This is a genomic window from Streptomyces sp. CC224B (assembly GCF_030010595.1).
Lineage (GTDB): Bacteria > Actinomycetota > Actinomycetes > Streptomycetales > Streptomycetaceae > Streptomyces > Streptomyces longispororuber.
On record NZ_JASCXL010000064.1, the window covers coordinates 1 to 56,294 of the forward strand.

The following is a 56,294-nucleotide window of genomic DNA, read 5'->3' on the forward strand; positions in this document are numbered from 1 at the left end:
CCCCCAGCGCGGCTCCCCCCCCCCCCCCCCCCCCCCCCCCCCCCCCCCCCCCCCCCCCCCCCCCCCCCCCCCCCCCCCCCCCCCCCCCCCCCCCCCCCCCGCTCCGCTGTCCGGCGAACCGATATTCGGTTGCCCGCCCACCGGGGAGGGGAAACAGTCGCCCCGTGCGAAACATCGAGCTGTCGGACGGCGTGGTCACCCTGACCCCCCTCACCCTGGATGACGTCGACGCGCACCTGGCGGGCGAGGACGACCTCCTGGTGCGCTGGCTCAACGGCGAGCCCAGCACCCGCGCGAGCACGGAGGAGTACGTACGCCACTGCGCGGACCAGTGGGCCACCGGCGGCTCCCTGCGCGCCTTCGGCGTGCGCGCCGGGGACGGCCCGACGCTGGCGGGCACCATCGACGTCCGGCTCGCCAGGTCCGGCCCGGCTCCCGGCGCGGCCAACATCGCCTACGGCCTCTACCCGGCGTGGCGGGGGAGGGGCCTCGCGACCCGCGCGGTCGACCTGGTCTGCCGCTACACGGCGACCGCGGGCGCGCGCGTCGGCGTGATCCGCGTGGACCCCGGCAACACCGCGTCGGAGGCGGTGGCGCTGCGGGCGGGCTTCACGTACATGAAGCAGGTGCGGGACGCCGACGGCACGTGCCTCAACTGGTACGTCCGCGACCTCAAGGGCCTCGCGGCACCGCCGTACGCCGCCGCCCCGCCCGCGCCGCACTGAGGCGCCCGCCGCGCCGTCGGGCCGGGAGCCGCCGGCTGCCGGAGCCCGACTCGAGCGGCGGTGGAGCCGTGGTGGAGCCCGCGGGACGGGAGGTGGCGCGCCCGCCCGCGACGATCCGGCGCGACACCCCCAACTGGCGTGCGCAAGGGGGCGGTTGACGCCCGGTGTGGTGCCGCGGTCGCGCCCCCGACCCGCCGCGGAGGACGTCGACAGCACCTCCGGTATCTGCGAGGGTTCGGATCATGACTTCCACCGAGGCACAGCACGAGGGGGACGCCGTGGTCGAGCGGCTGAAGGAGGAGGCGTTACGGCGCCTCACGGAACGGCACAAGGTGCACCTGGACCCCGGCGCGGTCGCCCGGGACGCCGGTGTCGACCCGCAGGAGGCGCGGCGGCACTACCCCGACGGGGACGCGCTGCTGTCCGCCATGGTCCTGGGCGCCTACACCTCCCTCGCGGACAGCACGGAGGCCGCCGCCGCGGCCGCCCTCGCGGAGGGCGCGGACCCGCTGCGCCGCTGGGTCGCCATCTGGCTCGGCATCCGTGAGTGGGCCATGGCCCACCCCGAGGAGTACGTCCTGCTCTGGGGCCGTCCGGTGCCCGGCTACACGGCACCGCCGGAGACCCTGGAGGCGGTCGCCCGGATCGTGCTTTCGATGGTGGCCGTCCTGCGCGACGCCCACGAGGCGGGCCTGCTCACCGGGGACCGGCCCGGCGAGGAGCCCCTCAGCGACGGGATGCGCCAGAACGTCGACGCCCTCGCTGCCGGACTCCTCGAAGGGCTGCCGAGGAGCGTGATGGCCCGCATGTTCGTGGTGTGGACCCAGCTCCACGGCATGGTGGGCTTCGAGGTCAACAGCCACATCATGGACATCGCCCCCGACCCCACGGCGGTGTTCTCCTACGGCGCCGCGGCGATGGGGGAGTACATCGGCCTGCCCCGGAAGGCCGGGCAGTGACCTCGTACTGAACAGCCGGGGCCCCGGCGGCGGGGGCCGGGCGGTGACTCCCGGGCGCGACGATCAGCGGGTACGACGAGCGCGGTGTGCTCGTCGTGCCCGCTCGCGCGTTCGTCCGGCGAGGGGCGCCGCCGCCGGGAACCGGCCAATTCGTGCCGTGGACGTGGCACGTGTACGCGGGGGAGCGGAGCGGATATGCCTGCGGCTTGCGCGGTCTGGCGCGTTCCCGCGGTGTCGTTTTCGGCCTCGATCCGCCCTCCGGGGACATGCGAGGCGACATTGGCCGAAGCGTGCGTGGTCCGGATAGCTGCATAGGGCATGAAGTGGAGGGACGGACCGCCTCGGGGGACTGGCAGATCCGTACGCCCGCCGGAGAACCGGAGACCCGCATGTCACAAGCCGCTCCCTTCCCTCAGGACCGTACCTGTCCCTACCACCCGCCCGCCGGTTACCGCCCGTTGAGCGAGCAGGGCCCGCTCAGCCGCATCACCCTGTACGACGGCACCGAGGCGTGGCTCGTCACCGGGCACGCCGAGGCCAAGGCGCTGCTCAGGGATCCCCGGCTCTCCACCGACCAGCGGAATCCGGCCTTCCCCGTGCTCGCGCCCCGGTTCGAGATCGCCCGCCGGGTGCGGACCGCGCTCCTCGGCGTGGACGACCCCGAGCACAACAGGCAGCGCCGCATGCTGATCCCGCCGTTCGGCGTGAAGCAGGTGGCGGCGATGCGGCCCCGCATCCAGCACATCGTCGACCAGCTCCTCGACACCATGCTCGAACAGGGGCCGCCGGTCGACCTGGTGGCCGCGTTCGCGCTGCCGGTGCCGTCCATGGTGATCTGCGAACTGCTCGGAGTGCCGTACGCCGACCACGAGTTCTTCGAGGACGCCTCGCGCCGCCTGCTGCGCGGCAAGACCGCCGACGAGGCCGAGGAGGCGCGGCAGGCGCTGATGCGCTACCTCGGTGCCCTGGTCGACCGCAAGAGCGAGGCCGCCGCCGACGGCGGTGAGACCGTCCCGGGCGCAGCCGCCCGTGGTGCCGAAGCCGCCGACGGGGAGACCACCCCGGGCGCTGCCGGTGCCGCTGGCGTCGCCGAGCGGAGCACGGGCGGCGGGGGCATGCTCGACGACCTCGTGCGGGAACGGCTGCGCACGGGCGAGCTGGACCGGGACGAACTGGCGCGGATCGCGCTGGTGCTGCTCGTCGCCGGCCACGAGACGACCGCCAACATGATCTCGCTGGGCACCTTCACCCTGCTCGAACACCCCGACCAGCTCGCCGCCCTGCGCGCCGAGCCCCGGATCGTCCCGGACGCCGTGGAGGAGCTGCTGCGCTTTTTGTCCATCGCCGACGGCCTCCAGCGGGTCGCCACCGCCGACATCGAGGTGGCCGGGCAGACCATCCGCGCCGACGAGGGCGTGTTCCTCTCGGCGGCGGCCGTCAACCGCGACACCGCCGTCTACCCGGACCCGGACGAGCTGGACATCCGCAGGGACGCGCGGCACCACCTCGCGTTCGGCTTCGGCATCCACCAGTGCCTGGGGCAGAACCTCGCCCGCCTGGAGCTGGAGATCGCCTTCGCGTCCCTCTTCGACCGCGTCCCCGACCTCCGGCTCGCCGTCCCGCCGGACCAGATCCCGATCAAGCCCGGCGACACCATCCAGGGACTCGTCGAGCTGCCCGTCACCTGGGGGCGCGCCTGATGCGCATCGCCATCGACACGGACCGCTGCATCGGAGCGGGCCAGTGCGTCCTCACCGCCCCCGGCGTCTTCACCCAGGACGACGACGGCTTCAGTGAGGTCCTGCCCGGCGGACAGGGCGGCGCGGGCGACCCGATGGTGCGGGAGGCGGCGCGCGCCTGTCCCGTCCAGGCCATCACCGTCGCCGACGAGTGACGGGCGCGGGTGGGGCGCCAGGCCGGGGCCCCGCCCGCGCACGGGGGCGCTCAGGGCGTGCCCGCGCCGAAAAGGACGGGCGCGCGTCGGCCGGGGCCGGAACAATCGGATCATGCACATCCGAGAGGCCCGCCCCGCCGACCTGCCCGTACTCCAGGACGTCGAAAGGGCCGCGGGCCGCTGCTTCCGCGACATCGGCATGCCGGAGATAGCCGACGACGAGCCGCCCGCCTTGGACCACCTCGCGCGCTACCAGCAGGCCGGCCGCGCGTGGGTCGCCACTGCCGACGACGACCCCGACCGGCCCGTGGCATACCTCCTCGCCGACCCCGTCGACGGGAACCTGCACGTCGAGCAGGTCTCCGTGCACCCCGACCACGCGCGCCGCGGCGTCGGCCGCGCGCTCATCGAGCACGCGGCCGGCGTCGCGCGCACACGCGGGCTCCCGGCCCTCACCCTCACCACCTTCGCCGAGGTTCCCTGGAACGCGCCGTACTACGCCCGCTGCGGCTTCGCGATCCTCGACGAGGCGGCGGCCGGGCCCGAGTTGAGGGCGGTGCGGGCGGGGGAGGCCGCCCACGGCCTCGACCGGTGGCCCCGGGTGTGCATGCGGCGTCCTGTGTGAAGCCGTGGTGCCGGGGCGGATGAGGCTGGTTGCCCCCTGTGACGGGGCTTGGTCCGGACCTATCATCCGAGGGGACGGGCGGGTGCGTACGCGTGCCCGCTCGCCGTGCGGTCCTCCGTCCCCCACATCGAGGAGGGATCCACCAGCATGTCGTCCCCCAACCGCCCTTCGAGCCCCGCCGGGCAGCCGGCCGCGTCCACCGACCCCGCGTCGCACCGGGCGGACCCCACCGCCCCCGCCACCCCGACTCCCGCGCTCCAGCCCGGCCTTGACCTCGGCCTCCTGGCCCTGCGGCTCGCGGTGGGCCTGACGATGGCCACGCACGGCACGCAGAAGCTCTTCGGCTGGTTCGACGGGAGCGGCCTCGACGGCACCACGGCCTTCTTCGCCGCGGACGGCTACAAGGCCGCCAGGGCGATGGCCTGGGTCGCCGCACTCACCGAGACGTTCTGCGGCCTCGGCCTCGCCCTGGGCCTGCTCACCCCGCTCGCGGGCGCGGGCATCATCGGCATCATGCTCAACGCCACCGCCGTGAAGTGGGACGGCGGCTTCTTCTCCCCCGAGGGCGTCGAGTACGACCTGGTGCTCCTCGCCGCCGCCGTCTGCCTGGCCCTCACCGGCCCCGGCCGCGTCGCCGCCGACCACCTGCTGCCGGGCCTGCGCGACCACCGCTACGCGCGCGGCCTCGCGGCGGTGGCCCTGGGCACGCTCTCGGCGGCGTTCGTCCTGGTGGTCCTGCACGACTGACGCCGTGGGCGTACGTGCCGCTCTCGACTCCGCCGGGGATCCTGGAGGTGCCCTCAGGGCGCCTCCTCCTCCGCCAGGCGCTGGGCCAGGCCCTTCAGTTGCCCGGCCATCTGGTTCAGCTCCGCGCGGGTGGTGTCCGCGCCGATGATCTCGACGTACTGGAAGTGGTCCGCCTTCAACTCGTCGTGGATGAGTTGGGCCTGGGCCACGGGGAGGTCGCCGGGGACGACCGCGAAGAGCTTCACCTTGGTCGCCGAGATCCGGACCTCGACGAGTTCCTCACCGATGTAGATCTGCTCCAGCTTTCCTATGTCGCTGGGCGAAAGCCGCTCCACGTCCTTGCGGAACTGCCCGCCCGCCTCGGCGAGTTGGTACTCCTGTTGCAGGTCGAAGAAGGTCTTGTGGTAGGGCTTTCCGGTGACGCGGGCGATCTCGCGCTCGCTGCGGAACCTGTTCTTGACGAGGCTCAGGAACGTGGCCCGGTCCTCGGCGCTCCTGAGGGACGACAGACCGCCGCGCCCCCTGCTCAGGCCGCGGGCGGTCTGGCCGAAGCCGGCCTTGGCCTCGAAGATCGCCTCGATGTGCAGGACGCCGTTCCGGCGGATCGCGAGGATGCCGTCGGTGACCGCGCTGCCGCTCCGGTCGGCGATGAGGTGGCCGGGGATGAACTCCAGCTTCTCGCGGTAGGCCCTGATGCCCAGCGCCTGGGGGCCGGTGCGCAGCCGCAGCCACGGGACGATGCGGTTCTCGACCAGTTCCTCCAGCAACTGGCCCTTCAGGTTGTTGATGTACGGCCCCTTGGAGAGGACCCGGCGCACCGCGGGGACGTCGAGGTCCTCGAGCACGGGGTGCCGGCCGGTCATCCGGCGCAGCAGCGCCTCGATCTCGTCATCGAGGTCCCCGGCCACCCGGCCCACGCCACCGCCGGAGGCACCGCGTCCACCACGGAGGAGTTTGGGCAGTCCCTCGGCCGCCTCCTTGCCGAGCTTCCCCGTGATGCGGCCCTCGACGCGCAGGGCTTCCTCGGCCTGCCGCACCGACTGGACGGCCGGGCCGTTGACGGCCATACGGTCGGCCGTGAGGACCAGGCGCCGCCAGGCGGCGCCGTCGTGGCCGTACAGGCGGGCGAGCCGGGATTCGGTGTACATCAGGCGGCCCGCCTTGACCATCCGGCCCGCGAACGGCAGCAGGAGGGTGGCGAGCAGGACCGCGCGCTCGATGTCGCCGAGCCGGTAGCCGAAGAGGTCGCGGCCCTCGTACGCCTCGTACGCCGCGAGCATGCTGCCGATCAGGGGCAGGGAGCCGACGGCGGTCTCGAACAGTTCGGCCTCCAGCGGCGGTTCGACGGGGATCTCACCGCGCTCGACGTCCGGCAGCAGCCGCTGGGCGGCCCGCAACAGGGCCACCACGTCCGGGCGCTGGGGCAGGAAGACCGTGTGGTAGCCGGCTTCCGCCGACAGCCGAAGGAAGGCCGTGTCGTACGGCTGGGCGCGGAACCAGGCCATCAACTCGTCGGCGACGGCGGTCATGTACAGCTTCGAGGTCTTCTCGTTGGGCGTGATCAGGTAGTCGACGCCGTTGCGCGGGTCCTTGGTGTAGGACTGCTGCACTGCCACCTGGGTGCGCAGCCGGCCCGCGAAGGCGAGGTACTCCAGGTGCTTGCGCGCCAGCAGGGCGGCGTCGACCGGCCGGTTCACCTCGCGGCCGGCTCGCTCCTGCACGGCGGCGTACCAGCGCTCCGGGCCGCTGAGGCCGGTGGTACGGCCCCGCCCGCCGCCCGCGTACGCCTGTGCCAGGGCGGGGCCCGTGGCCACGTCCTCGCGCATGATGTCCACCGTGCGGCGCGCGACGGCGACCTCGTCGGCGGGCGTGCGCGGGCGCAGCAGGTGCTGGAACAGCCGCAGCTCCGCGGCGGCCAGTTGCTCCAGGAACGGCCTCGCGTTCACCGGCATCGACGGTCTCCCCTGCTGTCCTGGTGTCGTGTTCCGCGCCTCGCCCGCCGCTGGTGTGCCGCTGCCACGGCGCCGGTGGTGATCCTTGGCCCCGGTGCGGCCGTCAGTCCTCGACCCACTCTCCCGAGCCGTCCTTGTGCCAGGTCGGGAGTTTGTCGTCCGGACGCAGCTTGACCAGGGTGGTCGGGATGCGGACCCGCCACGGGTCGCCTTGGGGCACCTCGGCTCCCGGCCGGTCGAGGCGCTCGGCGATCTCCTCGGCGATGGGCAGGTAGAGCGGGCTGGTGATGGGGGGAAGCGGGCCGCCGTTCCACAGTTCGCCGAAGTTCATGTAGTGGTCGACGGCCCCCTCGAAGCCGGGGCGCACCGGCACGGTCACCCGGCAGTATCCGGCCTTGAGGAACTGGTTGAACTGCGGGTCCGGGTCGTCGTAGCTCAAGCGCTCGTCCCACTGTCCCTTGCGGCCCCAGAAGTACGGGTACGCCACCCAGGTCAGGTGCTCCCATTCGATGGCCTGCTCGAAGAAGCGAACGTACGCGCCCTCGGCGGCGGCCTCCTGGACGTCGATCTGCGGGATGGGGGAGCCGTCAGGACCATGCTTCACCTCGATCGCGCCGAAGAGGTCGAAGTGCTGGTCGGTGAGGATGCTGACACAGTTCTTGCGCAGTTCGTCGGCGATGAGGAGTTGGTTGGCCCGGGGGTTGCGGCCGTGGATCGGCACCCCGGCCTGGAGCTGGAGGGCGGCGAGCTTCTCCTCGTACTCCGCGAGGCGGGCCCGGTAGGCGGTGGTGAGTTTGGCGTGGGTGTCCAGCGCCCACTTGCGCATGGCCCGCTCGGTGCGCCGGCACTTCACCTCGATGCCGACGGCGACGTGGGCGAGCCGCCAGGTCTGGATGGCGACCGGCACGGAGTCCCGCTCCTCGGCCAGCGAGGTGGTCCACAGCCAGTGGCCGTCATTGCTGAACCGGTGGGTGCGGTTGCCCACCAGCACGTCGACGGAGCAGCCCTGCTCCCACAGGTTGAACAGCGCCCCGCAGGAGACCTGTACGGCCATGTAGCCGTCGTCGATGGCCACCTGGCCGGAGTGGGTGTAGTCGGTCTTGCTGTCGCCGCCGCCCGCCTTGTAGTCGAAGGACTTCGTCCGGTACGGCTCCGGCGGCGGGGAGACGTCCGTCGCGTCGTAGAGCCGCACCCACTGGGCGTAGTTCAGCTCGGTGATCTCGTCGGGGCGCAGGGTGAACTGCTGGGGCTTGTCCAGATCCACGGCGCTGGCGTGCGCCGATTGCAGCGTCTCCACGAAGTACGCGGCCGGCTCGGGGATCATGAAGTCGAACATGGTGCGCAGGCCGTAGTTGTACATCTGGGCCTCGTAGACCTTGTTGACCCACTGGTACACCCCGGCGATGTTGTTCAGACCGTTCCGGTTGTCCAGGCCATGGCTGTTCTTCTCCGTCACCTCGGTGGTGACGCGCAGCGAGGTGCGCTCCAGGACCCGCTCGGAGATCCGGCTGGCGCTGCGCTGCGTCACGTCCTGTGCGAACACCGCGGCCGACTTGGTGGCCTCCTCCTTGTTCCGGGACTGCGACCCCTCGGCGGAGGCGGTGAACTCGACCGTGGGACCGTACTTGCCCGAGACCGTCAGACCCGCCTTGAGCTGCGTGTCCTCCTTGATGACCGTGCTGGCCTCGCGCGTCATCTCATAGCGGTCGGTGGACTCCAGCTCCCGCTCCTCGGTGGTGGTGACCTCCGACTCGCTGACGGTGATCTGCTCGGTCTCCTGGCGGCGGGTGTGCTCCCGCTGCTTGCTCTCGCCCCGCAGCACGTTCTCGATGTGCGCGATGTCCGCGCCCTCGTACCCGACCAGCTGCTGGCGGACCAGGATCAGGTCGGCGACCCCGGAGGGGGCCACCGTGCCGCGGCTGCGCGGAACGCGGTCGTCCTCCAGCGGGATCCGCTCCGGCGGTGGTGTCGTACCGACGACCAGGGCCGTCCACGGGGAGGGCAAGGGGGTGGAGACGGTGACGAGGGTGTCGCCCACGCGTTTGACACTGCGCCGGGTGGGCCGGCCCACCAGGGTCTCCAGTTCGCCGCCGATCACGTCCTGTTCGTCCCTGAGCGTGTCCACGATGCGGTCCAGCGGCTGACCCACCGGGCTGATGCCCCGTTCGGCCAGCACGGTCCTGGTGCCGGGACTGAGCTTGTCGGCCGCCGCCTGGTGCAGCCGGAAACCGAGGTCGGACAGGGCGGACGGCGTGAAGGGCGGGGTTCCGGAGAGCAGGTCGGGGCGGGCGCCGAAGAGCTGTCCTGCGAGGTGGGCCGCTCCCTCCACGGGCGGAGGGGGCGGGGCCGGAGGATCCCCCTCACCGGCCGTGGCGGCGTCCGGCGCGGCGCCGGACACCGCAGTCGGCCCCGTGTCGCCGTCCGTACGGGGCTCTGCGCCGGTGCCCGCCGGGTCCGGGCCGTCGGCCGGACGCGCCCCGCTCCCGGAAGCACCGGCTGTTGCCACCGGTGGCACGGGCTCGCCGAGCGCCCGCAGATTGGCCTCGCCGAGCTTGTTGTGGAAGTGCACCTGCCGGGTCAGCGCCGCCGGCGGCTGGAACTCCTCCGGGGGGACGGTGCCCGCGCCCGCGGTCTGCCGGGTGGACAGCAGGTGCTCGCCGCCGAGTCCGGTCAGCTCGCCCACCGCCTCCCGCAGCCGTCGGTGTGCGGTCAGCAGGGTGGCGGCGCGCTCGCGGCGGGCCGCGGCGGCCTGGGCCTCCCGCTCCCGCTGCCGCTGCTCCGCCGCCTTGGTGGACAGCTCGGGTTCGAGCCCGGTGGGTCGCGGCAACCGCAGGGGGCGCCGCAGGGTGCGCTGGGCGTCGTCCGCCTTCGCGGGGAAGGCCGTGTCGGTCGCCAGCCGGGCGATCAGGTCCAGGTGGCGCAGCTGCTCGGTGAGGGCGGCCAGCGGCCGGCCGTGTTCCCCCGGCAGGTACTTGATGGCCAGCAGGCTGTCCCGGAGCTTGGCGACGGCATCCAGGTAGGGCTGGGACGCGACGAGGGCGGACGGCTCGGAGCCGTAGGCGTCGCGTACGGCCTTCACGGCCGCCGTACGCAACGCCCCGGGCTGGCCGGGCGGAGCCCCCAGCAGCCGACCGAGCGCGGCCGTGAAGGCGGTTGTCTGCGCGGCCAGGGGAGTGCGCGACGGATCGCCGACGAACCCGGCCGACGCCACGAACTGCGTCGCGGCCTTGCGTGCCTCGACACGCGGTTTTTCGGAGGTGGCCGCGGAGGCCAACGCGTTCTGGAACGCGGACTGTTGAGAGAGGTCGATGCTCGGGCGGTCACCGTCCTGGCTCACCGCGGGACGGACCAGCGACATACGGAACAACGGTTCCATGAGGCCCCCTTGAGAGTGTGCAGGCAAGAACTCGCCTCAAGGCAGCCCTGCGCACCAGCCACAGATCGACAGCAAGTTCTGATGTGTCGAAGACAGCGTTGCGACACACCGGAAACCCAGGCAACTCGTGTTCCGTTGAGCGGAACACGACATCCGCGACATCCGCCAGCACCGAGGCCGCCATCGCGCTCGACGGCCTGCGGCGGCAGGCACCTGGGACTACCCGCGGAACCACGCCGACGCGAAGTCCCCCGTGGTCGCCAAGACCCTGCGGCGGGCCGCCGGGTGCGGGCCCCCCTAGCCCCGGTCCCGGTCGCGGGCCCCGCTGGAGTCGCGGACCACCAGCTCCGGCGCCAGCCGTATCGTGCGCCGCGGCCCCGCGCCGTCGCCGTCGAGGCGGCGGGCGAGCAACTGCGTGGCCCCGGCTGCCAGTTCGGCGACGGGCTGGCGGACCGTGGTGACACCGGGGGAGGCCAGTTCCGCCATCGGGATGTCGTCGAAGCCGGTGACGGCGACCTCGCCCGGCACGTCCACGCCCAGCTCCCGCAGCCGCTGCAGCGCGCCGATCGCGATGAGGTCGTTGGCGCACACCAGCGCGTCCGGGCGGGCCGGCAGCACCTGGTCGACGGCGGCCCGCCCCCACGCCACGGAGAAGTCGCCGAGAGCCACCCGCTCCGGCGCCCGGGGGTCGAGCGCCCCGGACCCGGCCGCGTACGCCGCGCGCCGCTCGGCCGCCGCCGACGCCGAGCCGTGCGCGCCGACGAAGCACGGGCGCCGGCGTCCGGTGGCGGCGAGGTGGTCCAGGACGAGGGTCGTGCCCGCGGCGTTGTCCACGGCCACGGAGTCGGCGATGCCCGACCCGCAGCGGCGGTCCATCAGGACCAGCGGCACCCGCCGCGCCGCCGCGGCCACCGCGTCCCGGCTGCGCCGCTCGTCGGCGGGGATCACCAGGAGCGCGTCGACGCGGCGGCTCAGCAGGTCGTCGACGCGCTCCGCCTCCGCCACCGGGTCGTCGTCGCAGTCCGCGAGCAGCACCGCGCGGCCCTCCGCGTGCAGCGCGTGCGTCAGCTCGCGGACGAGGCCCGGGTAGAAGGGGTTCGTGATCTGCGGCAGGACGAGGCCGACGGTGCCCGTCGCACGGCTGCGCAGCGCGCGGGCCGCGTGGTTGGGGCGGTAGCCGAGCCGGGCCGCGGCCTCGCGGACGCGGTGCGCGGTCTCGGCGCCCACGGGCCGGGTCCCGGCGAGCACCCGGGACACGGTGGCGACCGAGCAGCCGGAGGCCCGGGCCACGTCCCGGAGCGTGACATCGCCCATGGCCGCGCCACCCCCTTCGTACGTTCCGGAGAACGTTATCAGCGGCTGTCCGGCCTCCCGGGGGAGGCAGAGGGGTCATCCGTCGTGCTCGCCGCGCGCAAGGAGCCCATATCAGCAGGTCGCAGCGGTGGGCATCGGAACGGATGGGTGTGTTCCGAATCATTGACATAATGCGCAGCCGTGCACAAAGTCTTCGGAGAACGTTTTCCGAGGTGTCGTCGCACAGCGACGCCTCAGCCGAACAAAGAGGTTCCGCGAATGGCCAGAAAGATCATCCTCGACTGTGACCCGGGGCATGACGACGCGATCGCCATGCTGCTGGCGCACGGCAATCCGGACGTCGAACTGGTCGCGGTCACCACCGTCGTCGGCAACCAGACCCTGGAGAAGGTCACCCGCAACGCCCTGTCGGTGGCCCGCATCGCGGACATCACCGGCGTGCCCTTCGCGGCGGGCTGCCCCCGCCCGCTGGTGCGCGACATCGAGGTCGCCCACACCATCCACGGCGAGAGCGGCCTGGACGGCCCCGTCCTGCCCGAGCCGGTCCTGGAGCTCGACGGCCGCCACGCCGTCGACCTCATCATCGACACGGTGATGTCCCACGAGCCCGGCGAGATCACGATCGTCCCCACGGCCGGTCTGACCAACATCGCCCTGGCCGTGCGCAAGGAGCCGCGCATCGCCGAACGCGTCCGCGAGGTCGTCCTGATGGGCGGCGGCTACCACACCGGCAACTGGAGCGCCGTCGCCGAGTTCAACATCAAGATCGACCCCGAGGCCGCGCACATCGTCTTCAACGAGCGCTGGCCCGTCACCATGGTCGGCCTCGACCTGACCCACCAGGCGCTCGCCACCCCCGAGGTCGTCCGGCGCATCGCCGCCGTCGGCACCCGGCCCGCCGCGTTCGTGGGCGAGCTCCTCGACTTCTTCGGCGCCATGTACCTCAAGGAGCAGGGCTTCGAGCACCCGCCGGTGCACGACCCGTGCGCGGTCGCGTACGTCATCGACCCCGACGTGATGACCGTGCGCAAGGCCCCCGTGGACATCGAGCTGACCGGCACCCTCACGCTCGGCATGACCGTGGCCGACTTCCGCGCCCCCGCCCCCGCCGACTGCCGTACGCAGGTCGCCGTCGACCTCGACCACGGCCGCTTCTGGGACCTGGTCGTCGACGCCCTGGAGCGCATCGGCGAGGTGCCCGCGTGAACGCCTCCTTCACCGAACCCGCCGCGTCCCCGGCGGCACCGGGCCACCGCCCCGTCCGCGTCTGGGTGCTGGTCGCCGCGCTGCTCGCGGCGTGCTTCGCCTTCCAGCTCAACGCGAGCATGCTCAGCCCCGCCCTGAAGAGCGTCGAGGACTCCCTCGACGCCACCGCTGCCGAGGTGGGCCTGACGCAGACGGCGTTCTTCACCTCCGCCGCGCTGTTCTCGCTGTTCCTGCCCCGCCTCGGCGACCTGGTCGGCCGCCGCCGGGTCCTTGCCGCGATGATGGTGATGATGGCCGTGGGCTGCGTCGTGGCCGCGCTCGCGCAGAGCGTGCCGATGCTGTTCGCGGGCCGCGTCATCCAGGGCGTGTCCGGGCCGACGGTCCCGCTGTGCCTGATCATGCTCCGCAACGAGGTGCACGAGCCCAAGCGGTACGGCACCCTCCTCGGTGTCATCACCGCCGTCAACGGCGGCATCGCGGGCGTCGACTCCATCGCGGGCGGCTCCCTCGCCGACCACTACGGCTTCCAGTCGGTGTTCTGGGTGATGGCCGTCGTCGCCGGGCTCGCCGCGCTGCTCGTGGCCACGCTCACGCCCGAGTCGACGGCCGCCACCGCCGGTGACACCCGCATGGACTGGCCCGGCGTGGCCCTCCTCGTCGTGTCCGTCGGCGCGGCCCTGATCGGCCTCAACGAGGCCGGCAAGCTCGGCGACGCGAACTGGCCGCTCGTGGCCGGGCTCGCCGTCGTCGCCGCGGCCGCCTTCGCGCTGTTCTGGCGCGCCGAGGACCGCAGCCGCCACCCGCTGGTGGCCACCCGGCACCTGCGGCAGCGCTCCACGTGGGCCCTGCTCCTGACCACCGTGCTCACCATGACCGGCGTCTTCGCCGTCATGAACGGCATGATCCCGGCGTTCGCGCAGAACGCGGACGCGGGCTTCGGCATGACCGCCGAGGAGTCCGCCTGGTGGACCCTGACGCCGTACGCCCTCGCGGGCCTGGCCATGGGCCCCCTCGCGGGCCGCCTCGCCGCCACCCACGGCTACGGCAAGGTCCTGCGCTTCGGCCTCGTCGGCTCCGCCGGGACGGTCGCCCTGATGCTCCTCACGCTCCGGGTCGACTCGCGGCCGCTGCTGCTCGTCTCCTCGGTCCTGATCGGCGTCGCGTACGCGGGCATCGCCAACATCGTCCTCAACGGCCTCGGCATCGTACTGTCGCCGAAGGAGAACCCCGGCTTCCTGCCCGGCCTGAACGCGGGCGCGTTCAACCTCGGCGCGGGGCTGAGCTTCGCCGTCCTGTACGCGGTGCAGACCGCGGCCGCGCCGGCGGACAAGACCTCGGCGGCGGGCTACTCCGCCGGCATGATCGCCGGAGTCGTCCTCATCGCGGCGGCGTTCGCGGCGTCCTTCCTGATCCCGAAGCCGGTGGAGGCGGAGGAGCCCGCCTGACCCGCCCGCCACCGGGCCCGCCCACCCGCCGGCCCCCGCCCCCGGACCGCGCGCACGCCCCGGCCCGCCCCCGCGACGAGCGGAGGCGGGCCGGAGCCGTGTCCGGAGGCGGGCCGGAGCCGTTTCCGGGAGCGGGCCGCCGTGCCTCGCCGCGCGCCTCTCAGGCCTCGGGCTTGCGCAGGACCAGGAGGTGGTAGTCCACGTGGTCGCGGGTGAAGGAGCGGTAGGGCTCCATGAGCGGGTCGGTGTGGGCGACGGCCTCCTTGCCGTACCGCTCCTCGATCTCGTTCCGCCGGTCCTGGTACAGCACACTCATCAGCTCGCCGCAGATCACCGCGTTGCTGGTCATGTCCTGCGTCCGCGCGAGCTGGAAGCCCGCCTCCGCGATCTCGCCGACCAGCGTGGTGAGCGGCCGTATCGGCGGACACGTCCAGAGCGTGGTGTACGCGTTCGCCTCCTCGTCGGTGGGCGTGCCCCGCAGCGTGAACTCGGTGAACAGGAAGCGCCCGCCCGGCCGCAGGACACGCCACGCCTCCCGCAGGCCCTGGGCGCGGTCGGACAGGTGGGGCACGCAGTCGATCGACCAGGCGGCGTCGAACGACGCGTCCGGGTACTCCAGCGCCATGGCGTTGCCGTACGCGAACTCGACCCGCTCCCCGGCGGGGTGGTCCTGCCGCCGCTCCTGGCAGCGGGCGAGCTGGCTCCGGCTCACCGTGATGCCGGTGACGTGGCACCCGGTGCGCTCCGCGAGCCGCAGGGCCGGGGCGCCGGTCCCGCAGCCGATGTCGAGGACGCGGGAGCCGGGCGCCGGGTCCAGCGCCTCGACGAGGAACTCCGTCTGCCGGTCCTGCGCGAGGTCGGCAAGACCGACCAGGCTGGTCACGCGGGTGTGCGCCTCGTGGGGCAGGTACATGCCGATGTGCACGGCGCTGGACCCGAGGGTCATCGCCAGCATGTCGCCGTACTTGTCGTACATCGCCCCGACCTCGTCGGGGGTCGGGGCCGTGCCGCCGTGTACGTCCGCTGTCATGGTGGGTCTCCTCCCTGCGGGGGCGGATACCGGCGCTCCGCCCGGACAAGCCCATTGCACCCGCCCCACCCGGCTCCCGTGAGGGCGTAGTCGAGCCACGTATCGGCAGGCGCGGTCCGCGCGTGCGTGCACCGCCGCCGGGCCGGCCGCGGGGGACGGCCGCGGCCCGGCGGCGGTCGGCCGGGTCCCGAACGGGGGTCGGCGTGGCGGGACCCGGCCTGCGGAGGATGGCCTGTGGGTCAGCCGAACCTGACCGAGACGAGCTTGTTGTCGAAGCCGATCCTGGACAGGTCGGCCACGTCGCCCTTGATGGTCTTGGACTGGCCGGTGCAGTCGCGGCCGGACCACAGCCGCAGCGAGCCGTCCGCGGAGACGGAGGAGGTCACCTTCGGGCGGGCGACGTTCCGGCAGCCCGGCCCCGCGACGCCCTGCGAGGGCCCGTCGTCGGAGAAGCCGGGCTCGTCGAAGAGGACTGCGCTGGTGGCCGGGTCGGTCTGCTCCCCGCCGGTCCCGGCGCCGCCCCGCTGCCCGGCCTTCTGCCCGTTCGGGGTGACGCCGAACCACGTGCCGCCGACGCCCTGGCCGTTGGTGTCGCCCGGCTTCAGGTCCTTGCCGAACCGGTAGACGGGCCAGCCGCCGATGGTGACCTGGCGTGTGCCGTCGGCCCGCGCGACGACGCCGACGTCCGACGGCCGCACCCCGTCGACGAAGACCTTGCCGCCCGGGTTCACGAGGACCGGCGGCCAGGTCGTGGCGCACGCGCCGGCGCAGGTGGACTTCGACGGGGAGGCCGTGTCCTTGTCGAACCGGTAGAGGGTGAACCCGGCCCCGTTGACGACCACCGGATCGAGGTCCCCGGCCCTGGACGCCGAGAGCTGCACCCACGAGCGCTGCACGGACCGCGTGGCGGGCTTGCCCGGTGGATTGGCCCAATCGCCCGTCATGCGGGGCGCGTTGTGCTGCCGCGCCGTGCCGGACCGGAGGGTGAGGTCCATGGAGTCCGACCCGCCCTGAGCGCCCGGCTGCCCGGACGAGGACGCCGAGGGCGCGGCGGGCGCCTTCGCCCCGGACGCCTTGCCGTCACCGGAGCCGGAGCCGCCGCCGTCGCCGCCGCACGCCGTCAGAGTCAGGGCGCCCCCCGCCGCGAGGGAGACGAACAGGGTGGTGGTCTTGCGGGTCTTGCCGCGCATCGCGATCTCCTTCGTTCCAGTACCTGTCGGGAGCTTTCGATGCGTGAGTACGGAGCGGGCGCGGCGGGACGTTCAGCTTCCGCGGGTCCGAGACCAAACCGAGACATTGTCCAAACCGCGACTGAATCTTGGACCGGCGGGTGCCGGGCGTCAGCCGAGCCCTTCGCCCAGCGTGGCCACCGCCGACGGCCCGTACCCGGCGCGGGCCAGGGGTTCCCGGATGTCGTGGCCGAGGTCGGGCAGGTGGCCGACGAGTACGTCGGCGGTGCCGTGGACGCGTACCGCGCCGAGGGCGGCCGGCAGCAGCACGGTCCGCGCGCGGTCGAGCTCCAGCGTCCGGCCGGCGCAGGTGAGGGCGGCCGGGGCTCCCGCGTTGCTCACGACGTGGGCGGTGTCGAAGGCGCGGTCGAGCGCGGCCCCGCTCCGCACCCGCCAGCGTTCCAGCGCGAAGTACGGGCCGGCGCACAGGACCCCCCGGTCCACCAGGGCGGTGGCTCCGGGCCCGGCGTCGAGGACGTGCCGCGCCTCGGTCTGCCGTTCGGCTCGCCCTGCCCGCGCGCGGCACGGTCGTCGGGGTGCAGGTGCAGGCGCAGGTGCACGGGCAGGGGCATCGCCGCGTCGATGACCTTCGTCAGCAGGGGGAAGTGCGGCCCCCGCCACCCCCGGCCCACCAGGCCCCGCGGGTCGCGCTCCGTCAGCTCGCGCGGCGAGACCCCGCTCAGCGGCCCCTCCCGCACGCGCGCCCCGTCGCTGGCCTCCCACGTCTCGGCGATCCGCCCCGGGGGGCGGGCCGGTGCGCCCGAGCCGGTCGGGGACGGCCCGGCCATGGCCGGGGCCGGCTCCCCGGTCCACGACCCGCGACGCCGGACGCGCCTCGTACCCGACGAAGGCGGTGCGGAAAGTGTCGGGTGACCGGGGACGGTGCCGGAGCACGATGGCGGCATGGACGACACGACCTTGGTATCCCGCTTCCTCCGCGACGGCTTCGTGAAGGTGGAGGGCGCGGTCGCGCCGCGCGTGGCCGCGGACTGCGCGCGGCTGCTGTGGCGGGAGACGGGCTGCGACCCGGACGACCCCGCGACGTGGACACGGCCCGTGCACTGGGTGGGCGGCATGGCACAAGGGCCGTTCGCCGCCGCCCCCAACTCCCCGGCCCTGCACCGCGCGTACGACCTGCTCGCCGGCCCGGGACGCTGGGAGCCGCGCTACTCCCTGGGCACGTTCCCGCTGCGCTTCCCGCACGCACAGGAGCCGGACGACGCGGGCTGGCACATCGAGGGCAGCTATCTGCCGGAGGGCGAGAGCTGGCCCTTCACGAACCTGCGCTCCCGGGGCCGGGCGCTGCTGATGCTGTTCCTGTTCAGCGAGGTCGGCGAGGAGGACGCCCCGACCCGGATCCGGGTCGGCTCGCACCTGGACGCCCCGAAGGTCCTTGAGCCGTACGGGGAGGACGGGGCGAGCGGGCTGACCCTCGCCCCCGATCTGGTGGCGGCCTCCGACCACCGGCCGGTCGCCCTCGCCACCGGGTCCCCGGGCGACGTCTACCTGTGCCATCCGTTCCTGGTGCACGCGGCGCAGCCGCACCACGGGACGCGCCCGCGCTTCCTGGCCCAGCCGCCGCTGCTGCCGGCCGCGCCCTACGACCTGGAGCGGTCCGACGGCGCGTACGCACCTGTGGAGATCGCGATCCGCCGCGGTCTGGGGAAGGACACCCCCGGTCGGGAACCGGGATAAGTATCCTGGCCGCGCGCGGAGCGGGCCGGTTCCGGTTCCGGCGGTCCCTCCAGGACCGCAGGTTCCCGCGCCGGCCTTCCTGACCCACCCTCCCCGGTCGACTCCCAGGAGCCCTCATGCCGTACGACGCCTCACTCGTCAACAGCAGCGTGCCGCACTCCGCCCGCATCTGGAACTACTGGCTGGGCGGCAAGGACTGCTACGCCGTCGACCGCGAGGTGGGGGACCGGATCCGCGCGGCCAACCCGGGGATCGTGGACATCGCGCGCGCCCAGCGGGGCTTCCTCGCGCGCGCGGTGGAGTACCTCGTGCGCGAGGCGGGCGTCCGCCAGTTCCTGGACGTCGGCACGGGGCTGCCCACCGCGGACAACACCCACGAGGTCGCCCAGCGCCTCGCCCCGGAGTCACGGATCGTCTACGTCGACCACGACCCGATCGTGCTCTCCCACGCCGAGGCGCTGCTCACCAGCGCCCCCGAGGGCGCGACCGGGTACATCGACGCCGACCTGCGCGACCCCGACGCCATCCTGGAACAGGCCGCCGCCACGCTGGACTTCACCCGGCCCGTGGCCCTGCTGCTGCTCGGTATCACCGCCCACGTGACGGACGACTCCGTCTACGCGCTCGTCGGCCGCCTGGTGGACGCCCTGCCGTCGGGCAGCTACCTCGTGCTGTGCGACGACACCGAGGTGCTCGACCCCGAGCGGATGCGCGAGATGATCTCGCAGTGGAACGAGGCGAGCGACAACCCGCGCGTCAACCGCAGCCCGGAGCAGCTCGCCCGCTTCTTCGACGGCCTGGAGCTCCTGGAGCCCGGCGTGGTGTCCGTCCCGCGCTGGCGCCCCGCGCCCGGCGCGCCCCGGCCGCCCGCCGAGGTCGACGACTTCGGCGGCGTGGCGCGCAAGCCCTGACGCGCCCCTCGCGGCCCGGGGGCGGGTTCCCCGGCGGCCCGGGGCGCCTTGGCGTGGCGCGGGCCCTCTGCCCGGCCCGGGCGCGCCCCCTCATGCGGCACCGGTGGACCCGGCCGGGCGCCCGGGGCGGCGCGCATCTTGCGGGTCGGTTGTTGCGTGCATGACGATGGCGGCATGGTGAATCCGACGGGCACCCCTCGGCGTACCCTCCTCACCGGCGCGGCGGCCACGGCCGCCGCGGCCGTCGCCGTCCAGTCCACCGGTGCGGCCGCGGCGGGCAAGCGGGTCCGGCTCGCGCCGCAGCGGCCCTCGCGCGAACTGCGGGCCCTGCTGCGGGAGATCGACCACCGCCGCATCGAGGCGACCGTGCGGCGCCTGGTCGCCTTCGGCACCCGGCACACCCTCTCCGCGCAGGACGACCCCGAGCGCGGCATCGGCGCGGCCCGCGACTGGATCCTCGCGCGCATGCGGGAGTACGCCCGGGCCTCCGGCGGCCGGATGACCGTCGAGCTCCAGTCCTACGTGCAGCAGCCCGGACCCCGCATCCCGGCACCGACCCGGATCTCCAACGTCGTCGCCACCCTGCGCGGCACGACGTCCCCCGACCGCCTCTACGTGGTCTCCGGGCACTACGACTCCCGCGTCAGCGACGTCATGGACCACACCAGCGACGCCCCGGGCGCCGACGACGACGCCTCCGGGGTCGCCGTCGTCATGGAACTGGCCCGCGTCATGGCCACCCGGAGGACCGGCGCGACCCTGGTCTTCGCCGCCGTCGCGGGCGAGGAGCAGGGCCTGTACGGAGCCGCCCACCTCGCCCAGAGCTACAAGGAGCGGCGGGCCGACGTCCAGGGGATGTTCACCAACGACATCGTGGGCAGTTCCACCGCCGACGACGGCACCCGCGACCCGCACACGATCCGGCTGTTCGCCGAGGGCGTCCCCACCTCCGAGACCCCGCAGGAAGCCGAGGTCCGACGCTCCGTCGGCGGCGAGAACGACTCGCCCGCACGCCAGCTCGCCCGGTTCGTCCGGGACGTCGCCGACCCCGAGGCGACCGGGATGAAGGTCCGCGTGATCTACCGCCGCGACCGCTACCTGCGCGGCGGCGACCACATCCCGTTCCTCGAACGCGCCTATCCGGCGGCCCGGTTCACCGAACCCGCAGAGGACTACGCCCACCAGCACCAGGACGTCCGCGTCGTCGACGGCAAGCAGTACGGGGACCTGCCCGAGTTCTGCGACTTCCCGTTCATCGCGCGCGTCGCCCGGGTCAACGCCGCCGCCCTGTGGAGCCTGGCCCAGGCACCGGGCACCCCGCGCGGCGCGAGGATCCTGACGACGGCGCTGACCAACGAGACCGAACTGGTGTGGGAGCGGGGCACCGAGCCGGACCTGGCGGGCTACGAGGTGGTGTGGCGCGAGACGACCTCCCCGGAGTGGACCCACGCCACGCCGGTCGGCGACACCACCCGCCACACCGTCGACCTGTCCAAGGACAACGTGTTCTTCGGCGTCCGGGCGGTGAACCGCGCGGGCCTGCGCAGCCCGGTGGCGTTCCCGGCGCCGCAACGCTGACGGGCACGGTGCCCGGCGGTACGGGGCACTGGCGACGGCCCGCTCCGTCTCCCCGGTCCACCACCCCGGCGCCAGGGCCGGGGCGCTGGCCGCGCTGCTGCCCGCGGTACCGGAACAGCACCGGCCGGACCTGGCCGCCGAGGTGCTCCGGTCGCCGCCCGCCCAGGGCTCCGGCGACGACCACCGACGCGGGGAGACGCTTTGTGCGCTGGCCGGTTACGTCGACGAGGAGCAACAAGGGCACCGCGAACGGCCTCGCCCCGGTACGCGACCTCCTCGCGGACCTCACCCGGCCCGGCCTGCTCGCGGTGGTACGGGCCGCCGCGCCGCACGTGGGTCACCACGGCGGCATGGCGGCCGCCCAGGAGTGCGTCAGCGCGATCGAGGACGGGGCGCGCTGGTGGCCCTGAGCCCGCCGCCCGCCCCGGCGCCGGAGTACACGACGTCGACCAGCAGGACCCGGTCGTTGTTCGGTGTGGTGTCCCGGTCCGCGGACGTGGTCAGCCAGATGTCGCCGTCACGGTCGACCTCCGGGGTGCGCAGGCGGCCGTACGTGCCCGAGAAGTACGTCCTCTCGTCGACCAGGTTGGCGCCGGCGTCGATGCGCATGCGGTACAGGCGCTGGCCCCGCGTGGTGGCCACGAACACGTGGTCGTTGACGACCGTCAGGCCGCTGGGCGAGCCCGCGGACACCGGCCAGGTCTTCTTCGGCGCGATGTAACCGGCGCAACTGCCGTTGGTGCCCTCGCAGTTCGGCCAGCCGTAGTTGCCGCCCTTCTGGACGAGGTTGACCTCGTCCATGACGTTGTTGCCGAACTCCGCCTGCCACAGGCGGCCCTGCGAGTCGAAGTCCAGGCCCTGCGGATTGCGGTGGCCGATGGACCACACGGCGTTGCCGAAGGGGTTGTCCGCGGGGATCGAGCCGTCCGGGTTGATGCGCAGGATCTTGCCGTTGAGGGAGGTGCGGTCCTGCGCCAGCGCGGTGTTCTGCGCGTCGCCCATGCCGGCGTACAGCTTGCCGTCGGGGCCGAACCGCAGCCGGCCGCCGTTGTGGTAGCGGTTCTTGGCCATGCCCCTGAGGAGCACGGTGTACCCGCTGAGCCTGTTGTTCTCCAGGGTCATGCGGGCGATGCGGTTGCCCTCGGCCGCGGTGTGCAGGAAGTACAGGTAGTGGTCGGTGGCGAAGGTCGGCGAGACCTCCAGGCCCATCAGGCCGCCCTCGCCGCCCGTGGCCTGGGACTGCGGGACCCTGCCGAGGAGCGTGCGCTGGCCGGACTTGGTCAGGCGGTAGACGTTGGCGGTGTTGCGCTCGGTGTAGACCCCGGACCCGTCGGGCAGGAACGCCAGGCCCCACGGCACGTCGGCGCCGCTCGTGAGGGCGGTGACCTTGCCGGGCTCGGGGGTGCCCGGCTGGGGGGCCGGAGCCGCGTCGGCCGCGGGCAGGGCGGCACCGAGCGCGAGGGCGGTGGCCGTGGCCACCAGCACGCTGGACGTACGGGACGGGTGGCGTCGGGTGAATGACACGGTGTCCTCCAGGGAGTGGGGGGGATCGATCGGTACGTGGGGCGTGGGGGAGGGGGGATCGACGGCCCTGGCAGTTAGGAAGCCTTCCTGTGGGTGGGGCACGCTAGGAGCGTGTGGTGTACCTGTCAATGCGTGCGTTCGGCCGTTCTGTGACAGCCTCGTGAGGCGCCCGCGGACAGTCTCGTGAGGCACCTACGGACAGTCTCGTGAGGCGCCCGCGGACGGTCTCGCTAGGTGGTCGCGGACGGGTCTTGCGGGACGTTTCGGACGGTGCGTCAGGTGTGCGCCGGGCCTCACGGCGTTCGCTGAGGCCCGGCGGGCGGACCCTAGTGGTGGCCGCGCTTCTTCAGGGTGCAGACGGCCTTCGCGGACTTGCGCGGGTCGCTCTCCGACCGCGCGGTGAGCGTGACCCGGCCGTGCCGGTCGGCGTCGCGCCGCGCGGTCACGGCGACGTCGACCTCGGCGGAGTGGCCGGCCCTGGCGGTGGCGAGGCGGTTGGGCAGCCAGGCGGACCAGCCGCGCCCGGACGCCTCGGCGGAGAGGCGGTAGACGTCGGAGCGCAGGTAGCGGTCCACGTTCTCGGGGTGCCCGGAGCCCGACGGCGCCCCGCGCCCGGTGTTGGTGAGGTCGAAGGAGCACACGGCCCGGCGCTCGGCCGTGCCCTTGGCGTGCCCCCGGTCGAGCGCGACGCCCCGGCGCTGCGGGCCCGCGCCGTCGAGGGACTTGACGGCGAGGGTGTACGAGAGCACCCCGTCGCGGCGGCGGTCGATGTCGAGGACGTAGAAGTGCAGCCGGTTGGCCTCGTCGACGTACTCGTACGAGCTGCCGGAGTCGGCTCCGGCGTGCAGCAGGGCATCGCTGAGCTGCCGGTAGTCACCCATGGTGATCTTCTGGAGGGTGCCGTCGGGCCGCTTGAAGTCGACCATGTCGATGTCCTCGGGGTGCGCGTCGACCACCCACGCGAACGGCGCCCGGTCCTGGTTCTTCGTCTTGGCGAGCAGCACCCCGTGGTCGGGCGTGAAGGAGTCCATGCCCATGCGGTCCACGACCTCGACGGTGTAGTTCTCGTAGCCGCCGCCGTCGCACAGCGGGTCCCGGGCCGGGGAGCAGGCGGGGGACAGGTCGCGGCCCATGGCGATGTTGACGCCGCTGAGCCCCTTCGCGCCGGGCGGCGCTGAGCGCGCCGTCACGCGGGCCACGACGGTGCCGGAGCCCTTGAGCGCGTCCCGGTCCAGGCGCAGCACGTTCTTCTCGTCGACGATGCCGAGCTTGAGCTTGTCGCGCAGGATGTGCTGCGAGCCCATGGAGCCGCCGTTGGTGGCCGGGATGTGCCAGCGGGTGTGCGGGCCGCCCGGGCCGTTGAAGGAGCCGCGCGAGAGCATGCTCCAGATGCCGGTGTAGGCGCGGCGCAGCGGCTTGTCGTACGGGTTGTTGTAGTTGTCGCCGATCCCCAGGATGTGGCTGAGCTCGTGCGCGTACACGCCCATCCCGGAGCTCTCGGCCTGCGTCGACGAGCCGGACGTGGCGTTGGGCCAGATGCGGGCCGCCGCCGCCCAGGACGTCCACGGCACATATCGGGTGTCCGCCCAGTTGCCGCCGGAGGCGATGGGCGCGGGCGGACCCCAGGCCGGCGGCACGGCCTGGGGCGAGGCGAACTTCATCTGCCCGAACTCCTGCCACACGGACGACTCGTCCTGCCCGGCGGTGAGGAAGAAGACGAAGTCGTACTTGGCGGTCTCGCCGCTGCCCACGTCGGCGGTCCAGGCGGCCTTGCCGTCGGCGCGGATGTCCTTGTCGCAGCTCATGCGGAGGGGACACGCGCCCGGGTTCATCTGCTTGTCGATGCCGTACTGGAAGGACTTGTACGGCATGCGGTAGACGCCGAACGCGGTGAGATCGACGCCGATGCGGCCGCCGGAGTCCTCCATCCAGTACTCGTTGATGGTGTGGCCGTGGTTGAGCTTGCCCGGCTTGTTGAGCAAGTCCCGGTAGAACGAGGGAAGTCGGGAGCGCGGTATGCCGGAGGCGCTCGGCTGCGGATTGCCGAAGAGGCTGGATCCGGCCGGTTTGCTGACCGTGAACTCCTCGTCGGGGTAGTCGAGGAGCACCAGGGCGCCCTTGAAGGTGCGCCGCGTGGGCTTCAGGTCCGGGTTCGCCCAGTCGGTGCCGGGCACGGACCGGTGGTCGGCCCACGTCATGTCGTCGGGGTTCTGCCAGCGCTGCGGGTCGATGGGCTGGACGAGGGGCGGACGGCGCGTGGGCTCGGGGGCCGCCTGGGCGGGGCCGCCGGTGGCCAGGGCGGGGACGGCCAGGCCCACGAGCGCCGCGAGGAGGCCGAGGCGGCGGGCCGGGACGCGGCGCACGCGGGCGCGGCGCGGGGGCGCGGGGCGCGGGAGCGCGGAGCGCGAGGGGTGCGGACGACGGAGGAACAAGGGTCACCTCTTGCCTGATGGGGGTGGACAAGAACATGACAAGCCGTTCAGCGGTACCCTCCGCCCGGTACCTCTGGGGAGTCAACAGCCTTTCGGGACGGTTCTGCCTGGTGCGGTGGGGCGGTTCGGGCGGGTGGCCCGGGGTGCCTCCGCCGGGTGGACCGGGGCAGTTCCGCCGGTGGAACGGGAGGGCCCGCCAGGTGGCGGGGCGGGCCGACCGCCCCACGGGACGCCTGGCCGCGTGTCCGGTGCCGCGCCCGGCGGGGCGACGGGACGACGCCCGTGCCCCACCAGGGGGTGCGGGGCCCGGCCGGTCAGCGAGGCCGACCGGTCACCTTGGCCGACCGGTCAGTGGCACTGGCCGGTCAGTGGGACTGGCCGGTCACCGAAGCCGACCGGTCGGCCAGACAGGCCGATCGGCGGGCCCGGCCGACCGGCCGGGCCGTCCGGTCAGCGCGCCCCGAAGTTCTGCGTCCACCAAGGGCCGCCGGAGCCTTCCTCGATCCCCACGCCGAGCTCCTTGAAGGAGCAGTTGAGGATGTTCGCGCGGTGGCCGTCGCTGTTCATCCAGGACTTCATCACCGCGGCGGCGGACTGCTGGCCCCGGGCGATGTTCTCGCCGTAGGTGCTCCACTTGTAGCCCGCCGCAGTGATCCGCTGACCGGGGTCGGTGCCGTCGGGCGAGGTGTGGTCGAAGTAGTTGCGCGCCCGCATGTCCGCCGAGTGCCGCTGCGCGGCGGTGGCGAGCTTGCTGTTGTGCGTGAGTGGCCCGCACCCGGCCTTGGCCCGTTCGGCGTTCACCAGGCTCAGGACCTGCCGCGCCTTCGACCCGGACGGCGCCGCCGGGGCGGGTGCCTTCCGGGTGGGGCGGGGCGCGGTGGGCGTCGTGGCAGGGGTGGGCCGCGCGGGCTTCCCCGCCTTCTTGCGGTCCGCGCGCGTGGGACTCTTGGCCGGTTCGGACTTCTTCGACTTCTCGCCCTTCTCGTCCTCGTCGGCCTTCGCGTCCTTCTCCGGCTTCTTGGACTTCTCGGCCTTCTCCGACTTCGACGGCGACGCGGAGGCCGACGGGCTCGACGCGTCCTCGGCCGACGGCGACAGGGAGGACTCGTCCGACTTCAGCGCCACCGCCGAGCCCTTGTCGGAGGAGTCGGGGGAGTCGTCGGCGAGCTGCATGGCGCCGATCAGCGCGGCGATGGCCGTGACCCCGGCACCCGCGCCCACCGCCTGCCGCCGCCGTCGTACGCTGCGCCGCCCCTGCCGCAGCCGGGCCCGGGACCCGGGGGCCCCGGCCGGGGAGATCGCCGTCACCGGGTCGGCGCCGTCGCCGGGGACCGCGGAGGCCGCGCCCGGGCCGTCGCCGGGGGAGGCTTGACCGTACGCGGGCAGCGCCTGCGTGGCGGGCTCGCCGTGCGGCGCGTACGCCGTGGCCGCCAGGTCGCCGGGCCCGGCCGCCGACCCGAGACCGGCTTCGGCCCCGGCGCCCGGGAGCCGCCCCGCCCCCATGGCCAGCAGCGGCGGTACGAGCGCGATCCCGGCGAGCAGCCCCTCCGCGGGCGTCAGGCGCGCGCCGAGGCCCGAGCAGGCCGCGCAGTCCCGGGTGTGCCGGACGAGCCGCTTGCGCCACAGCGCGGACGGCGCCCCGTCCCAGGGCGCGGTCAGGGCGGCCAGCTCGGGGCAGCGGGGCTCGGCGGCCAGCGCGCGGACGACGACCCGCGCCGCCTCGAGCTGGGCCTTCATACGCTGCACGCGCACAGCGGTGTGCTCCGGGGTCAGCTCCAGCGCCCGCGCGACCTCGTCGCGGGACAGCTCACCGGCGGCTTCCAGCCACCACAGCGCGAGCAGCTCCCGGTGGTCGTCGTCCATCCAGCGGGTGGCCTGCGCGACCTCCTTGCGCTCCCCGGAGAGACCGAGCCTGAGGATCGTGACGTCCGTGAAGTCCCCGCCCGGGGCCGGGACGTCGTACACGTCCTGCAGACTGCCGGCGACGGGCGCCGACCGCTGGTGGCGCCGGGTCTCGTTCATCGTGATGGCGACGAGCCAGGACCGGAACGAGGCCGGGTCGCGCAGGCCGGGCAGGCCGCGCAGCATCCGCACCATGATGTCCTGCACCAGGTCGTCGACGTCGGCGTGGCCGCGCAGGGCCCGTCCGACGATGTTGTAGACGAGCGGCAGACAGGCGGCGACCAGCCGGTCCTGGGCCCGCGGGTCCCCGGCGCGGCCCGCGACGACCAGAGCCGTCAGCCCGGCGCCGTCCCCTTGTTGCGGCTCCCACTGATCGTGCTGCACGACACATCTCCTGTCCTGATCGGTACGTGGTGCTGGGTACGCCCACTGCCTTGGAGATCCTGCGGGGCGGAGGCGGATAACAGAAACAGCGCGGATCACTTTGAGATCTGACTCACGTCGGCCGAACACCCCTCCCTTCCGGCTCCGGCTCCGGCTCAAGCTCCGACTCCGACCCCGACTCCAGCTCCGACTCCGGCTCAAGCTCCGGCCCGCGTCCGCCGGTGGCTCCCTCCCGGCGGGGGTCACCCCCACCCCCGGCCCACCGGGCAGCCGGATGGCGGCCCCCGTACCGCATCCGGGAACGTGGTGCGCGCAGCGATCGCTCCACCGACCGGAAGGCCCGACCGTGCGCCTCGCCCCTGCCCCTGCCACCGCCACCGCAGTCGTCCTGGCCCTCGCCGCGGGAGTGGCGGCAGCCGCCCCGAGCACCGGCGACCGGCAGCAGCCCACCGCGGAGAGACGCCCCGCCGCGGCCGAGGGGCAGTCGGACAGGGCCGGGGGACGGCCGGTCAGCGACGGCTTCTGGCGCATGGACGGCTACGGCACCGTCCTGTCGCTCCACGACGGCACCCTGCGGGAGTACCAGACCACCTCCGTGAGCTGTCTCAAGGGCGACACCGCCCGGCGTACGGGCCCCGGCCGCTACACCACGCCCGACGGCACCGTCCTGACCGTCCGTACCCGGCAGGGCAGGGACCACGCGTCCATGAGCGCCCACAGCAGCGTGGGCCACCGCGCACTGCGGCGCGTGGCGGCGCTGCCCGCCGCGTGCGCGCGCCCCGCGCCGAAGGACCCGCGGGCCGCCTTCGACGTCTTCTGGCAGTCCTTCGCGGAGAACTACCCGTTCTTCGCCGCCAAGGGGATCGACTGGAACGCCGTACGGGACCGGTACCGGCCCCGGGTGCACCGGGACACCACACGGGACGAACTGTTCGCGGTCTTCAGCGAGATGGTGGAGCCCCTGTACGACGCCCACGTCGCCGTCATGGACGGCGACCGCGTCTTCGCCGGGGTGCGCCCGGGGACCGTCATGCCCTCACAGGAACTGGACACGAAGGTCAAGAAGTTCATCGAGCGGCGCGACCTGAAGGACGCCACCCACCGTCAGGACTTCGCCCAGGGCCGGATCACCTACGCCGACCTGCCCGGCGGCCAGGGCTACCTCCGGATCTCCGGCTTCGCCGGGTACGTGCCCGACGGCCCGTTCGCCGCGCACCGGGCCGAGCTCGACCGGGCGCTCGACACCGTCCTCACCAAGGACCGCGTCCGGCGCCTGAAGGGCCTGGTCATCGACCTGCGCGTCAACGGCGGCGGCTCCGACGCCCTGGGCCTGCGCATCGCCGAGCGCCTCACGGACACGCCCTACCTCGCGTACGCCAAGCGCGCCCGCAACGACCCCGCCGACCCCACCCGGCACACCCGCCCCGAGCCCCTCCGCGTCCGACCCGCCGACGCGCCCCGCTACACCGGGCCGATCGCGCTCCTGACCGGTGGCTCCACGGTCAGCGCGGGGGAGACCTTCACCCAGGCCCTGATGGACCGCCCGGGCCGGACCGTACGCGTGGGACAGCCGACCCAAGGGGTCTTCTCGGACGTGCTGGCCCGCGCCCTGCCCAACGGCATGTCCGTATGGCTGCCGAACGAGGAGTTCCTCACCCGCGCGGGCCGCACCTTCGACGGCACCGGCATCCCGCCCCACCTGAGCGAACCGGTCTTCACCGGCGAGGAGTTCGCCGAGAACCGCGACTCCGCGTTCGATCGGGCCCGGCGCGTGCTGCGCGCCACCACGGCGGACAGCCGCCCACCGCGCACCTCTTGATGGTTCGTCAGACGGCCGGTTGGATGGCGCGGACCACGCTGGACACCCACGGCGTCCCTGTCGACCACCGGAGGTCCGCCCATGGCCCCGCGCCGCGCGCACCGCCTCGCCCCCGCCGTGCTCCTCGCCGCCGCCCTGCTGGTCGGCGCGCTCACCCCCACGGCCGAGGCCCGGCCCACGGACACGTACGCGCGGGGCGAGCCGGTGGCGGACGCCGGACCCGTCACGGCGCACACCGCGCCCCCCGCGCCCGCCACCGGCATCCCGCGCCTCACCGACCGCCGCGGCCGCGCCCTCACCCTGCGTGGCTGGAACGTCGAGGACAAGGTCCACCACGGCGCCGAGGCGCTCAGCGCGATCACCGAACGCCACTTCAGGGACCTGCGCGCCCAGGGCTTCAACTTCGCCCGCCTGCTGGTCTTCTGGGACGACCTGGAGCCCCGGCGCGGTCACTACAGCACCTCGTACCTGCGCAAGATCCGGCGCGTGCTCGACTGGGCGCACCGGCACCGGATCCACGTCGTGCTCGACGCCCACCAGGACGTCTTCGGGCCCGCCTTCGGCCACCGCGGGATCCCCCGGTGGGCGACGCGCACCGACGGCCTGCCCTTCACCCCGCACCCGGACGACTGGTTCGCCGAGTACTTCGAGCCCGCCGTCCAGCGCGCCTTCACCCACCTCTACGAGGACGCGGACCTGCGGACCGCGCAGGCCCGCATGTGGCGCCTGCTCGCCGACCGCTTCGGCGGCCACCCGGCGGTGCTCGGCTACGACCTGATCAACGAGCCGATGGGGGAGCTGCGTCCCGGCGAGGACCTGGCCACCGCCGCCCGCCGCATCGAGGCCACCCAGCTCACGCCCCTGTACCGACGCCTCGCCGAGGCCGTCCGCAGCCGCGACCGCTCCACCTGGCTGTTCGTCGAACCGACCCCGATCGTCGGCGAAGGCGTCCCCACCGGCCTCGGCCGCGTCGACGACGAGCGGGTCGTGTACGCGCCGCACTTCTACAACACCGCGATGGAGGCGGGCGCCGACTACGATCCCGCGGCGGGCTGGATCGAGGCGTACGAGCGGGCCGTCACCGCCTACCCGCGCCGGTACGGCCTGCCCGTCGTGGTGGGGGAGTGGGGCCCCCTGAACAGCGGCCTGCCGAACATGCCCCGCTTCTACGACGACGCCCTCGCCTCGCTCAACCGCTACACCTCCGGCTGGGCGGGCTATGTGTGGTGCTACGGCGGCGGCTACTGCGCGCTCGACCGCGAGGGCCGCTTCCGCCCGCCGAAGGAGCGCACGGCCACGCCCTACGCGCCCGCCGTCGCCGGAGCCGTCCGCCAGGACGCCTATGACCCGGCCACCGGCGCGTACCGCCTCACCTACCGGACCACGGGCCGCCCCGGCACCACGGAGCTGTCCCTGCCGCCGACGGCCAGGGGCTGGCGCGTCGAGGTCTCCGGGCGGGGTGCGCACGCCGACGCGGACGGCGTCCCCGCGGGGGAGGCGAGCCGCGTGCGGGTGCGGGCGGAGCGCCGGACGGTGGTGGAGGTGAAGGTGACACCGGGCCCGGTTCGCCGTTCCTGACCGCCGGGGCCGGGGTGCCGTTCCCGACCGCCGAGGCCGGGGCCGGGACCCGGGCACCGTTCCCGACCGCCGGGGCCGGGCGGCGCCTCCGGCCGCCCCCGGGCCGGCGGCCCCGCGCGGCAGCCCTCAGGCCGCCGCCAGCCCCCGCAGCAGCGCGGGCAGCGCCGTCCCGATCGGCTCGCGCACCACCTCGTCGGCCTGGTCGTCGTACGGGGTCGGCTCGGCGTTGACGATGACGAGGCGCGCCCCGTAGTCGGCGGCCATGCCTGCGAGGCCCGCCGCGGGCTGCACCTGGAGGCTGGTGCCGACCGCGACGAACACGTCGCAGGCCTTCGTGATCGCCACGGCGTCACCGAGCACCGCCGGGTCGAGGCTCTCACCGAACATCACCGTCGCGGACTTGAGGATGCCGCCGCACGCCGTGCACGGCGGGTCCGCCTCGCCCGCGTCGACCCGGGCGAGCGCCTCCTCCATCGGCCCCCGCGCGTGACAGGCCGTGCACACCACCGACCGCGCGGAGCCGTGCAGTTCGAGCACCTTCCGCTCCGGCATCCCGGCCACCTGGTGCAGCCCGTCCACGTTCTGCGTGATCACCCGCACCGGCACCCCGGAGCGCTCCAGGTCGACCACCGCGTGGTGGGCCGCGTTGGGACGCGCCTGCAACGCCTGGTTCTCCCGCCGCATCCGCCACGACCGGCGCCGGATCTCCGGATCGCTCATGTAGTACTCGTACGTCACGAGCTTCTCGGCTTCCGGATCGCGCCGCCACAGGCCGTTCGGCCCGCGGTAGTCGGGTATGCCGGAGTCCGTGGAGATCCCGGCTCCGCTGAGCAGGGCGACGAGGGGCTGGCTCATGACGCCGAGCCTAGACCCCGGCCCCGGCGCACCGTCCGGACGGCTGCCCCGCTCGTGGTCATTAGTCACATTTGCCCTCCATCCTGCTACTCTCTGTGGTCACTCCGTCATCATGAGCAACTTGCAGAGGTGTACGTGAAGGTCGCCTGCGTCGGCGGTGGGCCCGCCGGACTGTATCTGTCCATCCTGGTGAAGCGGCAGGACCCGGCCGCCGAGGTCACCGTGTACGAGCGCAATCCGGAGGGGTCGACCTACGGCTGGGGCGTCACCTACTGGCGCGGGCTGCTCGACAAGCTCCGGGAGCACGACCCCGCGTCCGCGCGCGCCGTCGAGGAGCACTCCGTCCGCTGGCGCGACGGCGTGGCCCACGTCGGGGACATGACGGCGCGTCACCGCGGCGACGAGGGCTTCGGCATCGGCCGCCACCGGCTGCTCGAACTCCTCGCCGCGCGGGCGAGGGAACTCGGCGTCCGCCTGGAGTTCGGCCGCGAAATCACCGCCGCCGACCTGCCCCTCGACGCCGACCTGGTCGTCGCGGGCGACGGTCTGCACAGCGCCCTGCGCGGCGCGGGCGCCGACCACCACGGCACCCGCGTCACCGCGGGGCGCAACCGCTACATCTGGCTCGGCACCACCAGGGTCTTCGACGCGTTCACCTTCGCCTTCGTGAAGACCGAGCACGGCTGGATCTGGTGCTACGGGTACGGCTACGGCCCCGAGGGCAGCACCTGCGTCGTCGAGTGCGCCCCCGAGACGTGGACCGGGCTCGGCCTCGACCGCGCCGACGACGCCGAGGGCCTCACCCTGCTGGAGAAGCTCTTCGCCCACGTCCTGGACGGGCACCCCCTCATGGGCCGCCCCACGGCCGACGGCAGATCCCAGTGGCTGACCTTCCAGACCCTCACCAACCAGCACTGGTACCGCGACAACGTCGTCCTCCTCGGCGACGCCGCGCACACCACGCACTACTCGATCGGGGCGGGCACCACCCTCGCCCTGGAGGACGCCATCGCGCTCGCCACCGCCCTGCGCGGCCACGCCGAACTCCCGCGCGCCCTCGCCGCCTACCAGGACGAACGCAAGGCCGCCCTGCTCTCCCTGCAGAGCGCGGCCCGCTACAGCGCCCAGTGGTACGAGAACCTGCCCCGCTACATCGACCTGCCCCCGCACCGCATGTTCGCCCTCCTCGGCCAGCGCCACTCGCCGCTGCTGCCCTACGTCCCGCCCCAGCTCTACTACGGCCTGGACAAGGTCGCCGGCCAGGTGAAGGTGTTGCGCCAGTTCAAGCGCTGGCTGGGCCCCAAGCTCGCCCGGAGCGCGCACACGCGGACCTCGCCGGGCGGCGACTAGCGCCACGCCGCGGGGCCCGCGGGCGCGGGGCACGTGGGCGCGGGGCACGTGGCGGTCCGGGCCGGAACCCGGCCCGGACCGCCCGGGCCCCGTTCAGGTCTGCGGGGGGTTGTCCTGGCCCTTGCCCTGCTCCCGGTCCGCGCCGAGCTGCTGCCGCAGCTTCTCCTGCGCGGTGTCGACCTGGCTGCTGTACTTGCCCTGCGTCCTGTCGTCGACGAAGTCACCCGCCTTGTCGACGCCCTGACCGGCCTTGTCCTCGTGGCCCTTCATCATCTGCTTGAGCTTGTCCATCACAGACATGGGCTGTCTCCTCGCTGTGTCGCCCCTGTCTCCAGGTTCACCGCGCCCCGCCCGATCCGCATCCCGTGCGCCGGAAAATCCCGTGCGGCGCCGCCGCCCCGCCCGTTACCGTCCGGGCATGCCCCCTGAGGACGACGGATTCTTCGCGGAGGACGTCGCCGCGACGTACGACGCGTCAGCGGCCGACATGTTCCGGCCGGACGTGCTGGACCCGGTGGTCGACGTCCTGGCGGACCTGGCGGGCGACGGGCCCGCCCTGGAGTTCGGCGTCGGCACGGGACGCGTCGCGCTGCCGCTGGCCCGCCGCGGCGTCCCGGTGCACGGCATCGACCTGTCCCGCGCCATGACGGCCCGGCTGCGGGCGAAGCCGGGCGGTGACCGCGTCGGCGTGACCGTCGGCGACTTCGCCACCACCCGCGTCGCGGGCACGTACGCCGTCGTCTACCTCGTCTTCAACACCATCAACAACCTCACCACCCAGGACGCCCAGGTCGCCTGCTTCCGCAACGCCGCCGCCCATCTGCGCCCCGGCGGGACCTTTGTCGTCGAGGTCGGAGTGCCCGACCTGCGCCGGCTGCCGCCCGGCCAGAGCGCGGTGCCGTTGCACATCAGTGCCACCGGGTGGGCGTTCGACACCTACGACGTGGCCACGCAGGCGATGAGCTCGCACTACGTCACCCTCACCGACGGCCGCGCCGAGCACCGCTCCATCCCGTTCCGGTACGTGTGGCCCGCCGAACTGGACCTGATGGCGCGCCTCGCCGGACTGCGGCTGCGCGACCGCTGGCAGGACTGGACCGGGGCGCCGTTCACGAGCGAGAGCACCGAGCACGTCTCGGTGTGGGAGAAGACGGCCGCCTGACGGAACCGGCGCACGGACGGCGCCCCGAAGGAACCGCCCGGCCGGCCCGGGAGCGTCTCACCGCCCGGCCAGGAGCATGCCGACCGTCCGCCCGAACAGCCACGACGCCGCCCGCCCCACCACCGGGTCGAGCAGGCGCGGCAGCCACCGCACCCGCAGCTCCTCCCGCCACACCACGTGCGCGCCCCCGCCGGCCGCCGGTGCCACCTCTATCTCGGCCCACCCGAGGACGACCGCGCCGCGCTTGGCCAGGCGGCACGACCCGCGTCCACCGTCCGGCACCTGCCAGGCCACGACCTCCATCGGGTCGTCGAAGGCCAGCGGCCCGAGCCCCGTACGCGCCGTGACGAGGTCGCCCCGGCCGCGCGGAGCGGCGCGCCGGACCGTGACGGTGGTCAAGGGGATGGTGCGGCCGTGCCGCTCCCAGTCCGTCAGCCGCCGCCACGCCTCGTCGGGGCCGAGGGACGTCGTACGGACGATACGGAAGCGCGCCATGGCTCGATCGTAGGCCGCCGGGCCGCGCCCCGGCCCCTGGGAACCGGCCGGACCCGGGGCGTCAGCGTGCCCACTCCGGCCTCCAGGTCCCGTCGTCCCCCTCCCCGGGCCGCGCCGGTGCGAGGTGGCCGCGCAGCGCGGCCAGGGCCGGATGCGGGTTGTCGGCGTGCCACAGCAGGGAGTGCGGGTACACCGGCGTGGGGTCACGCAGGGGGATGAGCCGCATGTCGTGACCGACGGGCCAGACCAGAGGCGTGCGCTCGCTGAGGAACGTCGCGAGCGTCGCGGAGTCCGCGATCGTGTCGAGCAGGGCCTCGACGCCGAAGTCCGGCCCGATGGTGTCGATGGTCAGGCCGAAGGCCGCGGCGAGCGCGTCGTAGTACGCGGCCCACTCCGTGCCCGGCGCGTTGCTCGGCATCCAGATGCGGTGCCCGGCGAGATCGGCGAGCGCGACCGCCTCCGCGGCGGCGAACGGGTGGGCGGGCCCGGTGAACAGCCGCAGCGGCTCGTCCAGGACGGGCAGCGCCCTGATGCCCTCCGGGAGCCGCCGCCCCGGCATCGTCACGGCGCGGAACGTCGCGTCGATGGTGCCCGCCGCGAGCGCCTCCACGGCCGCGTCGGCGCCGTACAGCGTGACGACGTCGAGCTCGACGTCCGGGTGCGCGCGGTGGAAGTCGCGCACCAGGCCCGCGGTCGCGGCGCGCCGGCCGACCACGTCGACGCGCAGGGCCCGCCGGCCCGGGCGCACGGAGGCCGCCGCGCGCTCCTCGGCCAGGAGCAGCGCCCGGGCGTGCGGCAGGAACGCCTGCCCGTCGATGGTGAGCCGGGCCCCGCGCGGGGTGCGGGCGAAGAGCCGCACTCCGAGGTCGTCCTCCAGCGCGGCGACACGCTTGGAGACGGCCTGCTGCGTGAGCGACAGATCGGCGGCGGCCTTCTGGAACTGCCCGGACTCCGCGACGGCGACGAAGGTGCGTACGGCGTTGAGATCCACGCCGGAGACCCTAGCCGCACAACCGGCCGTTGTGGCGCCGGCCGGAAGCCGGGGCCCGCTGGACCGGAGTCCGGCCGGGCCCCGGCGGGCGCTCACGTCAGCCGCCCACCACCGGATAGTGGTCCGACAGGTTGGTGTACGTGTACTCCTTGCCCCAGCTCGACACCGTCCAGGGGGCGCTGCGCTCCTTGACGACCTCGTTCGTCCAGGACGCGGGGCGGGCGTGGCCCGTGCGGTGCAGCACGTGGTCGAGGTCCTCGCGGGGGTCGTCGGGGTAGCGCTCGGCGGCGATCGAGTTGTCCCGCGTGTCGAAGGAGTACGGGTGCCCCGTCCGCGCGTCGGGAGCGGCGAGCCCCGCGTCGGCGAGCATCGCGGCGTACTCGCCGCTGTGCCGGTCCACGTTGAGGTCGCCCGCCACCAGGACCTGCTCGGACGCCGGGATGCGCTTGGCGTCCAGGAACGCGTCGAGCTCCTTGAACTGCCGGGCGCGCGTGGCCGCCGCCTCACCCGCCGCGCAGCCCGGGTCGGTGGACTGGGCGTGCGTGCCCACCACGTGCACCCTGGTGCCCCTGACGTCCAGGACGGCGTACACGAACCCCTTGTTGGAGTAGGAGTCGGAGCCGCAGGCGTCCTTGTAGACGTACTGCTCCTTGCGCACGACGGGCCACTTGCTCAGGACCGCCACACCGCCGTCCTCCGGGGTCAGCGCGGAGTAGGCGCCGCCGGTGGCGTCCCACCCGGACGTGCCGCGCCCCAGCACCGGCGTCTGGTGCGGGTAGAGCGAGGCGGCGTTCTTCCGCAGGGCGTCGGAGGAGGAGTTGTCGAACACCTCCTGGAGCACCACGACGTCGTTGCCGCGGAAGAAGCCGGCGGCGGGTATCGCCTTGGCGCGGTGGTCCTGCCCCCAGTTCGGGTAGAGGGACTTGCTGAACAAGAAGGCGTTGTACGAGAGCACCTTCAGGCGGGGCACGTCGGCGGCCGTCGCGCTCGGGGCCGTCGCGGTCAGCGTGGCCGTCGCGGCGAGGGCCACGGCGGCACAGACGCCCAGGCGGGCACGCGGCGTGGTGTGGGACACGGGGGTTCTCCCTGGGGGGGCGGGGCGGGGACGGGGCCGGTGGGACGCACCGGCGCCGTCATCCAAGACGCCGCGGGTGACGCCCCGTTGTCCCGGAGGTGATCATGCGGTGAGCGGCACGGCGCGGTCCGGCACCCCTGGCGCGGTCCGGCACCCCTGCGCGTGCGCCGCCGCACGGATATGCCGCCCGACGCGGCGAGGCCCCCGCCGCGCCACCTCACCGCCGCCTCGCCACCAGGCGCCCACCGCGCCACCTCACCGCCGCCCCGCCATCAGACATCCACCGAGCCCCCGGCCCCCGCTTCCCGGCTCCGTACGGCGTCGGCCCCGTACGGCGTCCCGGGAGGCGGGGCCTCAGGCCCTCAGGCCTGGGTGCGGCGGACGCACTCCGCGACGACCGCGCTCAGGCTGCCCGTCCGCTCCAGCAGTTCCCGCTGGAAACGGGCCCCCGTGCCCTGCTTCAGCAGCCGCTTCGTCTGCTCGCGCACCGCCGCCAGGTCACCGCTGTCCTCCAGGGCCTCGGACACGTGGTCGAGCAGGGCGTGCACCACCTCGTCGCTCGGCGTGGGCCGCATGGTCAGCGGGTGCAGGAGGACGTCGTCGAGGCCGGAGCGCGCGGCCCGCCAGGCGGCGAGCCGCAGCAGGCTGACGCCGTGGCCGACCGGGGGCCGGCCCGCGCGCCACTCCCGCGCGGCCGTCTCGACCAGTGCCCGCGCGAGCGTGGCGATGAGGACGGTCGTGGAGGCGTCCAGGCAGACGTCCGCGACGCGGATCTCGACGGTGGGGTAGCGGTGGGAGAGCCGGGCGTCGAAGTAGACCATGCCGCGGTCGTGCAGCACCCCGGTGGCCACCATGTCGCTGACCTGCTGCTCGTACCGGTCGGCGGAGCCGAACACCTCGGTGGGGCCCGCCATGGGCCAGCGCCCCCAGACCCGGCTGCGGTAGCTGGCGTACCGGCTGTCCTTGCCCTGCCAGAACGGCGAGTTGGCGCTCAGCGCGACCAGGACGGCCAGCCAGGGCCGGATCCGGTCCACGACCGCCACGCCCTCCTCGTCGGACTCGACGGAGACGTGGACGTGGCAGCCGCAGGTGAGCTGCTCCTGGGTGGTGAGGCCGAACTGCTCCTCCATCCACTGGTAGCGCCCGCCCACGTTGACCGAGGGGCTCGCGGGCAGCGGCGAGGTGGCGAGGGCGGCCACCGAGGCGCCCAGGTCCCCCGCGTGCCGGGCCGCCTCCGCGCGCCACCGGACGATCTCGGCGGAGAGTCTGTCCATGTCCGACTGGGGCTGCGTGGCGAACTCGATCTGGTGGGCCTGCAGCTCCTTCTCGAACGTCTCGTCCTCGGCGTCCTGGCCGCCCTCGCCCTCGGAGCCGGGGCTCCCGGCGGAGTCCCTGGCGGCTCGTGCCACAACGGCCGTGGCCAGCGCCTTGGGCTCGCCACTCGCATGGTCGAGCAGGAGCAGTTCTTCCTCAACGCCAACGGTACGCACGTGATGCCGCCTTTCTGGGCTGTCTTTTCCGGGGAGAGTCGCGCCCCGGGGGTACCCGGTACCCCGACACGGCGGGTGCAGCCGTTCCGGCCCGTGCTTACCGTCACACGTTTGAGTCCCCGCAGGAAGGCAAATGCGTACTCTATGGTGCAAATCGGCTACACGATGATGACTGAGCAGGCAGGTCCCCTTTCCCTCGTCGAGCACGTGGTGGCCGCGGAGCGGGCCGGCTTCGACTTCTCGGTGACCTCCGACCACTATTTCCCGTGGCTCGAGTCCCAGGGGCACGCCCCCTACGCGTGGGGTGTCCTCGGCGCCGCCGCGCAGGCGACCTCGCGGATCCCGCTGATGACGTACGTGACCTGCCCGACGGTCCGCTACCACCCCGCGGTGGTGGCCCAGAAGGCCGCCACGATGCAGTTGCTCTCCGAGGGGCGCTTCCGGCTCGGCCTCGGCAGCGGCGAGAACCTGAACGAGCACGTGGTCGGCGCGGGATGGCCGTCGCCGCAGGTCCGCATCGAGATGCTGGAGGAAGCGGTCGAGATCATCCGCGCGCTCTTCAAGGGTGACAACGTCAACCACCAGGGCACCCACTTCGACGTCTCGAACGCCCGGCTGTGGGACCTGCCCGACGAGGCGCCGCCCATCGGCGTCGCCGTCTCCGGCGGACGTTCCTGCGCGCTCGCGGGCCGCCTCGCCGACCTGGTGATCGCCACCGAGCCCAAGGCGGAGCTGCTGGAGGCGTTCGACCGGCACGGTGGGCGCGGCAAGCCGCGGGTGGGCCAGCTGCCGGTCTGCTACGACACCGACAAGGACGCGGCGATCGCCCGTGCCCACGACCAGTTCCGCTGGTTCGCCGGCGGCTGGCCGGTCAACTCCGAGCTGCCGGGGCCGTCCGGGTTCGCCGGCGCCACCCAGTTCGTCACGCGGGAGGACGTGGCGCAGCAGATCCCGTGCGGCGACAACGTGGACGACTTCGTCGAGGCCGTGCGGCCCTACGCCGAGGCGGGCTTCACGGAGATCGCCCTCGTCCAGGTCGGCGGCGACCACCAGCTGCCGTTCATCGACTGGGCCGAGCGCGAGCTCCTGCCCGCCCTGCGCGAACTGTGACGACCCGCCGGCCCCTCATGAGCTCTGGGAGGACAACATGAACGACACACAGGACACCGTGCCCGGCGACGCCGAGTCCCCGTCCCCGGACCTGGTCCAGGTGGTGCTCGGCGAGTGCTCGCCCGCGGACGCGGACGCCGTCTTCGGCGTGCTGCGCGAGCACTTCGACTCCGACCGCGGCGGCGACGCGCCGCACCAGACCGACGAGACCGAGCAGGAGCGCCGCCCCGCGGTGTGGACCGGCGCCTTCCGCGCCCCGCGCACCCCGGACTCCGTCTCCGGCGTACTGCTCTCGGGCCCCGTGACCGCCGATCTCCAGGGCGGACCACAGGCCGTCGGGCACGTCCAGGCGACCCTGGGGTCGGCCTTCGACGTGTCGGTGCAGGGCAAGGCCTCCGGCGACCAGGAGGTGGAGGTCCAGCTACGGCTCACGGGCGCCGACCGCGGCCGGCCCGGCCCCGGCTGACCGGTACCGACGCGTGCGGCGCCCGCTCCGGCGCGGCGGTACGACGCCGGGCGCCGGGCACGTCCGGCGCCCGGCGTCGGCATATCGACACCTCAGTGCATCGACACACCGGTACGTCGGTACGTCGGTACGCCAGCGCGTCGGTACGCCAGCCCGTCAGAAGACCGACATCCCCGTGAGCGTGGTGAAGCGGTCGAGGGCCGCGACGCCCGCCACGGAGTTGCCCCGCTGGTCGAGCCCCGGGCTCCACACGCACAGGGTGCAGCGCCCGGGCACGACCGCGATGATGCCGCCGCCCACGCCGCTCTTGCCGGGCAGGCCCACGCGGTAGGCGAAGTCCCCGGCGGCGTCGTAGGTGCCGCAGGTCAGCATGACGGCGTTGACCTGCTTCGCCTTGCTGCGGCTGAGCAGGGTGGAGCCGTCGGCCCGTATGCCGTGCCGGGCCAGGAACCCCGCGGCCAGCGCCAGGTCCGCGCAGGACGCCTCGACGGAGCACTGGCGGAAGTACTGCTCCAGGAGCGCGGGCACCGGGTTGGCGATGTTGCCGTACGACGCCATGAAATGGGCCAGGGCGGCGTTGCGGTCGCCGTGCGCGCTCTCGCTGGCGGCGACGTTCTCGTCGAAGGTGAGGTCCGGGTTGCCGGACTCGGCGCGCAGGAAGTCCCGCAGCGTTCCGGCCGCGTCACCGGTCAGGGCGTGCAGACGGTCGGTGACGACGAGGGCCCCGGCGTTGATGAACGGGTTGCGGGGGATGCCGTGCTCGTACTCGAGCTGCACCAGGGAGTTGAACGGGTTGCCCGACGGTTCGCGGCCCACGTGCTCCCACAGCAGCTCGCCCTCCAGGGAGAGGTCGAGGGCGAGGGTGAAGACCTTGGTGATGGACTGGGTGGAGAAGGGGTGCTGCCAGTCTCCGACGCCGTACACCGTGCCGTCGAGTTCGGCCACCGCCATCCCGAACCGCCGCGGGTCCGCCGACGCCAGCGCCGGGATGTAGTCGGCCGGCCGGCCGCGGCCCGGCAGAGCCTGGATCTCGGCGGCGATGCGGTCCAGGACGGGCTGGAGGGAGGGGGGCACGTGGGCTTGCTCCGTGTTCGTGCGGTAATGCGGTGAGGCGTCCGCTGTACCTTAATACCTCACCGTGATCTTGGGTCCCGCGGTCCCGCCGGGGCAGCGCGCCGCGACCCCCGAGCAGCTCGGCAGCGGGACGCCGGGTTCTGGGTACGGTGCGGGGCCTGGCGCCGGCGTCGCACCGCCCGACCCGGCTGTGACGCGAGGCGCGCGCGGGAGCCGGGTCACCCCTTGGTGCCGTACGCCCCCTGGGCGCGGTGCCCCGCTCCGTGCGCCGCCGGAGCGCGGCGGCCCGAGCGCTCGCGGTCGGCGAGACGGCGCGCGAGGCACGCGGTGATGGCCGGGGCGACCGCGGTCATGAAGGGGCGCCAGCCGGGGACGGCGTTCACCTCGCAGACGGTGTAGGTGTCCTCGCCCGCGAACAGCAGGTCCACCCCGGCGATGTCCAGACCCACGGCCGCGGCGGCGCGTACCGCCAGCTCCTCCGCCCGCGGGTAGCGGCCCGGGCAGGGGGTGGCGGAGCCGCCCTGGGCGATGTTGGCGGCGAGGGCGTCCCCGCCGGAGGTGTGCAGCACCGTGTCCACGGGCTCGCCGTCCACCACGACCACGCGCAGGCAGCGGCCGTGCGAGGGCGCCACCAGCTCCTGGAAGAGGAACGGCGCGTCCTGCTGGAGGCTCCCGGCCACCTGGCGCAGCAGCCGGGCGTCGGGCGCGAGGAAGACCTGCCCGCCCCGGGAGCCCCGCACCGACTTCACCACGCAGGGCGCCCGCAGATGGCTGCTGCGCACGACGCCTTCGAGCGGCGCGGTCGCGTACGACAGCGTGTCCGGCACCGGCAGCCCCGCCAGGGCCAGCTCCTGGAGCTGCCAGACCTTGTTGCGGCTGTTGAGCTGGGCGTCGACGGAGTTCACCAGCGTGCTGCCCATGCGCTCCAGGTGCCGCAGCAGCGTCACCTCGCGGTCGTCGCGCATGGGCCCGGCGACCTGGCGTACGCACACCACCTCGGGCGCGGGCAGGTCGGCACCGCCCAGGGTGCGCAGCACCAACCGCCCGTCCTGGACGCCGAAGAGCAGCTCGTCGGTGTGCCAGACCGCGAAGCGGCTGCCGTAGGCGGCGGTCAGCGCGGTGGCGAGCTCGCGGGTGGACCGGCGCAGCGCGGTGGGGTGCTGCACCACCAGCATCCACACGTCGGCGGGTGCCGGGATGACCGGCCGGGAACGGTCCTGTACGTCCACACGAGCTCCTCGTCGCTGGCGCCGCCGGGGAACGCGGCGGCCGGAAGGAGCCAGTCTCACAGGTCGCCGCGCGCGGTGTCATGGCGGTCGGAACCCACCGCTCCGGCTGACTCCCCGTACAGGCCGTACGTCACCGGTCACGCTCGCACCGGTCAGGATCGAAGAAGCGCGGGCCGCACCACCGTGCCTAGCGTGCGGGCCATGGACGTCACCATCCACGCGAGCTTCCTGCCGCACTCCGACCCGGACGCCTCCCTGGCCTTCTACCGCGACTCCCTCGGATTCGAGGTCCGCAACGACGTGGCCATCGACGGCGAACGCTGGATCACGGTCGGCCCGGCCGACCGGCCCGGCACCCACATCGTTCTGGAGCCGCCGGGCACGGACCCCGGTGTCACCCCGGACGAGCGCCGCACCATCACGGAGATGATGGCCAAGGGCACCTACGCCACCATCGTGCTGGCCACCGACGACCTCGACGCCTGCTTCGCGCGGGTGCGGGCCGGCGGCGCCGACGTGGCCCAGGAGCCCACCGACCAGCCGTACGGCGTGCGCGACTGCGCCTTCCGCGACCCGGCGGGCAACCTGGTCCGCATCCAGGAATGCCGCTGAACCCCCCCTCCCGCGCCCGGCGCCGACGGGGACGTGTCCCGGCGCGACAGCGCCCCGGGGGCGCGGACGGATATCCGTCCGCGCCCCCGGGGCGCGTGGGACCGGTCGTGCGTACCGGGTACGGACCTCAGGTACGGACCCTGCGGACCGGCAGCAGGCAGCGGGCGCTGGTCGGCACCATCCGCTCGTCCGAGACGAACGCGCGCAGTTCCTCGGCACTGACCGGCTCGCCCTGCACGGCCTCGGGGAACGGGCGCACCGAGCAGATCAGGTGGGCCTGGCCGCTCTCCTGCGCCGCCTGCTGCCACTGCGGGGAGACCGGGCACTGCACCTGGAGGAAGGGCATGTTCAGCGCCGCCTGACCGGCCTCGACCAGCAGCGTGATGGGGGAGCGGCCGACGCGGGTCAGGTCCGTGCCGCCCGAGCCGACCGTGAGACCGGCCTTCTCCAGCTCGGCCCGCAGCGCCTCCGCGCCCGCCTCCGGCCCGTCGCGGCCGTCCCCGCGGGAACACACGAGCAGGAACGGCGTCACGGCGTCGCCGGAGTCGGGCGCGGGCTCGTTGGCCCAGGGGATGACGATGAGGGTGCCCAGGAGGGAGCCCTGCTGCTCTGGCTTCACGGCGGTGGAAGAGGTCATGGCCTCGGAGCGTAGTGACGCCTGCCCCCTCCTCCGGGTGCATCTCCACCCGTTCGGCCCTGCCTGAGCTGCCGAATTCACCGGGCAAGGTGTACGGCCGCGGTCATGTTCGGCCCCGCCCGCCCGGCGCGCCCGCTCGCCGCCCCTCCCGCCCCCGCCCTGCCGGAGACCGCGGGTCCCGTCAGCGCTGCGGTGTGGTGCCGGGCCGGAACGTCACGTGCGCGCCGTAGGAGAAGCCCGCGCCGCCGACCGTGTTGCCGGTGACCGCGACGTCGCTCACCGGTGAGACGAACCCGGCCGTGTCCGCGTTCACCCGCACCGCGTCGCGCCGGGCCCCGGAAGCGCCCGCCGCCACCGTCACGCGGTTGTCGACGATGTCGACGCCCGCGACGGGGTTCGGGGCGACCGGGACCGGCGGCCGGTCGGTCGTCCGCGCCGTCAGGGAGCTGACGTAGACGCCGCCGCAACTGTCGTTGACCGTGTTGCCGCGCACGGTGACGGCGGTGGTGTTCATCACGCCGACGGCGTCCCACTTGGCGCCGTCGACGACGTTGCCCTCGATCAGGACGCGCGCGTGCACCTGACCGGCCTTCTCGCCACCGGTGTGCGAGCCGACCAGCTTCGCCCAGGAGGGCTGGGAGCCGGACGCGCCCGCGTAGTTGCGCAGCACCCGTACGTCCACGGTCGGCGTGCCGTCGCTCGCGCCGGCCCAGGTGTTGCCGGAGAGGGGCAGGTCGAGCTGGATCGCCTCGCCGTGCCAGAGGCCCTGCGTCGGGTCCTCCACCCAGCCCTTGAAGAAGCAGTCACGGACCACGCCCCGGCGCACGGCGTTGAGCTCGACCGCGTGCCACCACTTGACGTTCCAGACCGTCACGTCCGCGCCCTCGACGTCCTGGGTGTGGACGAAGGTCAGCACGTTCATCGGCGGGGCCTTGTCGGCGCGGGCCCTGGCCTCGCCCGAGTCCTGCCAGACCCAGGCCGACACGGGGTCCCACTCGCCGCCCTTGACCATGATGTTCCCGGGGGCCGCGTAGCCCTTCGTGGCGGGACCGGGGACGTGGTTGATCAGCATGGTGGCGGCCTTGGCCCCGCTGACGGCGGGCGCGGTGAACGCGCCCTCAGCGTCGGTCTCGTACACCGGCGTCGGCGAGTGCTGGTTCTTCCGGTCCAGCGTGTACGTCCGGGCGGTGGTGCCGAACTTGGCCACGAACCGGGCACCGGACGCGTCCAGCACGGTGTTGCCGCCGATCACCAGGGTGTTGAGCAGGGTGTAGGTGGGGACGCCCTCGTACCCGGCCTTCACGATGATCCGGCCCTTGCCGTCGACGCCGTGCGGGCCCGCGATGCCGGCCGCCGCGTCGTCCAGGGCCTTGCGCAGCGCGCGGACGTGGGCCGCCTCGCCCGTGACGGACGGGTTCACGCCCGCCGCGTCGGCCCGCGCCGGCGACGCCGCGCTCCCCAGGACCGTGGCGGCTCCGGCCGCCGCTCCACCGCGCAACAACCCCCGGCGACTGACCCCGGCCATGCCCGCCCCGTCTCCCGGCTCCCGGCCGCGCCTCGTTCGATCACCAGTACGACAATGTGAGGACTGTACGGCACCCCCGGCGGGGCCGACACGGAGTGACCCGCGGAGTGATCTTCCGCACCCGCGAGGCGCCGGGGACCCGCCCCTGGCCGCGCCCCTCAAGCCGCCGGACGGCGCGCCCCCTTGCACACGCCGGGCGCGGACCGGCGTTGACGCGCGGTGCGATTCCAAGATTCGATTATCTCCCCGCCGGACGGACTAGTCTTGGACCTATTGCCACACGGCAATGGTTCAACATTGAGACAACCACGCAGGACCGCCTGTCCCCGGGCGTGCCCGCTGATGCGTTCTTCGTTGTCGGATCTGAGTGGAACGAGGCTGGACATGGCTGAGGCGCCGGTTGGCGGTTCGAATGCGGTGCCGCGGGCGCGGTCTACCCGGGGCACCAAGGTGGGTGAAGCCGAACTGCGGCAGCTCCTGGCCGGTTTGACGGCGGTGCGCGACGGGGACTTCGGCACCCGGCTGCCGGACGAGGGCGACGGGCTGATCGGCGAGATCGCCACCGTCTTCAACGGCATGGTGGACCAACTGTCGCTGTTCACGTCCGAAGTGACGCGCGTCGCGCGGGAGGTCGGCACCGAGGGGACGCTCGGCGGCCAGGCGGAGGTGCCGGGCGTCTCCGGCACGTGGGCCGACCTCACCGACTCGGTCAACGCCATGGCGGGCAACCTCACCACGCAGGTCCGCGACATCGCGCAGGTGGCCACGGCCGTCGCCAAGGGCGACCTGTCGCAGAAGATCGACGTGGACGCGCGCGGCGAGATCCTGGAGCTGAAGGACACCGTCAACACGATGGTGGACCAGCTCTCCGCGTTCGCCGACGAGGTCACGCGCGTCGCCCGAGAGGTCGGCAGCGAGGGGCAGTTGGGCGGCCAGGCCGAGGTGCCGGGCGTCGGCGGCGTCTGGCGGGACCTGACCGACTCCGTGAACTTCATGGCGGGCAACCTCACCGCCCAGGTCCGCAACATCGCGCAGGTCACGACGGCGGTGGCCAAGGGCGACCTGTCGCAGAAGATCACCGTGACCGCGCGCGGGGAGATCCTGGAGCTGAAGAACACCATCAACACGATGGTGGACCAGCTCTCCGCGTTCGCCGACGAGGTGACCCGCGTCGCCCGGGAAGTGGGCACCGAGGGGAGACTCGGCGGACAGGCGGACGTCAAGGGGGTGTCGGGCACCTGGCGGGACCTGACCGACTCCGTGAACTTCATGGCCGGCAACCTCACGGCCCAGGTCCGGTCCATCGCGCAGGTGGCCACCGCGGTCGCCGAGGGCGACCTGTCGCAGAAGATCCGCGTGGACGCGCGCGGCGAGATCTCGGAGCTGAAGAACACCATCAACACGATGGTGGACCAGCTCTCCGCGTTCGCCGACGAGGTCACCCGCGTCGCCCGCGAGGTCGGCACCGAGGGCAACCTCGGCGGCCAGGCCACCGTCCGCGGCGTCTCCGGTACCTGGAAGGACCTGACCGACAACGTCAACGTGATGGCCTCCAACCTCACGGGCCAGGTGCGTTCCATCGCGCAGGTCGCCACCGCGGTGGCGCGCGGCGACCTCTCACAGAAGATCACCGTCGAGGCGAAGGGCGAGGTCGCCGCGCTCGCCGGTGTGATCAACACCATGGTGGACACCCTCTCGGCGTTCGCCGACGAGGTCACCCGCGTGGCCCGCGAGGTCGGCACCGAGGGCCAGCTCGGCGGGCAGGCGCGGGTCGCCAACGTCGCCGGCACCTGGAAGGACCTCACCGACAACGTCAACTCCATGGCGAACAACCTGACCGGCCAGGTGCGCAACATCGCCCTCGTCACCACGGCCGTCGCCAACGGCGACCTGTCGAAGAAGATCGACGTGGACGCGCGCGGCGAGATCCTGGAGCTGAAGACCACGATCAACACGATGGTCGACCAGCTCTCCTCGTTCGCCCGCGAGGTGACCCGCGTCGCCCGCGAGGTCGGCAGCGAGGGACGCCTGGGCGGCCAGGCCGAGGTCGAGGGCGTCTCCGGCACCTGGAAGCGCCTGACCGAGAACGTCAACGAGCTGGCCGGCAACCTGACCCGCCAGGTCCGCGCCATCGCCGAGGTCGCGAGCGCCGTCGCCGAGGGCGACCTCACCCGCTCCATCACCGTGGACGCCTCCGGCGAGGTCGCCGAGCTCAAGGACAACATCAACACCATGGTCGAGTCGCTCCGCGAGACGACCAGGGCCAACCAGGAACAGGACTGGCTGAAGTCCAACCTGGCGCGGATCTCCAGCCTCATGCAGGGGCACCGGGACCTCGCCATGGTGGCGGAGCTGGTGATGGACGAGCTGACCCCGCTGGTGTCCGCCCAGTACGGGGCCTTCTACCTCGCCGAGGAGACCCGCGGGGGCACCGAGCTGACCCTGGTCGGCTCCTACGGCCGCCCTGCCGACTTCACCGGCCACAGCCGCTTCAAGCTCGGCGAGTCCCTGGTCGGCCAGGCCGCGCGCAGCCGGCGGACGATCGCCGCCGACCACGTGCCCAGCGGCTACGTCAGCATCTCCTCCGGTCTCGGGCAGTGCGCGCCCAACAGCCTCGTGGTGCTGCCCATCGTCGTCGAGGAACAGGTCCTCGGCGTGATCGAACTGGGCTCCTTCACCCCCTTCACGGCGGTGCACCGCGACTTCCTCGAACAGCTGATGGAGACGCTCGGCGTCAACCTCAACACGATCGTCGCCAACGCGCGCACCGACGAGCTCCTGGACGAGTCGCAGCGGCTCACCTCCGAACTCCAGGCCCGGTCGGAGGAGTTGCAGGTGCAGCAGGACGAACTGCAGCGCTCCAACGCCGAACTGGAGGAGAAGGCCGCCCTGCTGGTCGCCCAGAACCGCGACATCGAGACCAAGAACCTGGAGATCGACCAGACGCGCCAGGAACTGGAGGCCCGGGCGCAGCAGTTGGCGCTGGCGTCCAAGTACAAGTCCGAATTCCTCGCCAACATGAGCCACGAGCTGCGCACCCCGCTGAACAGCCTGCTCATCCTGGCGCAGCTCCTGGCCCAGAACCCCACGCGCAACCTCACCGCGAAGCAGGTCGAGTACGCGGGCATCATCCACTCCGCCGGGTCCGACCTGCTCCAGCTCATCAACGACATCCTGGACCTGTCCAAGGTCGAGGCCGGCAAGATGGACGTCAACCTCGAACCGGTCGCCCTGCGGCAGCTCGTGGACTACGTGGAGGCCACCTTCCGGCCGCTGACCACGCAGAAGAACCTCGACTTCACCATCAGCACCGCTCCCGGCATCCCGACGGACCTGCTGACCGACGACTCGCGGCTGCGGCAGGTGCTGCGCAACCTGCTGTCCAACGCGGTCAAGTTCACCGACCGGGGCAGTGTCGAACTCCGCGTCGAGAAGGCCACCGACGCGGAGCTGCCGCCCTCCATGGGCCGCGTCGACGCGGTGCTGGCCTTCCGCGTCAAGGACACGGGCATCGGCATCGCCGAGCAGCACCTGGAGGCCATCTTCGGCGCCTTCCAGCAGGCCGACGGCACCACGAGCCGCAAGTACGGCGGCACCGGCCTCGGGCTCTCCATCAGCCGGGAGATCGCGCACCTGCTCGGCGGCGCGGTCACGGCCGAGAGCACACCGGGCCAGGGCAGCACCTTCACCCTGTACCTGCCGGTGGCGGGGGCGAGCCCGTACGCCGCCGCGCACGAACCGCTCGCGCCGGCCGCGCCGGGCCGTACCGTCGCCCTCGCCAGCAGCGGTCAGACGGCCGAGCGCCCGGCCCTCACGGCCCGGCCGAAGCGCCGGCTCCTCGTCGTCGAGGAACGCTCCCGCGGCCTGCTGTCCCTCGTGGCCGAGAACGCGGGCGCCGACGTCTCGGGCAACCAGGACCTGCCCCTGCGCACGGCCGACATCGAGATCATCACCGCCGTGGGCGCCCAGGAAGCGGCCGAGAGCCTGGCCGAGGGCCCGTTCCACTGCGTGGTCCTCGAACTGGACATGCCCGAGGACGAGGCCCTGCGCTTCCTCGCCGCCATGGACGGTGACGCCGCCGTCACGACCGTGCCGGTCCTCGCCCACAACAGCCGCCGCCTGGACCGCGCCCAGGAGAGACAACTGCAGTCCATGGCCAGCACCCGGCCGCTGGAGCTGATCAGCAGCCTGGACGAGCTGCGCGAGCGCATCGCCCTGCACCTGTCCGCCGAGAAGCCCGGGGACGCCCTGCCCCTGGTGCGCCCCGAGGAAGCGCGCAAGCAGCCGCCGCAGTCCGTCGACGGCAGCCTCGCGGGCCACACCGTGCTCGTGGTGGACGACGACGCGCGCAACCTGTACGCGATCAGCGGCATCCTGGAGATGCACGGCATGAAGGTCCTGCACGCCGACAACGGCCGCAAGGCCCTCGACATGCTCCGCGAGCACGCGGACATCGACCTGATCCTGATGGACGTGATGATGCCGGAGATGGACGGCTACGCCGCGACGTCCGCGATCCGGCAGGACCCGGCGCACGCCCATCTGCCCATCATCGCGGTGACGGCCAAGGCCATGCCCGGCGACCGGGAGAAGAGCCTGACCTCGGGGGCGAGCGACTACGTCACCAAGCCCGTGGACGCCAACGACCTGGTCGCCTGCATGGGGCGCTGGCTGGACACGGACCGGGGTCAGCGGCTGTGAGTACTCCTGACCTGCCGAAGGACCCCGCCGGGACCACCGGCCCCCGGCACCTGCCGACACCGGGCGATACGGAGACCGCCGGTCTGCCGCACCCCCGGGCGGGGGACCGCGCCGCGGAGGCCGCCGGCCCGCCGCGCCCGCCGGAGGACCCCGCGGGAGACGGCGACCTGCCCGTGCCCGCCGGGCAGGACCCGGGGGAGCTGTCCGTCCCGGAGCCCCCGGCACCGGAGCCGTCCGCCGAGCCGGCGGACGTCGTACCGGCGGACGGCCCGCCGGTTCCCGCGGCCGGGACCCGGGACACCTCCGGCCTGGGCCGCCTGGCCGCCACCGTGGAGCGGCTGCACGCCGAGATCCGCGCCGCGCAGGCGGCCGCCGACGGCCGCGCCCTGATCGAGCTCGCCAAGGGCGTGCTCATCGAGCGGCTCCAGTGCGGCCCGACCGCGGCCGCGCAGCAACTGGCCGGCCTGGCCGCCGAGTCCGGCGTCTCGGAACTGGAGCTGGCGGCCGACATCATCAACCAGGCGGCCCACGACCAGGTCGCCGAGGTCACCGAGGAGTTCGTCCGCAGGACCAGCGGCGACGCGGGCGCCCCGGCGGACGACACCCCGATCGGCGTGCGCCTGCGCACCGCCGAGAGCGGCGCGCTGGCCTCACGGGACACCCAGGCGGTCGCCGAGTCCCTCCTCGAGCACGCCCTGGAGCCCCTGGGAGCCGTGGCCGTCGCGGTCTGGACGGCCGGCCCCGACGCCTCGCTGACCCTGGCCGGACACGCGGGCTTCCCGCCGGACGAGGCCGCGCGCTGGCACTACGTTCCACCGGGCGTGTCCACCCTGGCCCGCCAGGCCCTCGGCGAACGCCAGGCCGTACGGGTCACGTCGCTGGCCTCGGCGGCGCTGCCGTCCATCGGCGGTGCGCTGCACCGCGACGGCGGCCGGGTGGCGGTGCCCGCCGGCACGGGCGGCCGCATCCACGGCATCCTCGAGATCTGCTGGGCCGAGCCCCTGGAGCCGCAGCCACCGCAGATCATGCGCCAGATCGACGCCCTGGCGGAGCTGTGCGCGCACACCCTCGACAACCGCCCCGCGCCGGGGGCCTCGCTCGCGGCGCGGACCTGGTCGGCCGAGCCGGCCGACTCCGAGCTGGTGAACCTGGCGGAGGGGCTCTACGACCCCGCCCTGGTGCTCACCCCGTTCGTCAGGGCCGACGGGGAACTCGCCGACTTCCGCATCCACCACGTCAACAGCTACTTCGTCGACCCCGCGGGGCGCCCCCGCAGTGCCGTCGCCGGGGCGATGCTGCTGGAGGCGTACCCCATGGCGGTCGGCGGCGGCGACCTCTTCGACAAGATCGCGCACGTCTACGCGACCGGGGAGCCGTTCCGCGCCCGGCGCTTCACCCTCACCTCCCTGGTCGGCCAGGTGCCCCTGGACACCACCGCCGACATCAGCGTCAGCCGCCACGGCAGCAGCGTCCTGCTCATCTGGCGCGTCGAGGACGAGACGGCACGCCTGGCCAACCTCCTGCAGCACGCCCAACGCCTCGGCCAGATAGGGGGATTCGAGGAGAACACCGTCACGGGCGAGATCGTCTGGAACGACCAGCTCTTCGACCTCTACGGCAGCCCCCGCCACACCAGCCCCGTACCGCTGGAGGCACTGACGTCGCACACGCACCCGGACGACGCCGCCACCGTCCGCCGCTTCCTGCGCACCGTGCTGCACCACCGCCGTCCGGCCTCGGCGGCCTTCCGCCTGGCACGGCCCGACGGCGTCACCCGGCACATGCGCGTCATCGCCGAGCCCGTCCTCGACGCCGAGCACAAGCTCCAGGCCGTACGCGGCGCCTACCAGGACATCTCCGCGCAGCACTGGACGGAGGTCGCGCTGGCCGCGACCCGCGACCAGCTGGCCCACACCGAGCAGCAGGCCGTCGAGCGCAACCGTCTGACCCTGCAGCTCCAGCACGCCATCATGCCGCCCGCGCAGGCCCCGCTGGACAGCGCCGACCTGCGGGTCGCCGTGCGCTACCGCCCGGCGGAGTCCGAGTCCATGGTCGGCGGTGACTGGTACGACGCCGTCGTCCTGCCCTCGCAGCAGATCCTGCTGTGCGTGGGCGACGTCGCCGGGCACGGCATCGAGGCCGCCACCAGCATGGTGGTGCTGCGCAACGCCATGCGCGGCCTGGCCGTCACCGGCGCGGGCCCGGCCCAACTCCTCTCCTGGCTGAACACCGTGGCGCACTACCTGACCGACCGCGTCACCGCCACGGCCGTCTGCGGACTGTACGACCCGGCGCGGCGCACGCTGCGCTGGGCGCGGGCGGGCCACCTGCCGCCCGTCCTGATCCGGGGACAGCGGGCGACGGAGCTCCGGGCCGTCAGCGGCATCCTCCTCGGCGCCGTCTCCGAGGCCGCCTACGAGGAGGAGGAGCTGGTCATGGAGCCCGACGACATCCTGCTGATGTACACCGACGGCCTGGTGGAACGCAGGGGGGAGTCGGTGGAGGACTCCCTGGCCCAACTCCTCACCACGGCCCGGCTGCCGACCACCACGCTGGAGCAGCGCCTCGAAGGCCTCCTCACCCACAGCAAGTCCGACACCGACGACGACACCTGTCTGATCGGCATCCAGGTCATGTGACGCCCGGCCGCCGGTGTCCCGCCGTACGCGACGGCGGGACACCGGCGGCCGGACCGCGGCCGTCGGCCGCCAGGTCAGACGGTGGGCCGCGTGTCGCCGCCGGGGCGCTCGGAAAGGGCGATCCTGGCCGTGATGCGCTTGCCGACCGGCTCCTGCTCCACGAAGAGGCTCTCGGCGACGGCCTTGACGATCTCCAGGCCGTGCTGGCCGATCCTGCCGGGATCGACGGCCCGGGCCGAAGGGACGGCCGGGTCGCTGTCCCACACCACGACGTCCACGGCCCGGGCGGTGAGGCGCAGCTCCATCAGGACGGGGCCGGGGGCGTACTTGTACGCGTTGGTCACCAACTCGCTGACCACCAACGGGACGAGGTCCCTGGCGCGTGACGATATGGGCAGGCGGTGGGTGGCGCTCGCCTCGTCGAGGAAGGCGGTGGCGCGATGGCGGGCGCTCGCGATGCACCCGTCGTCGCCGGCCAGGGCGAGCCCGGCACGCATCAATTGCTCATCGGTCGCCGTACAGCCTTGCGCTTCGGCACGCGATCCCATCGGCTTCGCCCCCACTCCCCGTTCACGTGCCCCCTGTTACCCCACACGCCGCCACACATGCGCCGTGACGTACCTCACTGTTCCATGTCCCTTCCCGGCAGCGACAGGAGCACCACAGGGACGGGAGAGGCGTACGACGCCTCCCCGCCGGTGTCCCGCAGTGTCCCCGTGGTCGCTCGCAAGCGCCTCGAGCGGGTCGGGATCGAGCCCGGCCCGGCTCGCTCGCGCTCCCCTCCCGTACGGAGCTTCACCACGGCGGCGGCACGCGGACGCGCCCCCGGACGCGCCTGGAGGCCGCCTCCGCCGCCAGGCGGCGGGGACACTGATATGACTGGTGCATGCAGGAAGAGACCGCACGCGCAGCGATCGACATGTTCATCTCCGCGTTCAACACCTCGGACGACAGCTATGTCCCGGCGCTGCTCTCCCAGGCCCTGACCTCGGACGTGGTCTTCTGGGGACCGTTGGGCCGCAGCGAGGGCGTCGAGGCGGTCGAGCGATTCGTACGGGACATCCGGCGCCACCCGGCGGGGACCGGCACGATGGCGCGCTGCTCGGCGGTGGACATGCCGGACGAGTGGGCGCGGTACCGGTGGACCTTCACCACTCCGGACGACGGCCCCCGCCTGACGGGGACGGACGTCGTCCACCTGCGGCGGAACCTCATCGACCAGATCATCGTCTTCGCGGGAGAGATCGAGCCGTCCGCTGCCTGAACCGGCCTCGCTCTTCGGTGGTCTCCACCCCGCCCGGTACCGGGTGCGGCGGGCGGCCGACCGGGGTGCCCGGAGGCCGCCGCGCACGCCCGCGCCGCCGCGCGTGTGCCCGTGCCGCCGCGCTACAGCAGCCCTCCGAGCGGCAGGACGCGCTCGCTGAGCCGTCCGCACAACCGGCCCGCCGAGATCTCGGCCTCGGCGAACCAGTCGGCGGCCAGCAGGAGTTCGACCTGCTCGGTGACCCGGTCGGGCGGCAGGGCGCAGAACGCGGCCACTCGGTCCAGGTCGAGCCCGCCGTCGTCGGCGTGGCCGAGGCGGCCGTCGAAGCCGGTGTGGGCGGCGGTGTAGAGGGCGATGAGCCGGGTGGCGGGACCGCCCTTCTTCTTGCGGATCTTCCGGTCGCCCACGACCTTCTGGGCCCAGCCGGAGAGCCTCGCGCGGGTGGTCTTGCCGAAGCCGAACGGGCGGGGCCGGTCGGGCAGCAGCGCGGGAACGGTGATGAGTGTGGGGTCCTCGGGCCGTGAGTCCAGCGCGTCGGCGACGTCATCGGGCAGCCGCAGCCAGTCGGCCTCGACCAACTGCTCGAGGACCCGCTCGGCGTCCTTGTGGAGCCAGCCGGACAGGTCCTGGCCGGTGACGTTCCCGGTGCCGGCGCGTGCGGCCCGCAGCGTGAGCATGAGCACCGCGAGGCGCGCCTCGGGCCCCGGGCACGGGGTGTGCGCGGCGACGTGGTCAAGCACTGCGCGGGCGTGCGCCGCCTGGGTGCGGGTCAGGAGCCGCTCCACCACGGGCACGCCGTCCGGCGCGTCGGCGGGCTGGCCGGTGCGGTTCTCGTGCATCTCCCGCGTGGTTTCGGCCGCCTTCTCGGCGCGCTCCGCCTCCTCGCGCAGGGTGTCGTCGCCGCTCACGTCGGCCCAGAGGGCGAACGCGCGGGCCTTGCGTTCGTGGAGGGCGGCGAGGAGGGCGAGGTCGGGTTCGGGGCGCTTCTGGTAGGCGCGGAACGCGTCGCCGAGCTCGGTGAGTTCCCGGCGCAGGGCCTCGGGTTCGAGGTCGTCGGGCACGAGGCGCTGCGCGATCTTCCCCCGTCGCTTCGGCCGCCGGGCCGGAGAGGCCGATGAGACGGCGCGGGCCTGGGGGACCCGGGCCGGAGCACCGGCGGGGGCGGGGACGGTGCCGGTGGGGGAGGCGCCGCAGTCGGAGAACAGCGCCGCCATGCCACCCGCCGCTCCGTTCCCCGGTGCCGCCTGCTCCTCGGGCTTGCGCGCCGCCCGGTCCGCCGCGGCGTGGCCGCCGCGGGACGGGGGCGGGGCGGTGTCCAGGACGCGGCAGTCGGCGGTGGCGGCCGCGCAGCGCGCGCACGTCTCCGCGACGCGCCACAGCCGTCCGGCCCGGTCCGCGTACACGGTCAGCACCACGGGCCCGCCGCACCGCCCCGCCGGCGGGCGCGCCCCGCCGGAGCCGGGGGAGTGCCACGCGCAGTCGACGGCGCGGCAGGCGCACCAGGCGTCGCCCCGCGGCCCGCCTTCCTCGCGGACGCGCGCCAGATGCGCGTTCACGTGCGCGATCGCGGCCTTCCGGGCCGCCGCGGCACCGTCGGGGAAGTGCTGGTCGGCGCAGGCCGGACGGGAGCAGGACAGTCTCACCGCACCGGCGGCGAGGCGGCCGTGGGGGTCCAGGCGCACCGTCCACACCCGTCCTGCGACGCGCTCGGTCTCCTGCGTGCCAGTCTCCACCGCCATGGTGCGTCCTTCCAGCGTCTCTTGACCCGTGCGTCACCGCGGGCGTCGCCCATCACCGTGACGCAGACCGTCCGGACCGGTGGCGCAGCCCCGGCCCGCTGTTCCCTGTTGGGTCATTGCATACATCGGGTCCCGCGGAAAGTGGGCCACATACTCGAACGCTGTACCCCAATCGGTGAACGCCACGTTCGAAATGAGGCGGAGTGCGCCCCCCCATCGGTACGCGGACACAAACCCCTCCCACCGGCGGTGCCGTTCACCGGGACGTGGGGCCACTGGCTCCGGCGAACGGCACCGGCGACGCTCACGTCGGGGGTGTGTACGCGGGGCACCGCCGGGCGGCCGGAGCGCCGGTGGGCACGGAGGCTGATCGAACGACGTGGCCGATGGTGAGGCATGTACCGGCACACCACGGGATACATGCAGCTCATGAGCTTGCTGGCACAGATTCATCGGGCGGACCGGCGGCTGACCCAGCGGGTCGCCGCCGGTGCCTCGCCCCGCGTGCACCGCGCGCTGTCGGCCGTGGAGGAGATGGCGGAGGGCACCAAGCTGTGGTGCGGTGCCGCCGTGGTGATGGCCTGGACGGGCGGTCGCCGCGGGCGTACGGCCGCCGTGGCGGGCCTGGCCTCGGTGGCCGTCGCCCAGCTCGTCTCCAACGGCGTGTGCAAGCAGCTCGTCGACCGCCGCCGGCCGCCCAAGGACTGGATCCCCCACGACGAGGTCGACGACCGCCCCGACTCCCCCTCCTTCCCCTCCGGGCACACCGCGGCCGCCGTCGCCTTCACCGCCGCCGTCGTCCCGACCTGGCCGCTGCCCGGGGGCCTGTGCGCGATCCCCGCCGCCATGGTGGCCGTCGAACGCGTCCAGTCCGGCGCCCACTACCCCAGCGACGTCACCGCCGGTGCCGTCCTCGGCCTCGCCAGCGCCTGGTTCACGCGCCGCGTCCCCCGCCTCGTCCTGCGCCTGTGGCTCTAGTGTCCAGGGACGGTCTCCCGGCGTGGGCACCGCCAGGAGGAGCGGCCGTACCGCAGCGCCCGTCGGGCGGCACGGGCCGCCGCCTCGCGTACGCCGTGAGCCGCCGGGGTACCCGTCACGCGACAGGCAGCCCTGCGCCACGGGGCACCCGGGCCGGACAGCCGGAGGCGGACCATGAGTGACCAGAACTGGCCGGTGGCGCTGATCGTGGTCGTGGCGCTGGTGCTCGTGGTGGCGGCAGGCGTCGCGCTCGTGCTGTTCCTGCGGCTCCTGCGTGCCCGGCGCCTGCTGCGCGACGCGGGTATCCCGGTGGAGAACAAGCTGGCCTTCTGGGGCGCCCTGATCTATGTGATCTCCCCGGTGGACCTGCTCCCGGACCCCGTCTACCTGGACGACATCGGCGTCCTGCTGCTCGCCCTGCGCTCCCTGCACACGGCGGCGCTGCGCGCGGGCCGGCCCGGCCGGACCGCCTCGAAAGAGGCCTCCCCGCCGGGTCGGGGCTAGGGCGTTTCCTTCGGATCACCGCGCGGACCAGATGAAGATGGCGGCGAGGTGGAGTCCGGCCAGGTAGATGGTC

Annotated in this window: 45 protein-coding genes; 24 read left to right on the top strand and 21 right to left on the bottom strand. The window is 73.6% G+C overall.

The annotated features are described in order from the left end of the window. Positions 1–164: 164 nt before the first annotated feature. From QK440_RS24585 to QK440_RS24610, 6 genes are all read left to right on the top strand, one after another. Positions 165–725 (top strand): GNAT family protein, encoded by a 561-nt coding sequence (locus QK440_RS24585; protein WP_282795367.1) that lies wholly within the window; start codon positions 165–167, stop codon positions 723–725. Positions 726–967: 242 nt separating this feature from the next. Then, positions 968–1,684 (top strand): TetR-like C-terminal domain-containing protein, encoded by a 717-nt coding sequence (locus tag QK440_RS24590; protein ID WP_282795368.1) that lies wholly within the window; start codon positions 968–970, stop codon positions 1,682–1,684. Between the two features lie 389 nt (positions 1,685–2,073). Further along, on the top strand, positions 2,074–3,384 hold the full coding sequence (locus tag QK440_RS24595; protein WP_282795369.1) for a cytochrome P450: 1,311 nt from the start codon (positions 2,074–2,076) through the stop codon (positions 3,382–3,384). Beyond that, positions 3,384–3,578 (top strand): ferredoxin, encoded by a 195-nt coding sequence (locus tag QK440_RS24600; protein ID WP_282795370.1) that lies wholly within the window; start codon positions 3,384–3,386, stop codon positions 3,576–3,578. The genes QK440_RS24595 and QK440_RS24600 overlap by 1 nt, the downstream gene beginning before the upstream one ends. Positions 3,579–3,690: 112 nt before the next feature. Further along, positions 3,691–4,203, top strand: a complete 513-nt coding sequence (locus tag QK440_RS24605) for a GNAT family N-acetyltransferase (RefSeq protein ID WP_282795371.1) — start codon at positions 3,691–3,693, stop codon at positions 4,201–4,203. A 147-nt stretch (positions 4,204–4,350) separates the two neighbouring features. Continuing rightward, positions 4,351–4,950 (top strand): DoxX family protein, encoded by a 600-nt coding sequence (locus QK440_RS24610; protein ID WP_282795372.1) that lies wholly within the window; start codon positions 4,351–4,353, stop codon positions 4,948–4,950. A 53-nt stretch (positions 4,951–5,003) separates the two neighbouring features. Here QK440_RS24610 and QK440_RS24615 read toward each other — a convergent pair whose 3' ends face one another. The 3 genes from QK440_RS24615 to QK440_RS24625 all read right to left on the bottom strand — a co-directional run bounded on the left by QK440_RS24615 (position 5,004) and on the right by QK440_RS24625 (position 11,592). Next, positions 5,004–6,902, bottom strand: a complete 1,899-nt coding sequence (locus QK440_RS24615) for a hypothetical protein (protein WP_282795373.1) — start codon at positions 6,900–6,902, stop codon at positions 5,004–5,006. A gap of 103 nt (positions 6,903–7,005) precedes the next feature. Then, positions 7,006–10,278, bottom strand: coding sequence for a hypothetical protein (locus QK440_RS24620; protein ID WP_282795374.1), 3,273 nt, complete (start codon positions 10,276–10,278; stop codon positions 7,006–7,008). 297 nt (positions 10,279–10,575) lie between these two features. After that, positions 10,576–11,592: a LacI family DNA-binding transcriptional regulator gene (locus QK440_RS24625; RefSeq protein ID WP_282795375.1), complete on the bottom strand. Its 1,017-nt coding sequence runs from the start codon at positions 11,590–11,592 to the stop codon at positions 10,576–10,578. Positions 11,593–11,850: 258 nt separating this feature from the next. Between QK440_RS24625 and QK440_RS24630 the strand changes: the two genes are divergently transcribed. Both QK440_RS24630 and QK440_RS24635 read left to right on the top strand, forming a co-directional pair. After that, positions 11,851–12,798: a nucleoside hydrolase gene (locus tag QK440_RS24630; protein ID WP_282795376.1), complete on the top strand. Its 948-nt coding sequence runs from the start codon at positions 11,851–11,853 to the stop codon at positions 12,796–12,798. Further along, the gene (locus QK440_RS24635) at positions 12,795–14,243 is read left to right on the top strand and encodes an MFS transporter (RefSeq protein WP_282795377.1); all 1,449 of its coding nucleotides are present in this window, start codon (positions 12,795–12,797) and stop codon (positions 14,241–14,243) included. The genes QK440_RS24630 and QK440_RS24635 overlap by 4 nt, the downstream gene beginning before the upstream one ends. 160 nt (positions 14,244–14,403) lie before the next feature. Here the strand turns inward: QK440_RS24635 and QK440_RS24640 are convergent, their stop codons facing one another. From QK440_RS24640 to QK440_RS24650, 3 genes are all read right to left on the bottom strand, one after another. Next, on the bottom strand, positions 14,404–15,273 hold the full coding sequence (locus QK440_RS24640) for a class I SAM-dependent methyltransferase (RefSeq protein WP_282795378.1): 870 nt from the start codon (positions 15,271–15,273) through the stop codon (positions 14,404–14,406). Positions 15,274–15,512: 239 nt separating this feature from the next. Next, the gene (locus tag QK440_RS24645) at positions 15,513–16,463 is read right to left on the bottom strand and encodes a hypothetical protein (RefSeq protein WP_282795379.1); all 951 of its coding nucleotides are present in this window, start codon (positions 16,461–16,463) and stop codon (positions 15,513–15,515) included. Positions 16,464–16,613: 150 nt separating this feature from the next. Then, a complete protein-coding gene (locus QK440_RS24650) occupies positions 16,614–16,946 on the bottom strand; it encodes a hypothetical protein (protein ID WP_282795380.1) in 333 nt (110 codons plus the stop codon). 459 nt (positions 16,947–17,405) lie between these two features. Here QK440_RS24650 and QK440_RS24655 point away from each other — a divergent pair, with 459 nt between their 5' ends. From QK440_RS24655 to QK440_RS24670, 4 genes are all read left to right on the top strand, one after another. Then, on the top strand, positions 17,406–18,197 hold the full coding sequence (locus QK440_RS24655) for a phytanoyl-CoA dioxygenase family protein (RefSeq protein ID WP_282795381.1): 792 nt from the start codon (positions 17,406–17,408) through the stop codon (positions 18,195–18,197). A gap of 116 nt (positions 18,198–18,313) precedes the next feature. Then, positions 18,314–19,108, top strand: a complete 795-nt coding sequence (locus QK440_RS24660) for an SAM-dependent methyltransferase (protein WP_282795382.1) — start codon at positions 18,314–18,316, stop codon at positions 19,106–19,108. A 174-nt stretch (positions 19,109–19,282) separates the two neighbouring features. Next, positions 19,283–20,686, top strand: coding sequence for a M20/M25/M40 family metallo-hydrolase (locus tag QK440_RS24665; RefSeq protein ID WP_282795383.1), 1,404 nt, complete (start codon positions 19,283–19,285; stop codon positions 20,684–20,686). Positions 20,687–20,889: 203 nt separating this feature from the next. Further along, complete coding sequence (locus QK440_RS24670; protein ID WP_282795384.1) at positions 20,890–21,096, top strand: hypothetical protein; 207 nt, start codon at positions 20,890–20,892, stop codon at positions 21,094–21,096. Here the strand turns inward: QK440_RS24670 and QK440_RS24675 are convergent. The 3 genes from QK440_RS24675 to QK440_RS24685 all read right to left on the bottom strand — a co-directional run bounded on the left by QK440_RS24675 (position 21,059) and on the right by QK440_RS24685 (position 26,928). Continuing rightward, positions 21,059–22,210, bottom strand: a complete 1,152-nt coding sequence (locus QK440_RS24675; RefSeq protein WP_282795385.1) for a PQQ-dependent sugar dehydrogenase — start codon at positions 22,208–22,210, stop codon at positions 21,059–21,061. The genes QK440_RS24670 and QK440_RS24675 overlap by 38 nt on opposite strands. A 326-nt stretch (positions 22,211–22,536) precedes the next feature. Next, a complete protein-coding gene (locus tag QK440_RS24680; protein ID WP_282795386.1) occupies positions 22,537–24,642 on the bottom strand; it encodes a M6 family metalloprotease domain-containing protein in 2,106 nt (701 codons plus the stop codon). 450 nt (positions 24,643–25,092) lie between these two features. Further along, the gene (locus tag QK440_RS24685) at positions 25,093–26,928 is read right to left on the bottom strand and encodes a sigma-70 family RNA polymerase sigma factor (RefSeq protein ID WP_282795387.1); all 1,836 of its coding nucleotides are present in this window, start codon (positions 26,926–26,928) and stop codon (positions 25,093–25,095) included. A 529-nt stretch (positions 26,929–27,457) separates the two neighbouring features. On the opposite strand from QK440_RS24685, the gene QK440_RS24690 reads away from it, so the two are divergent. Together QK440_RS24690 and QK440_RS24695 are read left to right on the top strand one after the other, a co-directional pair. After that, positions 27,458–28,747: a S41 family peptidase gene (locus tag QK440_RS24690; RefSeq protein WP_282795409.1), complete on the top strand. Its 1,290-nt coding sequence runs from the start codon at positions 27,458–27,460 to the stop codon at positions 28,745–28,747. Positions 28,748–28,828: 81 nt separating this feature from the next. After that, positions 28,829–30,325, top strand: a complete 1,497-nt coding sequence (locus QK440_RS24695) for a cellulase family glycosylhydrolase (RefSeq protein WP_282795388.1) — start codon at positions 28,829–28,831, stop codon at positions 30,323–30,325. Between the two features lie 126 nt (positions 30,326–30,451). Here QK440_RS24695 and QK440_RS24700 read toward each other — a convergent pair whose 3' ends face one another. After that, positions 30,452–31,180 (bottom strand): Sir2 family NAD-dependent protein deacetylase, encoded by a 729-nt coding sequence (locus tag QK440_RS24700; RefSeq protein ID WP_282795389.1) that lies wholly within the window; start codon positions 31,178–31,180, stop codon positions 30,452–30,454. Positions 31,181–31,309: 129 nt separating this feature from the next. On the opposite strand from QK440_RS24700, the gene QK440_RS24705 reads away from it, so the two are divergent. Then, positions 31,310–32,530 (top strand): FAD-dependent monooxygenase, encoded by a 1,221-nt coding sequence (locus tag QK440_RS24705; protein WP_282795390.1) that lies wholly within the window; start codon positions 31,310–31,312, stop codon positions 32,528–32,530. A 93-nt stretch (positions 32,531–32,623) separates the two neighbouring features. On the opposite strand, the gene QK440_RS24710 is transcribed toward QK440_RS24705, so the two are convergent. Further along, positions 32,624–32,830 (bottom strand): antitoxin, encoded by a 207-nt coding sequence (locus tag QK440_RS24710; RefSeq protein ID WP_282795391.1) that lies wholly within the window; start codon positions 32,828–32,830, stop codon positions 32,624–32,626. Between the two features lie 118 nt (positions 32,831–32,948). On the opposite strand from QK440_RS24710, the gene QK440_RS24715 reads away from it, so the two are divergent. Continuing rightward, a complete protein-coding gene (locus QK440_RS24715) occupies positions 32,949–33,692 on the top strand; it encodes a class I SAM-dependent methyltransferase (protein WP_282795392.1) in 744 nt (247 codons plus the stop codon). 57 nt (positions 33,693–33,749) lie between these two features. Here QK440_RS24715 and QK440_RS24720 read toward each other — a convergent pair whose 3' ends face one another. The 4 genes from QK440_RS24720 to QK440_RS24735 all read right to left on the bottom strand — a co-directional run bounded on the left by QK440_RS24720 (position 33,750) and on the right by QK440_RS24735 (position 37,743). Beyond that, positions 33,750–34,187 (bottom strand): SRPBCC family protein, encoded by a 438-nt coding sequence (locus QK440_RS24720; RefSeq protein ID WP_282795393.1) that lies wholly within the window; start codon positions 34,185–34,187, stop codon positions 33,750–33,752. Positions 34,188–34,248: 61 nt separating this feature from the next. Further along, positions 34,249–35,178 carry a LysR family transcriptional regulator gene (locus QK440_RS24725; protein WP_282795394.1) on the bottom strand — a complete coding sequence of 310 codons (930 nt, stop codon included), beginning with the start codon at positions 35,176–35,178 and terminating at the stop codon, positions 34,249–34,251. Positions 35,179–35,275: 97 nt separating this feature from the next. Next, positions 35,276–36,226, bottom strand: a complete 951-nt coding sequence (sph, locus tag QK440_RS24730) for a sphingomyelin phosphodiesterase (protein ID WP_282795410.1) — start codon at positions 36,224–36,226, stop codon at positions 35,276–35,278. Between the two features lie 389 nt (positions 36,227–36,615). After that, a complete protein-coding gene (locus QK440_RS24735; RefSeq protein WP_282795395.1) occupies positions 36,616–37,743 on the bottom strand; it encodes a glutamate--cysteine ligase in 1,128 nt (375 codons plus the stop codon). 144 nt (positions 37,744–37,887) lie between these two features. On the opposite strand from QK440_RS24735, the gene QK440_RS24740 reads away from it, so the two are divergent. After that, positions 37,888–38,853, top strand: coding sequence for an LLM class F420-dependent oxidoreductase (locus QK440_RS24740; protein WP_282795396.1), 966 nt, complete (start codon positions 37,888–37,890; stop codon positions 38,851–38,853). A gap of 37 nt (positions 38,854–38,890) precedes the next feature. Continuing rightward, the gene (locus QK440_RS24745; RefSeq protein WP_282795397.1) at positions 38,891–39,319 is read left to right on the top strand and encodes a hypothetical protein; all 429 of its coding nucleotides are present in this window, start codon (positions 38,891–38,893) and stop codon (positions 39,317–39,319) included. Positions 39,320–39,475: 156 nt separating this feature from the next. On the opposite strand, the gene QK440_RS24750 is transcribed toward QK440_RS24745, so the two are convergent. Beyond that, positions 39,476–40,393, bottom strand: a complete 918-nt coding sequence (locus QK440_RS24750) for a glutaminase (RefSeq protein WP_282795398.1) — start codon at positions 40,391–40,393, stop codon at positions 39,476–39,478. Between the two features lie 218 nt (positions 40,394–40,611). After that, complete coding sequence (locus tag QK440_RS24755) at positions 40,612–41,622, bottom strand: RimK family alpha-L-glutamate ligase (RefSeq protein WP_282795399.1); 1,011 nt, start codon at positions 41,620–41,622, stop codon at positions 40,612–40,614. Between the two features lie 201 nt (positions 41,623–41,823). On the opposite strand from QK440_RS24755, the gene QK440_RS24760 reads away from it, so the two are divergent. Beyond that, positions 41,824–42,234, top strand: a complete 411-nt coding sequence (locus QK440_RS24760) for a VOC family protein (protein WP_282795400.1) — start codon at positions 41,824–41,826, stop codon at positions 42,232–42,234. Positions 42,235–42,361: 127 nt separating this feature from the next. Here the strand turns inward: QK440_RS24760 and QK440_RS24765 are convergent, their stop codons facing one another. Continuing rightward, positions 42,362–42,871, bottom strand: coding sequence for a DUF5949 family protein (locus QK440_RS24765; RefSeq protein ID WP_282795401.1), 510 nt, complete (start codon positions 42,869–42,871; stop codon positions 42,362–42,364). 181 nt (positions 42,872–43,052) lie between these two features. After that, a complete protein-coding gene (locus QK440_RS24770; RefSeq protein WP_282795402.1) occupies positions 43,053–44,396 on the bottom strand; it encodes a hypothetical protein in 1,344 nt (447 codons plus the stop codon). Between the two features lie 417 nt (positions 44,397–44,813). Here QK440_RS24770 and QK440_RS24775 point away from each other — a divergent pair, with 417 nt between their 5' ends. Further along, positions 44,814–49,097 (top strand): HAMP domain-containing protein, encoded by a 4,284-nt coding sequence (locus QK440_RS24775; protein WP_282795411.1) that lies wholly within the window; start codon positions 44,814–44,816, stop codon positions 49,095–49,097. After that, positions 49,094–51,736: a SpoIIE family protein phosphatase gene (locus QK440_RS24780; protein WP_282795403.1), complete on the top strand. Its 2,643-nt coding sequence runs from the start codon at positions 49,094–49,096 to the stop codon at positions 51,734–51,736. The genes QK440_RS24775 and QK440_RS24780 overlap by 4 nt, the downstream gene beginning before the upstream one ends. A 74-nt stretch (positions 51,737–51,810) precedes the next feature. Here QK440_RS24780 and QK440_RS24785 read toward each other — a convergent pair whose 3' ends face one another. After that, entirely contained in the window at positions 51,811–52,284 is a 474-nt protein-coding gene (locus QK440_RS24785) for an ATP-binding protein (RefSeq protein WP_282795404.1), read from the bottom strand. Positions 52,285–52,622: 338 nt separating this feature from the next. On the opposite strand from QK440_RS24785, the gene QK440_RS24790 reads away from it, so the two are divergent. Further along, the gene (locus QK440_RS24790) at positions 52,623–53,000 is read left to right on the top strand and encodes a nuclear transport factor 2 family protein (RefSeq protein WP_282795405.1); all 378 of its coding nucleotides are present in this window, start codon (positions 52,623–52,625) and stop codon (positions 52,998–53,000) included. 122 nt (positions 53,001–53,122) lie between these two features. On the opposite strand, the gene QK440_RS24795 is transcribed toward QK440_RS24790, so the two are convergent. Further along, entirely contained in the window at positions 53,123–54,739 is a 1,617-nt protein-coding gene (locus QK440_RS24795; RefSeq protein ID WP_282795406.1) for a hypothetical protein, read from the bottom strand. Positions 54,740–55,168: 429 nt separating this feature from the next. Between QK440_RS24795 and QK440_RS24800 the strand changes: the two genes are divergently transcribed. Together QK440_RS24800 and QK440_RS24805 are read left to right on the top strand one after the other, a co-directional pair. Continuing rightward, a complete protein-coding gene (locus tag QK440_RS24800) occupies positions 55,169–55,717 on the top strand; it encodes a phosphatase PAP2 family protein (protein WP_282795407.1) in 549 nt (182 codons plus the stop codon). Between the two features lie 174 nt (positions 55,718–55,891). Then, positions 55,892–56,221 (top strand): YkvA family protein, encoded by a 330-nt coding sequence (locus tag QK440_RS24805; protein WP_282795408.1) that lies wholly within the window; start codon positions 55,892–55,894, stop codon positions 56,219–56,221. Positions 56,222–56,294: the final 73 nt, after the last annotated feature.

Coding starts and splice junctions, on each gene's coding strand:
- QK440_RS24590 (WP_282795368.1), top strand. CDS start 968: ATGACTTCCACCGAGGCACAGCACGAGGGGGACGCCGTGGTCGAGCGG.
- QK440_RS24595 (WP_282795369.1), top strand. CDS start 2,074: ATGTCACAAGCCGCTCCCTTCCCTCAGGACCGTACCTGTCCCTACCAC.
- QK440_RS24600 (WP_282795370.1), top strand. CDS start 3,384: ATGCGCATCGCCATCGACACGGACCGCTGCATCGGAGCGGGCCAGTGC.
- QK440_RS24605 (WP_282795371.1), top strand. CDS start 3,691: ATGCACATCCGAGAGGCCCGCCCCGCCGACCTGCCCGTACTCCAGGAC.
- QK440_RS24610 (WP_282795372.1), top strand. CDS start 4,351: ATGTCGTCCCCCAACCGCCCTTCGAGCCCCGCCGGGCAGCCGGCCGCG.
- QK440_RS24615 (WP_282795373.1), bottom strand. CDS start 6,902: ATGCCGGTGAACGCGAGGCCGTTCCTGGAGCAACTGGCCGCCGCGGAG.
- QK440_RS24620 (WP_282795374.1), bottom strand. CDS start 10,278: ATGGAACCGTTGTTCCGTATGTCGCTGGTCCGTCCCGCGGTGAGCCAG.
- QK440_RS24625 (WP_282795375.1), bottom strand. CDS start 11,592: ATGGGCGATGTCACGCTCCGGGACGTGGCCCGGGCCTCCGGCTGCTCG.
- QK440_RS24630 (WP_282795376.1), top strand. CDS start 11,851: ATGGCCAGAAAGATCATCCTCGACTGTGACCCGGGGCATGACGACGCG.
- QK440_RS24640 (WP_282795378.1), bottom strand. CDS start 15,273: ATGACAGCGGACGTACACGGCGGCACGGCCCCGACCCCCGACGAGGTC.
- QK440_RS24645 (WP_282795379.1), bottom strand. CDS start 16,463: ATGCGCGGCAAGACCCGCAAGACCACCACCCTGTTCGTCTCCCTCGCG.
- QK440_RS24655 (WP_282795381.1), top strand. CDS start 17,406: ATGGACGACACGACCTTGGTATCCCGCTTCCTCCGCGACGGCTTCGTG.
- QK440_RS24660 (WP_282795382.1), top strand. CDS start 18,314: ATGCCGTACGACGCCTCACTCGTCAACAGCAGCGTGCCGCACTCCGCC.
- QK440_RS24665 (WP_282795383.1), top strand. CDS start 19,283: ATGGTGAATCCGACGGGCACCCCTCGGCGTACCCTCCTCACCGGCGCG.
- QK440_RS24690 (WP_282795409.1), top strand. CDS start 27,458: ATGGACGGCTACGGCACCGTCCTGTCGCTCCACGACGGCACCCTGCGG.
- QK440_RS24695 (WP_282795388.1), top strand. CDS start 28,829: ATGGCCCCGCGCCGCGCGCACCGCCTCGCCCCCGCCGTGCTCCTCGCC.
- QK440_RS24700 (WP_282795389.1), bottom strand. CDS start 31,180: ATGAGCCAGCCCCTCGTCGCCCTGCTCAGCGGAGCCGGGATCTCCACG.
- QK440_RS24710 (WP_282795391.1), bottom strand. CDS start 32,830: ATGTCTGTGATGGACAAGCTCAAGCAGATGATGAAGGGCCACGAGGAC.
- QK440_RS24715 (WP_282795392.1), top strand. CDS start 32,949: ATGCCCCCTGAGGACGACGGATTCTTCGCGGAGGACGTCGCCGCGACG.
- QK440_RS24720 (WP_282795393.1), bottom strand. CDS start 34,187: ATGGCGCGCTTCCGTATCGTCCGTACGACGTCCCTCGGCCCCGACGAG.
- QK440_RS24740 (WP_282795396.1), top strand. CDS start 37,888: ATGGTGCAAATCGGCTACACGATGATGACTGAGCAGGCAGGTCCCCTT.
- QK440_RS24745 (WP_282795397.1), top strand. CDS start 38,891: ATGAACGACACACAGGACACCGTGCCCGGCGACGCCGAGTCCCCGTCC.
- QK440_RS24760 (WP_282795400.1), top strand. CDS start 41,824: ATGGACGTCACCATCCACGCGAGCTTCCTGCCGCACTCCGACCCGGAC.
- QK440_RS24765 (WP_282795401.1), bottom strand. CDS start 42,871: ATGACCTCTTCCACCGCCGTGAAGCCAGAGCAGCAGGGCTCCCTCCTG.
- QK440_RS24770 (WP_282795402.1), bottom strand. CDS start 44,396: ATGGCCGGGGTCAGTCGCCGGGGGTTGTTGCGCGGTGGAGCGGCGGCC.
- QK440_RS24785 (WP_282795404.1), bottom strand. CDS start 52,284: ATGGGATCGCGTGCCGAAGCGCAAGGCTGTACGGCGACCGATGAGCAA.
- QK440_RS24790 (WP_282795405.1), top strand. CDS start 52,623: ATGCAGGAAGAGACCGCACGCGCAGCGATCGACATGTTCATCTCCGCG.
- QK440_RS24795 (WP_282795406.1), bottom strand. CDS start 54,739: ATGGCGGTGGAGACTGGCACGCAGGAGACCGAGCGCGTCGCAGGACGG.
- QK440_RS24800 (WP_282795407.1), top strand. CDS start 55,169: ATGAGCTTGCTGGCACAGATTCATCGGGCGGACCGGCGGCTGACCCAG.
- QK440_RS24805 (WP_282795408.1), top strand. CDS start 55,892: ATGAGTGACCAGAACTGGCCGGTGGCGCTGATCGTGGTCGTGGCGCTG.